This is a genomic window from Mesorhizobium sp. LSJC269B00 (assembly GCF_000502815.1).
In the GTDB taxonomy this organism is placed as follows: domain Bacteria; phylum Pseudomonadota; class Alphaproteobacteria; order Rhizobiales; family Rhizobiaceae; genus Mesorhizobium.
Genome location: NZ_AYVN01000005.1, coordinates 680145 through 735646, shown reverse-complemented (window position 1 = coordinate 735646; position 55502 = coordinate 680145). Strand labels below are relative to the sequence as shown.

Genomic DNA, 55502 nt, shown 5'->3' with positions numbered 1-55502 from the left:
TGCAGCATCGGCGCTTCGACTTCAAAGAAGGCGCTGTGACAGGAAAATACCGCTGGCACGTCGGGAAACCTGGCGAGCGCAGTCAGGCAGGGCGTCAGATGCTGGGCGTGAATGACATCGGGCCTTTCGACGATCTCGGCAATCCGATCGACGACATGATGCCCGCGCCGACGCATTCTATCGGCCATGTCGCCCAGAGTGGGAGCCAGCAGCATGGTCTGATGGCCGGCGCCGCGAAGCCCGTCGGCCAACAGTTCGACGACCGCTTCCGATCCGCTGTTTCGCGACAGGGAGAGATTGGTGATAAGAATTCGCAACGGGCGATTCCTTGCTTGCGCACTACATCTGATATGAGAGAGAAAGGCGCATGAGTTTCTGGCAGCGTCTTAAGTTGAAGCCGCTGACCAAACAAGCTTCGTCAGCATTGTCGCGGCCAAGGTTTGCGCCTGAATTTGTCCCCAGGCCATTCGGCTCGATCGGACCAGAAACTGGATTGGAGCCATTGTTGCCTGAAAAGTCAGGAGAAAAACTGGAAAACGTGCTGATCCTCGCTCACCCCGGGCACGAACTCAGGATCCACCATTGGCTCGAGATCGCCAAACCAAGGGTCTATCTTCTGACCGACGGATCAGGCGGCAAGGAAACATCGCGAACCCGCTATTCGCGCGATCTGGTCGAAGCTGCGGGCGCGACACGCGGCGCGGTGTTTGGGGAAATTCCGGATGGCGCCTGGTACGAAGCGCTGCTGGCCGGGAACCATGATTTCCTGATCGACGTGTTTTCGAGAGTGCGCGCCGATCTAACGACCGCAAAGAGTGTCCAGATCGTATCGGATGCGGTCGACGGCTATAATCCCATACATGATCTTGCCTTTGCGTTTGGCCAGGCCCTCTGCCGAGGACTGCGAAAGACGGCACAGGTCGGCAAACAGCTTTGTTCCGCTGCGGTTCCAAATGTGGCGGGACGTGTCGAATCGGCAATTCAGCTTTCCCCGGCCGCGCGGGCGCGGAAGATAGCGGCTGTTGAAAACTATAGTCCCCTCGCCGATGAAGCGCGTCGGATACTCGAGAGGGATCCGCAATGCTTCGACAGGGAAAATCTGATGTCCCAGGATTTTGACTGGAATTCCTCCTGGACACCGGAGTGGGAGCGCATTGGTAAACAGCGCGTTGCCGATGGCCGCTACCGCCAATGCATTACATACAGGGATAATGTCCAACCCGCCGCGCGGCGCCTCATGTCTGAAAGTGCTGCGGTATTTGCGGCCGCAAACTAAGTCTCAGGCTTTCACGAAACCAGTGAGACATTGCCGCCGGCATGGCGCTCGATGCGGCCGGCAAGGTCGAGTTCCAGCAGCACCATGGAGACTTGCGCGGCGTTGAGGCCGGTGTGGCGGATGATCTCGTCCACGCCCACCGGCGTTGGGCCCAGCGCCTCGAGCACGCCGCTGCGTTCGTCCTCACCGGGCGGGGGTGTTGCCGAAAAATCGGGTGCCTTTTCTGGCGGCGCAATGCTTCGCGTTCGCGTGCCCGCCAAGGGTGCGATCGCACCGGAAACGTCGGCCGCCTCGGTGACCAGGGTGGCGCCATCCTTGAGCAGCCCGTTGGAGCCGGCGCAGCGCGGATCGAGCGGCGAACCCGGTACGGCAAAGACCAGCCGGCCCATCTCGCCGGCCAGGCGCGCGCTGATCAGCGAGCCGGAGCGTTGCGCCGCTTCGATCACCACCAGTCCGAGGGCGGCGCCCGCGACAAGCCGGTTGCGGCGCGGAAAATCCTGCGCCCGCGGCTGCCAGCCGAACGGCATTTCCGAAATGACGGCGCCGCCACGCTCGGCAATGTCGTCGCACAAGCCGATATTTTCGGGCGGGTAGGGGACATCGAGCCCACCGGCCAGCACACCCACTGTACCAGTCGAGAGACTGCCCTGGTGTGCTGCCGTGTCGATGCCGCGCGCCAGGCCGGAAACGATGACGTAGCCGTCGCGGCCAAGATCCGCCGCCAGCATGCGCGCCATCTTGATGCCGGCGAGCGACGCGTTGCGGGCGCCGACGATGGCCACCGCCGGCAGGCGAAAGACGGCTGCCTCGCCCTTCACGGCAATCAGTGACGGCGGATTGTCCATGTTTTTCAGCATCGGCGGGTAGTCGGCCTCGCCGATGCCGACGAAGCGGGCGCCGTTTTCACTGGCTGCGTCGAGTTCCGCTTCGGCTTCCTCCACGGAAGGAATGCGCATGATCCTTTTGGCTCCGCCCGAAATCATCAGCTCGGGCAGCATCTCCAACGCCGCCTCCGCCGAACCAAAGCGGTTGATCAATTCGCGAAACGAGGCCGGGCCGACATTTTGTGTGCGGATCAGCCGCAGCCAGCTCAGCCGCTGCCGGTCGCTGAGGCGCGGCCCGGCGGCGGGCTTGCTCAACCCTTGGCTCCGATCTTGCCTTCGGTGCCGGCAAGAAGGCGCGAAATGTTGGCGCGATGTTTGAAGATGACGATCAGGCTCATCACCAGGAACAGCCCGGCGGTCTCAGGTGTGCTCCAGAAATAAAGCGCGATCGGCACGATGACCGCCGCCGTCAGCGCTGCCAGCGAGGAATAGCGAAACAGAAAAGCCATCGCCAGCCAGACGACGATAAAGATCAGCGCCACATGCCAGCCGAGCGCGATCAGCACGCCGAGATAGGTCGCCACGCCCTTGCCGCCCTTGAAACCGAGCCAGACCGGAAACAGATGGCCAAGGAAGGCGCCAAGGCCCGCCCAGAGTCCAAGGCCGGCCCACAGTCCGTAGTCGTGTCCAAAATGGCGCGCGATCATCACCGCCGCCGTACTCTTCAACGCGTCGAGCACCAGCGTCGCGGCGGCGAGGCCCTTGTTGCCGGTGCGCAGAACGTTGGTGGCGCCGATATTGCCGGAGCCGATTTTGCGCACATCGCCGAGGCCGGCCGCGCGGGTGATCAAGAGGCCGAAGGGAATCGAGCCGAGGAGATAGCCGAACAGCAATGCCAGGATAACGTTATAACTCATTGTTTCCCCCGCATTTCCCCAGCAGAATATCGGTCGGCGACGTAGCGCGATCGCTCTAGCTCGAAAACACTGTGCGGCCCGCCACCAGCGTTTGCAAGACCATGCCTTGCAGCCGCGCACCTTCGAAGCAGGTGTTTTTCGAGCGCGAGCGGATGCCGCTTTCACTCACGATCCAGGGTTCTTCAAGGTCGATCAGCGCAAGATCGGCCGGCGCTCCCGGCTTCAGCGTGCCGCCCGGCAGGCCGAACAGCCTTGCTGGTGCGGTGGACAGTGTTTCGACCAGCCGAAGTAGCGGCACGTCGCCATTGTGGTAGAGCCGAAGCGCTGCTCCAAGCAGCGTCTCCAACCCGATCGCGCCGGCAGCTGCATCGGCGAAGGGAAGGCGCTTGGTGTCGACATCCTGCGGGTCGTGCGAGGAGACGATGATGTCGATCGTGCCGTCCTTGACCGCCTCGATCATGGCCAGCCGGTCTTCCTCCGCGCGCAAAGGCGGCGTCAGCCGGAAGAAGGTGCGGTATTCCCCGACATCGTTCTCGTTCAGCGACAGATTGTGGATCGCCACGCCCGCCGTGACATTGGCCTTGTCGGCTTTCGCGCGTGTCATCGCTTGCGCTGCCATCGCCGTCGAGATCTTGGCCGCGTGGTAGGCGCCGCGCGTCAGCCGTGCCAGCGCCAGGTCGCGCTCCAGCGGGATGGACTCGGCCTCGCGCGGAATGCCGGCAAGGCCGAGCCAGCTGGCATACAGGCCTTCATTCATCACGCCTGCCGAAGCGAGGTCGCCATCCTGTGTCTCATGTGCGATGACGCCGCCGAAATCGCGGGCATAGGTCAGCGCCCGGCGCATCACCAGTGCGCTGGATATTGTGTGCCGCCCATCTGTGAAGGCGACCGCGCCGGCTTCGCGCAGCAGGCCGAACTCTGTCATCTCGCGGCCGGCCAGCCCCTTGGTGATCGCCGCCGCCGGAAAGATGTTGACGCTTGCCGTGTCCTTGGCGGTGCGCAGCACGAATTCGACCAGCGCGACATTGTCGATCACCGGGTCCGTGTCGGGCATCATAACGACGGAGGTGACGCCGCCGGCCGCCGCCGCAACGCTGGCCGAAGCGATGGTCTCGCGATGTTCGCCGCCCGGTTCCCCGATGAAGACACGCGCGTCGATCAGGCCGGGAATGATCGCCTTGCCGGCGCAGTCGACCACGGTGGCTCCCGCCGGCAGGCCCTGGTTCAGGGCAGCCTTGCCGGCGGCAACGATCTTTTTCCCGTCGACGATGACGGTGCCGATCTCGTCGATGCCGCGTGACGGGTCGACGATGCGGGCGCGCTCAAAGACCGTGGTGCTCATGCGCTCCGGCCCTCGTTGCGGCGCGGGTCGAGCAGCGCTTCCATCACCGCCATGCGCACGGCGACACCCATCTCGACCTGTTCCTGGATGACGCTTTGGGGACCGTCGGCGATTTCGGACGCAATCTCGACGCCGCGGTTCATCGGACCGGGATGCATCACCAGCGCGCCGTCCTTGGCGGCCTTCAGCTTTTCGGCATCGAGGCCGAAATAGCGAAAATATTCGCGCACCGAAGGCACGAAGGCGCCTTCCATCCGCTCACGCTGCAAGCGCAGCATCATCACCACGTCGGCGCCCTTGAGGCCCTCGGCCATCGAGCGCGAGACGATGACGCCCATTTTCTCGATGCCGGACGGCAGCAGGGTCGACGGCGCCACCACACGCACCTGCGCACCAAGCGCGTTCAACAGCATGATGTTGGAACGCGCCACGCGAGAATGCAGGATGTCGCCGCAGATCGCTACGATCAGTTTCGACAGCGGCCCCTTGGCGCGGCGGATAGTCAGCGCATCGAGCAGCGCCTGCGTCGGGTGCTCATGCGCGCCGTCGCCGGCATTGACCACCGAGCAGCCGACCTTCTGCGCCAAAAGGGCGGCGGCGCCCGCCGATTGGTGGCGGATGATCAGGATGTCGGGCCGCATGGCGTTCAGCGTCATCGCCGTGTCGATCAGCGTCTCGCCCTTCTTCACCGAAGAGCTCGCCACCGACATGTTCATGACGTCGGCGCCGAGCCGTTTCCCGGCCAGTTCGAACGACGACTGCGTGCGCGTCGAGGCTTCGTAGAAGAGGTTGATCTGGGTGCGGCCGCGCAGCGTCGAGGTCTTCTTTTCGGACTGCCGCGAAATGGCGACGGCGCGATCGGCCCGGTCGAGCAGGAGCTCGATATCACCGGGGGAAAGATCGCGGATGCCCAGAAGATGGCGGTGAGGATAAAGCGGCAGGGACGAAGCGTCGGTCATCTCAAGGCGCTGCTATAGGGGGGAGAATTCCTTGCCGCAAGCGCCAGCTTGGGATTGCGGCCTTTCTCCCCGGTATTTTCGTCGCGCGCGCCGCCTGGCTTGGGCTATATCTAGCCGATTGCTTCGGATTCGAAGCCTTGTGATGATAAGGCCTTTCTACCGTTAGAAGGCCCTTCTACTTTCAGAAGGATTGGGCGTGACCGACGACGTGACCAACCAGCCGCCGCCGCTGACGGGCGGCAACGCCTGGCGGGGCGATCCGTTGCTGATCCAGCTTGCCGAGCGTTTTTCCGATCCGGTGCGCAAGGACCTCGACGGGCTTGGACGGTTCGTCCTGACGCAGGAGGCGCAGGAGCTGGCGCGCCTCGCCAATGTCGAGACGCCGAAGCTCCGCACGCATGACCGTCAGGGCCGGCGCATCGACCTCGTCGAATTCCATCCGGCCTATCATGCGCTGATGCGCCGCTCGGTTGCCGGCGGCCTGCATTCCTCGATCTGGGAAAACGGCGATAGCGAGATCGGCCGTCGCCATCAGGTGCGCGCCGCGCGTTTCTACCTGACCGCCGAACTCGAGACCGGGCATCTCTGCCCCATCACCATGACCAGCGCTTCGCTGGCCGCCCTGATGGCCAGCCCAAAGCTGTTTCGCGAATGGGCGCCGCGCGTGACGACGCGCAAATACGACCAGAGTCAGAAGCCGCCGGTTGACAAGACCGGGCTGACGCTCGGCATGGGCATGACCGAAAAGCAGGGCGGCACCGACGTGCGCGCCAACACCACACGGGCCGAACGCGCCGGCAGCGGCTTTTATCGCCTCACCGGCCACAAATGGTTCATGTCGGCGCCGATGTCGGACGCTTTTCTCGTGCTTGGACAGGCGCCGGAAGGGCTTTCCTGTTTTCTCGTCCCGCGCATCCTCGGCGACGGTTCCGGCAACGGCTTCCGCTTCCAGCGGCTGAAGGACAAGCTCGGCAACCGCTCCAACGCCTCGTCGGAGGTAGAGTTCGTCAACGCCATCGGCGAGATGGTCGGCGAGCCCGGCGCCGGCATAAAGACGATCATGGACATGGTCACGCTGACCCGGCTCGACTGCGCCGTCGCCTCGTCGGCAATCATGCGAGCGGGGCTGGCTGAGGCCGTGCATCACGCCCGTCACCGCCAGGTGGCCGGCTCGACGTTGATCGAACAGCCGCTGATGCAACGCGTGCTGGCGGACATGGCGCTCGATGTCGCCGCCGCCACGGCACTCTCGTTCCGACTGGCGCGCTCCTTCGACGAGGCTGCCGGCGACCGCGGCGAGGCTGCTTTTGCCCGCGCCATGACCCCGGTGGTCAAATACTGGGTCTGCAAGATCGCGCCGCCACTGCTCTATGAGGCGATGGAGTGCCTCGGCGGCAATGGCTATGTCGAGGAAGCGCCGCTCGCCCGCTACTACCGCGAAGCCCCGGTCAATGCGATCTGGGAGGGCTCAGGCAATGTCATGGCGCTCGACGTGCTGCGCGTGCTCGGCCGCGCGCCCGGCCTGTTCGAGGAGGTGCTGGCCGGCATCGACCGCGATCTCGGCGCCGGCGGACGCGGAACCATTGGCGTGCTCAAGGCGGCCATGCAGGTCGCCGGCACCGATGAGGGGTCGGCCCGCCTGCTGACCGAACAGCTGGCGCTGTCGGCGGCAGCTGCGGAATTGCGCCGGCTGGGGGCAGGGCGGATTGCGGACGCCTTCGTCGAGACGCGGCTCGCCGGCCAGTGGCGCAACACCTATGGCATGCTCGATTCGCGCCACGATGCGCGCATGATCGTCGACACGCTCTATCCGCCGGTGAATTGAGGGCCTTCCGCCAGGCCTTGAACGAATTTGCCTGCCTGTGGAAAGCCGTTAACCTTAACGAATGGTTTCCGTTGCAGCCGCAGGCCGCAGACCCCACTGTCTTTGTCACCAAAGCAGGAATGCCATGCGGCACATTTTGACGTCCTTTCTGGCCTTGCACTGGGCGCTGGTTTTCGCCCTGCTGGCGTTCATCTGTGTCGATGGAAACCGCGGCGTTGCGGGCGCTCTGGGCGTGCTCGGCGTCGTCGTGGAAAACACTCGTCTGGCCGATCTCGACAATGCTGCCGTCGTGGCGCCGCTGGCCATCGCCTTGCTGGTCGTGGCGGTGCTGTTTTGCTGGGTCTTCGTCGAGAGTCTGGTTAACGCCGCAGCGAGCCCGGACGGAGCCGACAGTGTGGCGCGGACCGCCTTCATTTCGGCATCCGCGGTGTTGTCGCTGATCCTGATCGGCGGCGCAGCGCGAGGCATCAACGGCCTGTTTTTGGTTGTCGCCGTACAATTGGCGGCACTTCTGGCCTCCTATGTCGCCATGCTGGCCGAGCGGAGGTCGGTCTTCGCCGTCATGGTTTCGCGGGAGGCAGAGAGTCGCGCCACCGCCCATGCCATGGCCAAGGGTGCCGCGCACGGCTCCTTGCTGTCGCGCATTTCCGGCCGTCCGGACATTGGTCCCAGCGGTCCCAGAGGCGGCTCCAGCCGCAGGGACGGTCACTGATGCGCACGCTGTTCGCATTGTGGGCCGCGCCACTCGCTCTGTTCTGGGGCTGGTTCTTCCTGTCGCTCAACGACATCAATTTCGGCTACGTCATGCTCAGCCGGCAGCTGCATGATTTCGTGTTCCAGCTCTACGGGCAGATGCTGGGCATCGATCCGGCGATCATTCCGGGCATGGTGGCAAGGGCCTGCGTCTTTGACGGCTTCCTGCTGATGGCATTGTGGGCGTTTCGCCGCCGCCGCAACATCACGGCCTGGGTCAGGCGGCAGGCGGGGAATCCGGTTCCGTCCGATCGCGTGGGTCAAGCGACTGGAGCCGGTCCAGAACTCCCTGCAGAATAAAGGCCGCAGCCGCCGAATCGATCTTGCCGGCGCGCTTTCGGCGCGAGAAATCCATCTCGATCAGCGTCCGCTCCGCCGCCACCGTCGACAGCCGCTCGTCCCACAGCACGAAGGGCAGGTCGGTTATACCTGCCATGTTGCGCACGAAGGCGCGCGACTTCTGGGCGCGGGGACCTTCCGAACCGTCCATGTTGATGGGGAGACCGAGTACAAACGCGCCGACATTGTCCTTCTGCAGCTGGGCGAGCAGTGCTGCCGCATCCAGCGAAAATTTTTTGCGCAGGATGACCGCGCGCGGATGGGCGAAGGACAGGCCGCGGTCGGAAACGGCGACACCGATCGTCTTGTCGCCGAGGTCGAGCCCGGCCAGCGTCCTGCCGCCCTCCAGCCGTGCCGGCAGATCCTCGATTGCTATGATGCCCAACGGCTTTCCCCAACCAGTTTTACCGTGACCCAGTCTTAACCGTGACCCAGACTTACCGTGACCCAGACTTGCCGTAACAAAGACCGCGACACGTTCTTTTGAACCGCGAGCACACTATGTCACTTTAATTTTGCTGCCGGCGTTCTATCTTCCGGCGCAACCAAAATCGAGGAACACGATCGATGAAATTGACCTGGTACGGACATTCCGCCTTCCGCGTCGAGACATCAGGCGCGAACATCCTGATCGACCCCTATCTCGTCGGCAATCCGTCATGGACGAGCGGCTGGGAGGGGCCGGCGGAAGGCGTCACCCATGTGCTTCTGACCCACGGCCACAGTGATCATGTCAGCGGCGCGGTGGAGGTGCTGAAGAAGAGCGGCGCCCAGCTGGTCGCCAATTACGAGATCTGCATGTACCTGGTCGGCAAGGGCGTCGACGGCAAGAAGATCAATCCCGGCAATCATGGCGGCACCGTCGATTGCGGTGCCTTCACCACCACATTCGTGCAGGCACTGCATTCCTCGTCGTTTGGGCTCGATGGCGGCCAGAACGTCTACCTCGGCAATCCCAACGGGCTGGTCCTGCATTTCCCGGAGGACAAGACGCTCTACCATATGGGCGACACCGACATCTTCTCCGATATGGCGCTGATCGAGGAATTGCATGAGCCGAAGATCGGCCTCGTGCCGGTCGGCGACCGCTTCACCATGGGCGGCGCGGTGGCGGCCCTGGCCTGCCGGCGCTTCTTCCACTTCGACACGGTCGTTCCCTGCCATTTCGGCACCTTCCCGATCATCGACGCGACGGCGGAGAAGTTCGTGGCCGGCCTCGAAGGGTCAGGTGTCGACGTAGCCTTGCCAGCGATCGGCCAAACGATCACACTATAAAGCGATCGTTTGAACGATCCCTTGTCGCAAAGGGGAATCAAACCATGGGCTTGAGAGTGACTCTTTGCGTGTCGATGCTGGTTGCGGCGTCGCCCGCATCCGCCGCCGAGGACTTCATCAAGGGCGTTTACCTCCAGACCCAGGAGCTTTGCGCGCAAGCCAAAAAGGACACGCTGCAGACGCTGATCGACACCGGCAATGTCATCTTGTCGGCGGACGGCCTGCAAAGCGTCGAGTATAATTGCGAGTTCGTCCAGGTCACCAAGGCGACGCGCTCGCCGAGCTGGGCGGTCACTGCCATCTGCCAGGAGCCGGGCTTTCTCTTTCCCGATATACTGTCGATCACGCAGATGAACGACCCAAATCGACATCGTCTCGGTGCGCCCGACCGCCGACGAAGGCGAGCAGGCCGGCAATGGCGGCAGCTATTATCTGTGCGAGGGTGTATCGCTGCCCTAGGCTGAAATGCCGCCCTGGCATGAACGGGCTCTATCCCCAAGCACGATCGATGTTGCGCGGCACGCGCCACGCCGCTATAGCGCCATCTGGTTTTCCCAAAGGCTAAAGACATGTCCGTTGATCTGCAAACTGTGAAGCGCGTCGCGCGTCTCGCCCGCATTGCGGTGAGCGAGGAGGATGCCGAGCGCATGACCGGCGAGCTGAACGCCATTCTGGGCTTTGTCGAGCAGCTGAACGAGGTCGATGTCTCCGGCGTCGAACCGATGACATCGGTGACGCCGATGGAGATGAAGAAGCGCCAAGACATCGTCACGGACGGCAACAAGGCCGCCGATATCGTCGCCAATGCGCCGGCCACTGACGAGAATTTCTTCCTCGTGCCGAAGGTCGTGGAGTAGGCGGCCGATGGCAATCGAGATCGCGATCGAAACGCCGCTGCAGGACGATGTCCGCGCTTTGGTAGAGGAGCTCAACGCGGCTCTGCTCGAACTGACGCCGCCGGAGCATTGCTACCATCTGACGGTCGAGCAGATGGCTGGCGACGACACCACCGTCTTTATCGCCCGCGACGACGGGCAAGCCATCGGCTGCGGCGCGCTGAAGCGCCATGATGCCCGCGTCGGTGAGGTCAAGCGTATGTACACGCGGCCTTCGCATCGGGGCAGGAAGATCGGCGCCAAGATCGTCGAACATGTCGAAACGCTGGCGCGCAGCGAAGGGCTGAAGCGCCTGGTGCTTGAAACCGGCGACCGCCATCCCGCCGCCTGGACCGTCTACGAACGCGCCGGCTTCTCGCGCTGCGGGCCGGTGCTGGATTATCCCGATTCCGAGTGGTCGGTGTTTTACGAAAAGAGCCTTTGATGAGCGAACTGACCCATCTGACAATTTCGCAGGCGCGCGCCAAGCTGCGCGCCAAGGAGATTTCGGCCGTCGAAATCACCGAGGCCTATCTCGGTGCCATCGAGCGCGCCAATCCGGTGCTCAATGCCTACATCGTCGTCACCGGCGACAAGGCGCGCGATATGGCCAAAGCTTCCGACGCCAGGCTCGCCAAGGGCCAGGGCGGTGCGCTGGAAGGCATCCCGCTCGGCATCAAGGACCTGTTCGGCACCGAAGGTATCCACACCCAGGCCTGCAGCCATGTGCTGGACGGCTTCAAGCCGCGCTACGAATCGACCGTCACCGCCAATCTGTGGGCAGACGGCGCCGTCATGCTGGGCAAGCTTAACATGGACGAGTTCGCCATGGGCTCGTCCAACGAGACCTCCTATTACGGCCCTGTCGTCAATCCGTGGCGGCGTTCGCGCCTCGACACGGTGGTGATGCCGACCACGCATCAGGGCGATGGCGGTTTCGTTTCGGCCGGCGGCACCAAGACCGCGCGCACGCTGGACAATGCCCAACTGGTGCCGGGGGGCTCGTCGGGGGGCTCGGCTTCCGCCGTCTCGGCTTTCCTGTGCGCCGGCGCCACCGCCACCGACACCGGCGGCTCGATCCGCCAGCCAGCCGCCTTCACCGGCACCGTCGGCATCAAGCCGACCTATGGCCGCTGCTCGCGCTGGGGCATCGTCGCCTTCGCTTCGTCGCTCGATCAGGCCGGCCCGATCGCCCGGGACGTGCGCGATGCCGCGATCATGCTGAAGTCCATGGCCTCGGTCGACGCCAAGGACACCACTTCCGTCGACCGGCCGGTGCCGGATTACGAGGCGGCGATCGGCAAACCGATCAGGGGCATGAAGGTCGGCATTCCCCGGGAATACCGCGTCGACGGCATGCCGGAAGAGATCGAGGCGCTGTGGCAGAAGGGCATTGCCTGGCTCAGGGATGCCGGCGCCGAGATCGTCGACATCTCGCTGCCGCACACCAAATACGCTTTGCCGGCTTATTATATCGTTGCGCCCGCCGAAGCGTCATCCAATCTGGCGCGCTATGACGGCGTCCGCTACGGCCTGCGCGTGCCGGGCCAGGACATTGTCGACATGTACGAAAAGACCCGAGCCGCCGGGTTCGGTCGGGAGGTCAAGCGTCGCATCATGATCGGCACCTATGTGCTGTCGGCAGGCTATTACGATGCCTACTATCTGCAGGCGCAGAAGGTGCGCAATTTGATCAAGCGCGACTTCGAGACGGTTTTTGCCGACGGCGTCGACGTCATCCTGACGCCGGCGACGCCGTCGGCCGCCTTCGGCATCGCTGACGAGGACATGGCCGCCGATCCGGTCAAAATGTACCTCAACGACATTTTCACGGTGACCGTGAACATGGCCGGACTGCCGGGCATTGCCGTGCCTGCCGGCCTCGATGCCAAGGGCCTGCCGCTCGGCCTGCAGCTGATTGGCCGTCCCTTCGACGAGGAAACCCTGTTCCAGACAGCCGCCGTCATCGAGCAGGCGGCGGGAACCTTCCAGCCGGAGAAGTGGTGGTAGCATGCCGCCTCCGTCTCGCATTTCCATCGTCGAGACGGGAAACGAACTGCTGATCACGAACCCGCCACGCACCTCGGATTTCAGGACAGTCTTTGTCCTGATCGGGGCCGCGATCGTCGCCTACACCGGCTACATGGGATTGACAGATATGTCGTCCGCAACGCTCACCAGCGGCACGCTCGGCCTGCTGTCCTTCGTGGCGGTCATTGCCCTCTTCACCTATTTCCTGGGCAAGGATTTCATCTGGCGGGTGTTCGGCAGGGAAACCCTGCGGCTGACCGACACCGCAGCCGTGCGCTCGGTGAGGGGTTCTTTGCGAAATCGGTGGTCACTGCCTTTGAAAGGGCATCTTAGGGTCGAAATCCTCGACCATACCTATCCCACGGACGAAGTGGGACTGTCGGAAGTCATCAGCTTAACCAACGCGAACGGCGTCCTTGTTTTCGGCAGGGAGTTAAGCCGCCTCGAAGCGGAAGCGGTAGCGAGTGCGGTCGAGCACTTCACCGGCCGTCACAATTTGAGCTGGAGATAGGCAGGCAATGTTCTTCTATCTCTCCAAGGTATTCTGGTTCTTCGTCCAACCACTCAACCTGGCGATCTTCCTGCTGCTTGCCGGCTTGCTCGCGGCGCTGATCGGCCGCCGGCGATTGGCGGCGACGGGCAGTGTGTTCGCCTTCCTGATTCTGGCGCTGTCGGCCTGGACGTCGCTTGGCGCCATGATGCTCAATCCGCTCGAAGAGCGCTTCCCAAAGCCGCCGCTGCCGCGGAAGGTCGACGGCATTGTCGTGCTCGGCGGCGGCTTCGAGGGCGCCATCAACTTGGCGCGCGGCGGCTATGAGCTGAATTCCGGCGGCGACCGCATGGTGGAGGCGGCGATCCTTGCCCGGCGCTTTCCCGAGGCGAAAGTGGTTATCTCGGGCGGCACCGGTGAACTGTTCATCGATGGCGAGGGGGATGCGGCCACCGCGCCGCGGCTGCTCGGTGCGCTTGGCGTCGACGCCGATCGCCTGATGCTCGAGAGCAAATCCCGCAACACCTATGAGAATGCGGTCTTCACCAAGGAACTGGTAACACCGAAACCGGGCGAGACCTGGCTGCTTGTCACCTCCGCCTTCCACATGCCGCGCGCCAAGGCGCTGTTCGACAAGGCCGGCTTTCAGACGGTCCCGTGGCCGGTCGACTATCGCACCTCGGGCAAGGAAGGCTTTGGCCTGTTTCGCGACAACGCACCCGATTCGCTGCAGACCACCACCATTGCGATCCGCGAATGGATCGGCCTCGCCGCCTATTGGCTATCGGGCCGGATCGACCAGCTTTTCCCCGGCCCGGGCGGCTGACCGATCACCGCTTGTCGCGCCGCTGAAAAGAACTGGCGCCGCACCAGCACCGCCAGAAGCAGCAGCGTCGACAGCACGAACACGATCGGGTCGACGAACCAGCCGAGATAGCCGATCGAGAAGAACACCGCGCGCAGGCCTGAATTGAAATGCTTGCCGGCCAGCATGTTCATGCGCGCCGCGCGCCACACCGCCGTTTCGCTGACCGGGTTGCGTGACGCCTCGCCATAGGGGATCGGCACCGCGCCGATCAGGATCGTGCAGTAGTTGAAGAGACGGTAGGCCCAGCCGAACTTGAAGAAGGCGAAGGCCAGGATCAGCACCAGGCCAAAGACCTTGATCTGGAAGGCGGAGCGCGATGAGGTCGCGTTCAACGGCAGGTCGTTCAGCACGGCAAGGACCTGATCCGAGGCGCCAAGCAGCGCGAAACAGCCACCGAGCGCAATCAGCGAACTGGAGGCGAAAAAGGCGGTGCCTTGCTGCAGGCCGCTCATGATGGCGGTGTCGACGATGCGGATTTCGCGCTCGGCCATGGTGCGCATCCAGGCCTCGCGCTGCACGTTCATGGCCATCGTCAACGACACCCGGCTGACCAGTCTGCCGTCGGACGCCAGTGTATGCAGCAACCATGCGAGCAGGAAGAAAGCCAGCGCCGCCAGATCAGCCGTCGACAGATGGAAGGAATCGCCCATGCCCCCTTTTACCACAGGCAAAGCGGTCAGTTCGATGCTCCAATGCATGCCGCCCAGAGGTGAGCTGCGGTTCTGGGACAACGACATGCATTGAAACAAGAACTTAAAGCGCGTCGCATGAATCCGTTTCAGCGCGACGCGCTTTCAGCCGGTGATGTCGCTGCCGGAGCAAACAAGGTCGGCAGGTGCAGCGCCGCAATCCGCAAAACAGCACAAACATCATGGAAAGTCCTATATGTAGGTCTTGATCCCATTCCCGGAGACGGCGCAGCGTGTTTCTTTCGGTTTTCGACCTGTTCAAGATCGGCATCGGACCGTCGAGTTCGCACACGATGGGACCGATGACAGCGGCGCGGCGGTTTCTCGACGAGATCGCCGGAGACGACTGGCCGCGCCCGGCCGGCGCGAAAGTTGATCGTCTCGGCGCCAGCCTGCACGGTTCGCTCGCCTATACCGGTATCGGCCATGGCTCGGATCGCGCCGTTGTCCTCGGCCTTGCTGGCCTGACACCGCAGACGGTCGATCCCGATCAGGCCGAAGGCATCGCCACGCGCATCGCCGCCGAGAAGCGGATATCGCCACACGGCCATCCCTCCTATCGCTTCGACCCGGCGACGGATCTGGTGCTCGACCGCAAGACGCCGCTCACCGGCCACGCCAACGGCATGGCCTTCTACGCTTACGATGCCGGCGACCGGCTGCTGCTCAAGCGCATCTATTATTCCATCGGCGGCGGCTTCGTGGTGTCCGAGGAAGAGCTGCAGCGGATGAAGGTCAAGGGCTCGGTGACCACAGAAGGCAAGAAGGTGCCCTATCCCTTCAAGAACGCCGTCGAGATGCTGAAGATGGCAGGCAAAAGCGGCCTGTCTATCGCCGACATGAAGCGCGTCAATGAAGAGACGCATATGTCGCGCGAGGAGCTCGACAGCGGCCTTGATGCGATCTGGGGCGCCATGAAGGGCTGCATCGACCGCGGCCTGTCGCAGGACGGCATCATGCCGGGCGGGCTGAAAGTGCGCCGTCGTGCCCGCATGCTGCACGACAAGCTGCAGGAGCAATGGCAGCAGAACAAGCCCAACCCTTTGCTGGCCAATGACTGGCTGTCGATCTACGCCATGGCGGTGAACGAAGAGAACGCCGCCGGTGGACGCGTCGTCACCGCGCCGACCAATGGCGCGGCCGGCACATTGCCGGCGGTGCTGCGTTACTGGCTGCATTTCCACCCCGAGGCTGACCAGCCGAGCATCCGCGACTTCCTGCTCACGGCGGCCGCCGTCGGCGGCATCATCAAGACCAATGCCTCGATCTCCGGCGCCGAGGTCGGCTGCCAGGGCGAGGTCGGCTCGGCCTCGGCGATGGCTGCCGCGGGTCTCTGCGCCGTCATGGGCGGCACGCCCGAGCAGGTCGAGAACGCCGCCGAAATCGCGCTCGAACATCATCTCGGCATGACTTGCGATCCGGTCGGCGGTCTGGTCCAGGTGCCTTGCATCGAGCGCAATGCGCTCGGCGCCGTCAAGGCGGTCACCGCCGCCTCTCTGGCGATCAAAGGCGACGGCGTCCATTTCGTGCCGCTCGACGCCGCGATCGAAACAATGCGCCAGACGGGCCTCGACATGAACGAGAAGTACAAGGAAACCAGCCTTGGTGGGCTCGCCGTCAATGTCGTGGAATGCTGACCGCGCAACGCCACTGGCACTGTGGAGAAGTCGGGCAGGGCCGTTGACGCAATCGCGCGCCGGACTAAACCTTAAGCGATGGCACTCAATCTCCTAAAACTGTGCGTCGGTTGCGACAGCGTCGAGGACCTCGAAGAATGGATCGCCTTTCGCGTCGATGAGCGCCGCCGCGCCGGCGAACCCGCCGAGCACTGGCACACCACCCGCATGGTGCCGGCGCGCGGCGCCGAGGTCACCGATGGCGGTTCGCTTTATTGGGTGATCAAGGGCAGCGTGCAATGCCGCCAGCTGATCACTGATATCAGGCCCTTCACCGACGACGAAGGCATCGGCCGTTGCCGCCTGATGCTCGACCTCGACGTCGTGCGCACCGACTGGCAGCCGCGCCGCGCCTTCCAGGGCTGGCGTTATCTCAAACCGTCGGATGCGCCCGCAGATTTCGGCAAGGGCAAGGCCGGAATGGTCGAGATGCCGCCGAAACTGAAGCGCGAGCTCGCCGATCTGGGCTTGCTGTAGAGCCAAGGGCGCGGCCGCTTCTCCCAGAGCGTCGAGCGCTGGCCCTTCATCTTGTCCAAGGCTGGACTTGCAAGGGGCTCGACAACGCCACATCTTGCTTCTTATGAGCGACAAGAAGCAGCGCGTGCCCGCAAGGGCCAGTCCTGCGCCGGTCAAGCCTCAATCCAATGCCGGCGAGATCGACGCCTTCATCCGTCAGGCCCGGACGCTTGCCGCGTCCGCGACCGGCTCCGGGCGGCTGATCCTTGCGCTCGACGCCACGATGAGCCGCCAGCCGACCTGGGATCTCGCCACCAAGCTGCAGGGCGAAATGTTCGACGCCGTCGGCAAGGCCGGAACTCTCAGCGTCCAACTGGCCTATTTTCGCGGGTTGGGCGAGTGCCGCTCGTCGGCTTTTGTCGCCGACACCAATGCCCTGAAGCAGCTGATGACGCGGATCGACTGCCGTGCCGGCCACACCCAGATCGGCAAGGTGCTGGCGCATGCGCTGAAGGAAACGGCGGCGGCCAAGGTCAACGCTCTGGTCTATATCGGCGACGCCATGGAAGAGGATATCGACGAGCTGGCGCAGAAGGCCGGCAGCCTCGGTCTGCACGGCGTTCCCGTCTTCGTCTTCCAGGAAGGCCATGATCCCGGCGCAGAAAAGGCGTTCAAGGAGATTGCGCGGCTGTCCAAAGGGGCTTGGTTCCGATTTGATCGGCGGGCTGCCGCGACCTTGGCCGGGCTGCTTTCGGCGGTTGCCGTCTATGCGACCGGCGGATTGAAGGCGCTCGAGGCAAGGGACAGGCCGGGAGACCGGCTGCTGATCGAGCATCTCAGGGGCGGCGGGAATTGATGGGCGCTATCATTGCACTTGTTGCACTGTTTCTGGTGCTGCTCGGCGCGGCGACGATCTTTGTCCGCGCCGATGCGCAAAAACTGGCAAGCGGCATGCGCACGCTCGGGCCGGTGCTTCTGGCGCTGGTCGGGCTCGCCGTGCTGGTGGTCGGGCGCGAAGGCATTGCCGGCCTCATCCTGGCCGCGGCTCTTGCCGGGTACGGTTCGATGCGAATGAAGCGGCCGTCGGTCGGGCCGGCGCCCGGCAAGCGCTCGACGGTGCGGACCGCCGCACTGGAAATGGAGCTTGATCACGATACGGGCGGGCTTGAAGGCCTGGTTCTGGCCGGCCGCCATGAAGGCAAGATGCTGGGCGCGATGGGCCTGGCCGAGCTGCAGCAGCTTTACCGCGAACTCCCCGGCGACCCGGAGAGCCGCCAGCTCCTAGAGACGTATCTTGACGGCCGTTTTCCCGTCTGGCGCAAAGACGCTGAGGCGAACGGTGGCGAAGGGCTGGGTGTTGCGCCAGGTGCGGGCGCCATGACTAAGGAGGAGGCCTACAAGATCCTTGGTCTTGAAGCGGGGGCCGCCGCGGCGGATGTCCGCAAGGCGCACCGCCGCCTGATGCAGCGCCTGCACCCCGACATCGGCGGCACGTCTTTCCTGGCGGCGCGGATCAACGAAGCCAAGGACGTCTTGCTCTCCAATCACAACTAGTCTCCTTCGACGCAGTAAATTTCCGGGAGATGGTTCCGACGCCGCCCTACTGTTGGACGGCGTAGCAGGCGATTTTCTTTTTCTTCAGGGCATTGCAGGCATTCCAGGCCGCGTCCTTCGAGCGGAAGCCGCCGAACCGGGCGCGGTAATAGGTCTCGCCGTCCTTTTCGAAGGCGACGGTGAAACCGGAAGCAGCCCCAAGAACTTTGGGCGCCAGCTTGGCGGTCTTGTCGATGAAAGCCTGGGCTTCGGACTGCTTGGGCGACGACGCCACCTGCACCGCCCAACCAGCCGGCACCGAGGCCGTGTTGACCGGGTCGACCGCCTGTGGGGATACAGGCGTGGGTTCGGCATAGGCAGCCACAATCTGCGCAGTTTCGACCTTCGGCGCCGTCACGATGACGGTCTTGACCTTCCTGGTCTTGACGACGGGGGCGGCCTCTTCGACCGCGGCCACCGTCTGTTCGTCGGCAGACTGGCCTTCAGCAGACTGCTCGTCAGCGGATGTCGGATCGTCATTGGACGCTACGGCATCGTCTTCAACGATCGGCTTGCCATCCGGCGTCGGCGCGTCATGCTTGGGCAGGAAGACCTTGGCCAGCGCCTTGACCGGATTGTCGCCGCCGGCCTTGGCGACCAGGGCGCCGCCGCCGCGGGTCGATGCGCGCGGCATGTAGGCGTTGATCAGGCCGGCCATCTGGTTGTCGCGGCTGCGCCCCGAAGTGCCGCCCATGACGACGGCGACGAGGCGGCGGTTGCCATCCGAAACCGACGAGACGAGATTGAAGCCGGAGGCGCGGGTATAGCCGGTCTTGATGCCGTCGACGCCCTTGATCCGGCCGAGCAGACGGTTGTGGCCATTGATGCGCTGGCGGCCGTAAAGGAAGGAGCGCTGCGAGAAATAGCCGTAATACTGCGGATAATGTTCCCGGAGCGCTATGCCAAGCATCGCCATGTCGTGGGCGGTTGTGAACTGGCCGGGATCGGGCAGGCCGTTGGCATTGCGAAACACGGTGCCGTCCATGCCGAGCGCGCGCGCCTTAGCGGTCATCATGCGGGCGAAATTGCTTTCGCTGCCGCCGAGCAGTTCGCCGAGCGCGGTCGCCGAATCATTGGCCGACTTGGTCACCATCGACAGGATGGCGGTCTCGACCGAAACCGCTCCGCCCGCCTTGACGCCGAGCTTGGTCGGCGGTTCGGCCGCCGCTTTGGCCGAGAACGGCACGGGCGTGTTCCTGCTGATCCGGCCCTTCGCCATGGCCTCGAAGGTCAGATAGAGCGTCATCATCTTGGTCAACGACGCCGGGTAGCGCCGGCCGTTGGCGTCGGAGGAATAAAGTACCTTGCCGGTCTTGGCGTCGACGACGATCGCCGAAGACCTGGCGGCCATCGAGGACGCGGCATCCGCAACGACAAATGACATCGCCAAAGCGAGGATCATGATCGTTTTGAGGGAAGATGCGGATTTTGAACCGAAGACCGACAACGCCTGACGCACTGATAGTTCCTTTGAAACTCATTGCCATGGAGGCGGCAAAGGGATCCGACCTCACTTGTCGTCAAACTATCGCGGCCAGCGTTACCAATCCGTTTATGGTAACCGGCGCGTTCACCATTTTCCTCGGGCTTGAGCCTTTCTTTGTTCGAATTTTAGCTGTTGCCGGCGCAGCGCGGCCTGATGCCGCTGAAATCTTGACTTTTGTGCAGCGCACAATATATTCTCGTGCATTGCACAACCGCGCTCAGGCAAGGGCGCTTCAAAACGCCAAGGGAAACGTCAAATGACCCAGACCTACGAGGACTTCTCGAAATACGGCAAGGAGTTTGCCGATACCGGATTGAAGAGCTTCACCTCGCTCTCCAAGGGCGCGCAGGCGATCGCCACGGAAGCTGGCGAATACACCAAGAAGAGCTTCGAAGCCGGCAGCGCCGCGGTCGAAAAGCTGTTCTCCGCCAAGTCGCTGGAAAAGGCGGTCGAGATCCAGTCCGACTTCGCCAAGCAGAGCTATGAGAGCTTCGTTGCCGAGGCGACCAAGTTCGGCGATCTCTATGCCGATCTCGCCAAGGAGGCTTACAAGCCCTTCGAATCGATTGTCGCCAAGGCGAAGTAATTTCGCTCGAGAATACCAGGCACGGCCTTTCGGGCTTGCAGAACAGACCCGGTCGCGGATGCGCGGCCGGGTTTTTTCATGCCGGATTCAATTCCGGGGCTTTGGCGGTTCACGATTTTGAAAATCGCCTCGGTTTGCCCACCTAGCCATATTGTCAGCTAACAAGAAGGGCTTAAAATCGTCCATCGAACACCTACATATCGAACTCGCCATGGGGATTCGAAAGAGGCAGGATTACGTGACTTCAGGTTTGACTGCCACGACAAGCGTGGTGCGGATGCAAAGTGACGGCGACGGCAATGAGGCCGGTCGCGGCACAGCCGTCATTACGCGCACCAAGACCAAGACCAAGAAGCCCAGCCTTTACAGGGTCCTCATCCTCAACGACGACTATACGCCCATGGAGTTCGTGGTTCACGTCCTGGAGCGTTTTTTTCAAAAGGACCGCGAAGCCGCCACACGCATCATGCTTCATGTTCACAATCATGGGGTGGGCGAGTGCGGGGTCTATACATTCGAGGTGGCCGAGACCAAAGTGTCTCAGGTCATGGATTTCGCCCGACAGAATCAGCATCCGCTGCAATGCGTGATGGAGAAGAAGTGAGGTAACATGCCGGCTTTCTCCCAAGGCCTGGAAAAGGCGCTTCACCAGGCGCTGACGCTCGCCAATGAGCGGCACCATGAATATGCAACCCTAGAACATCTGCTGCTCGCCCTCATCGACGACACCGAGGCGGCCGCCGTTATGCGCGCCTGCAACGTCGATCTCGACGAGCTGAAGCACACCGTTCTGACCTATATCGACACCGAACTCGACAATCTGGTCACCGGTTACGATGAGGATTCCAAGCCGACCGCCGGCTTCCAGCGCGTCATCCAGCGCGCCGTGATCCATGTGCAGTCATCCGGCCGCGAGGAAGTGTCCGGCGCCAACGTGCTCGTCGCCATCTTTGCCGAGCGCGAGAGCCATGCCGCTTATTTCCTGCAGGAACAGCAGATGACCCGCTACGACGCGGTCAACTACATCTCGCACGGCATCGCCAAGCGCCCCGGCGCATCGGAGACGCGCTCGCCGCGCGGCGCCGATGACGAGCAGGGCGGCCAGAACGGCGCCGAGCCGCAGGAGGAAGGCGGCAAGAAGAAGCAGCAGCAGGATGCGCTGACGGCTTATTGCGTCAACCTCAACAACAAGGCCAAGGCCGGCAAGATCGATCCGCTGATCGGCCGCGAGAGCGAAATCAACCGCACCATCCAGGTGCTGTGCCGCCGCTCCAAGAACAACCCGCTCTATGTCGGCGATCCCGGCGTCGGCAAGACGGCGATTGCCGAAGGCCTGGCCAAGCGCATCGTCGAGGGCGATGTGCCCGAAGTGCTGCAGGACGCCACCATCTTCGCGCTCGACATGGGCACGCTGTTGGCCGGCACGCGCTATCGCGGCGATTTTGAAGAGCGGCTGAAGCAGGTCGTCAAGGAGCTCGAGGATTATCCGGGCGCCGTGCTGTTCATCGACGAGATCCACACGGTGATCGGGGCCGGCGCCACCTCAGGCGGCGCGATGGATGCGTCGAACCTGTTGAAGCCGGCGCTGTCTTCGGGTGCCATCCGCTGCATCGGCTCGACCACTTACAAGGAGTTCCGCCAGTTCTTCGAGAAGGACCGCGCTCTGGTGCGGCGCTTCCAGAAGATCGACGTCAACGAGCCGACCATCGAGGACGCCATCGAGATCATGAAGGGCCTCAAGCCCTATTATGAGGAATTCCACAAGGTGAAGTTCACCAACGAGGCGATCAAGGCTTCGGTGGAACTGTCGGCCCGCTACATCAACGACCGCAAGCTGCCGGACAAGGCGATCGATGTGATCGACGAGACCGGCGCCTCGCAGATGCTGGTGCCGGAAGCCAAGCGCAAGAAGACGATCGGCATCAAGGAGATCGAAGCCACGATCGCCACGATGGCCCGCATCCCGCCGAAGACGGTTTCGGCCGACGACGAGAAGGTGCTGCAAGGCCTCGACATCGAGCTGAAGCGCGTCGTCTATGGCCAGGACACCGCCATCACCGCGCTGACCTCGGCGATCAAGCTGGCGCGTGCCGGCCTGCGCGAACCGGAAAAGCCGATCGGCTCTTACCTGTTCTCAGGCCCGACCGGCGTCGGCAAGACCGAAGTCGCCAAGCAGTTGGCTGCCTCGCTCGGCGTCGAGCTGATCCGCTTCGACATGTCGGAATATATGGAACGCCACACCGTTTCGCGGCTGATCGGCGCGCCTCCCGGCTATGTCGGCTTCGACCAGGGCGGCTTGTTGACCGACGGCGTCGACCAGCATCCGCACTGCGTGCTCTTGCTGGATGAAGTCGAGAAGGCGCATCCGGACCTGTTCAACATCCTGTTGCAGGTCATGGACCACGGCAAGCTGACCGACCACAACGGCAAGCAGATCGACTTCCGCAACGTCATCCTGATCATGACCACCAATGCGGGCGCATCGGATGCGCAGCGCGCGGCGATCGGTTTCGGATCGACCAAGCGCGAAGGCGACGATGTCGAGGCCATCAACCGGTTGTTCACGCCGGAGTTCCGCAACCGTCTCGATGCGATCATCCCGTTCGGCTCGCTGCCGGTGCCGGTCATCCATCAGGTGGTGCAGAAGTTCGTCATGCAGCTCGAGGCCCAGCTCTCCGAGCGGGGCGTCACCTTCGACCTGTCGTCCGACGCGATCGCCTGGCTGGCCGACAAGGGCTATGATGAGCGCATGGGTGCGCGGCCGCTCGGCCGGGTCATCCAGGAGCACATCAAGAAGCCGTTGGCCGACGAGGTGCTGTTCGGCAAGCTCAAGAAGGGCGGCACGGTGCGCGTCACAGTCGAGAAGAAGGAAACCGGCGAAACCGGCCTTAAGCTCGAATCACTGGCCGACGAAGCCCCGGTGCAGCCGAAGCAGGAGCCGGAAGAGGCGCCGAAAGCCCGCAAGGCGGTGGCCAAGAAGCCCGTCGCCAAGAAGGCGGTGGCGCAGAAGCCTCAGCCCAAGGGCAAGGACGAGCCTGAGCCCAAGGGCAAGGATGGCGGCAAGCGCAGCCTGGTGCCGCAACTGCCGCGCAAGAGCTAAAAAGTTCGCCTATGAAAAAAGGGCCCGGTGACGGGCCCTTTTTTCATTGGCTGGCCGGTTTGCCGACACAGCGCCCCTGCTTTTCAGGTCAGATGTTGTTAGGTCAGGCGGCGACGCCCTCGGGTGCAAACTTGCCCAGGAAGTACCCGCACGCCTTCCAGATGGCGATCGAAATCAGATCGCTCGCATAGTCATCCACGGCCCGGCAGCTGCTTTTACCAACGGCTCTGATGTCGCAACCGAATGTTCCACGGTTTTTAAAACCCAAACGCATCCCGGTACGGCACTTTATCACGGGGTGGTTTGATATTTTCCTAACCGACGTGGTGGATTGTGGCTGAGCGCATCGCCCTGAGGCGCGCGCCACCTCAACCGTTCAGCGCTGCTCGGATCCTGGCCGCGTTCTCAGTCAGCACTTCGGGCTTCTCCATCTGCCCCGTATGCGGCTTGAGCGCGATGCCTTCGAACCGCGGGATGACATGGACATGCAGGTGGTAGACGGTCTGGCCGGAGGCCGGTTCGTTGAACTGCAGGATCGTGACCCCGTCAGCGCCGAAAGCCTTTTTGACCGCCAGCGACACCTTTTGGACCGTGGTGAACAGCCGGCCGAGCGTCGCCGGATCTGCATCGAGCAGATTGCGCGACGGTGCTTTGGGCACCACCAGCGTGTGACCGGGGCCTTGCGGCATCACATCCATGAAGGCGACCACGGCATCATCCTCGTAGACGCGGTGCGACGGGATTTCGCCGCGCAGGATCTTCGCGAAGATATTGCTGGGATCGTAGGCCTCGGTCATGGCGGCGCTCCGGGAGTATGCTCCCGGTGTAGCGAAGCTGTCCCGGACCGGCAAGATGGTCCGGCGATATCGACAGGCGAGGGCAGGGGCGGATCGCTATTCCTCAAGATCCTTGCGGAACGGCGTATGCTCTTCCAGGATTTCGCCCATCCGCTCGACCTCGCGGCGTTCCCGCCGGAGATAGTCGGCCACAGCATTGCGCAGGCCGGGATGTGCGATGTAGTGCGCCGAATGCATGGTCACGGGACGATAGCCGCGCGCCAGCTTGTGCTCACCCTGCGCGCCGGCCTCGACCACCTTCAGCTTACGCTCGATGGCGAAGTCGATGGCCTGATGGTAGCAAACTTCGAAATGCAGGAACGGGTGGTCCTCGATGCAGCCCCAATTGCGGCCGTAGAGCGCATCGGAGCCGATGAAGTTGATGGCGCCGGCGACATAGCGGCCATTGCGCTTGGCCATGATCAACAGGATGTCCTGGGACATGCGCTCGCCGATCAGCGAGAAGAACTTGCGGTTGAGATAGGGCCGGCCCCATTTGCGGCTGCCGGTATCCATATAGAAGGCGAAGAAATCGTCCCACGCCTTTTCGGTCAGGTCCTTGCCGGTCAGCCGGTCGATCGAGATACCGTTGGCGAGCGCCTCGCGGCGCTCCTTCTTCATCGCCTTGCGCTTGCGCGATGCCAGCGTGGCGAGAAAGTCGTCATAGGTCGAAAAGCCTTCGTTGAAGAAATGGAACTGCTGGTCGGTGCGGTGCAGGAAGCCGGCTGCTTCCAGCGTTGCAACGTCGCTTTCACTGGCGAAGGTGACATGCGCGGACGACACGCCGAGCTTTTCCGTCACCGCCTTCAGGCCCGCTGCGAGACCGGCCTTCACAATGGCGCTGTCCTCGCCTTTGCTGACCAGCAGGCGAGGGCCGGTGACCGGAGAGAACGGCACGGCGCATTGCAGTTTCGGATAGTAGTTGCCGCCGGCGCGTTCGAACGCATCGGACCAGCCGTGGTCGAAGACATATTCGCCCTGGCTGTGCGATTTGAGATAGCAGGGCACGGCGCCCAGCAATCTGCCTTGGGCATTTTCCAGTCTGAGATGATGACCTTGCCAGCCGGTACGCCGCACAGCGCAGCCGGAATCTTCAAGCGCGCTCAGAAAAGCATATGAAACGAGAGGGTTATAGCCATTTTCTGTGTCGCTGCGGGTTGTGCCGGTAAAGCCGTTCCACTCGTCGCAGGTGAAGGCATTGATGCCGGCGGCAACGCGGATGGAAAACTCCGCATTCGCCGTTTGCCCGTCACCTTCATCACCCTGATCCATGGGGCTTATTTAAGCTCTGTCGGGGCCGCTACAAGTCACGTTTCAGGCACTTCCATCAGGCGACATTGACCAGATCGGGTTCGAACCCTTCGAACGTCATCTGGTCGGCGTATTTGAAGGTGAGATCCACCGCCGGCTGGTCATGCACCGTCCAGGTGATGACAGGCATTTTAAGCCTTTCGCGCACGAAGCTGACGAACGGGTTCGGCAGATCGCCCGCGGCATAGGAGGTGAAGGCGAGGCCATGCGCCAGCATGGCGAAATGCGCCTCGATCAACTGGTTGTCCTGGCCATAGGCCGTGAGCCCGCCCGGAATTCCTGGCGCATCCCTGGGGAAATCGCGGACCAGCCAGTGGTCGAACGACATGATCGCCGCCTTGCCCTTATAGCGCTCCAGCATCTTGCCGACGCTCGCCACCAGGCCCTCGTCGTAGCCGGGCACACCCTTCAATTCGACCACCAAAGGCACGCGGCCGTCGACCAGGTCGAGCACCTCCTGAAGTGTCGGCACATGGTCCTTGGTGCCGCCGATCCTGAGCGCCGCCAGTTCCGCTGCCGTGCGCTGCCAGACGAAGCCGTCCTGGCCGGTCAACCGACTGAGATCGCCGTCATGAATGATGACGGGGACGCGGTCGGACGACAAATGCACGTCGCATTCGATCGCATAGCCGCGCTCGGCGGCAGCAGCGAAGGCCGACAGCGTGTTTTCCCAGCGCGTCTTGTTCATGTCGTGAAAGCCGCGATGCGCCACCGGGCGGGCGGTCAGCCAGGAAAGGTCGGTCATTGTCTTGGTCCTGCTCATGCGACCTCGAAGACGGCTTCGATTTCCACTGCGGCATTAAGCGGCAGACAGGCGGTGCCGACGGCGGAGCGGGCATGCTTGCCGCGCTCGCCAAGGGCGGCGACCAGGAAATCGGAGGCGCCATTGGCGACCAGATGCTGCTCGACGAAATCCGGCACTGATGCAACAAAGACGGTGATCTTGACCAAACGCTGGATTTTTTCGAGATCGCCAAGTGCTGCTTTTGCCTGGGCCAAGACATTGATTGCGCAGTACTTTGCGCCTTCCTTGCCGGTTGCGGTATCGACGTCGCGGCCGAGCAGGCCGCTTGCCTGCAGCTTGCCGTCCTTGAGCGGCAACTGCCCGGCGGTGAACAAAAGATTGCCGGACCTGCAATAGGGCACATAGTTCGCGGCGGGCGCTGCGGCGGCAGGTATTGTCACGCCGAGATCGCTTAGCCGCTTTTCGATTGTTTCACTCATGGTATTTCCCTATTGCTTGGAGACGCCGCGCTGGCCGGGCCGAAATTGCTATTTTTGCCTCGCTTCCGCCACGACTTTTTTTAAGCTGGACCATCTTTACCTGCGGCCTGCCATCAGCTGCGACGATCGGAGCCCCTTATGCGCGCAACGCGCCTTGCCTTCCACGCCGTTCTCTTTCCGGTGCTGTTCTCGATGGCTCCAGCCTTTGCCGTGCCGGCGCTGCAGGCGCATCGCGCCGTCTACGATCTTACCCTCGACAAGGCGTCGGACCGCTCGGGCATCACCGGGATTTCCGGCCGCATGGTCTATGAGTTCAACGGCTCGCCCTGCGAGGGCTATACGGTAAAATTCCGTTTCGTCACCCAGATCGCCACCGGCGACAACACCAGGCTGACCGACCAGCAGACGACCACGTTCGAGGACGCCGAAGGCAAGACCTTCTCGTTCGTGACCAAATCCTTCGTCGACCAGAACCTAGACAAGGAGGTCAAAGGCACCGCCACAAAAGAGACCAAGGGTCTCAAGGTCGATATCGACAAGCCCGAGAAGAACAGCCTCGAACTCGCCGCCACCCAGTTCCCGACCCAGCATCTGGTCGAACTGATCGGCAAGGCCGAGAAGGGCGAGAATTTCTACGAAACCAGCCTGTTCGACGGTTCGGAGGATGCCAACAAGGTGATGACCACCACCGTCATCGTCGGCAAGAAGGCCGAGGGCGACAAGGCCGACCCCGAAGCGCCGGCGCTGGCCAAGCTTGCCGGCGACAAATACTGGCCGGTCGACATCGCCTATTTCGACGAGACCGACAAATCGGGCGAAGAGGTGCCGGAATACCGCATCAGCTTCAAGCTGCACGAGAACGGCATCACCCGCGACCTCACAATGGACTATGGCGAGTTCTCGATGACCGGAAAGCTGGTCAACCTGTCGCTGTTCGATCAGACCAAGCCTTGTCCGGTCTCGAAATAGCAACAATGCGGCGCTGGCCACGGCAGGCTTGATGGCAGTTCCCGATGGCGGTCTATGTCGATGCGGCGATCTGGAAATGGGCCGGCCATCGCTGGTGCCACCTGATGGCCGACGATACGGACGAACTGCATCGTTTCGCCGCCGAGCTTGGTGTCAAGCGTTCGTCCTACCAGGGGCCGCCCAGGACATCGGCGCCGCACTATGACATAACCGGCTTCGAGCGCGACCGGGCGGTGCGGCTCGGCGCCATCGAATGCAGCCGCGAGGAGATCGTTGCGATCTTCAGGCGCGTACGGGTACCCAACGGAAAGGGCCGATCGTGACGCTAACGGCATTCCTGGCTTATTGCCTTGCCATCACACTTGCCGCCGCCACGCCGGGTCCGGCGATGTTCACGGTGATCACCAACGGCGTGGCACGCGGCTTCCTGCGTGCGTTCGTCGCCGGAATGGGCATTGCCGCCGGTGATGCCGTGCTGGTCACCTTGGCACTGCTCGGGCTGGTGGCGCTGGCCCAGACCTTCGAATGGGTGTTTCTCCTGTTGAAATACGCCGGTGCGGCCTACCTGATTTTCCTCGGCATCAAGATGTGGCGGGCCGCGGCCGCGCAATCGGCCGCGCAAGGAATCCCCCAAACCGGATTGTCGCGTTCGTTCCTGCTTGGCGCCTCCGTGGCGCTCGGCAACCCGAAGGCGATCCTGTTCCACGCCTCGATCATGCCGCTGATCCTCAACCTCGACACCATGACGTTTGCCGACGGCCTGCTGGTGGTGGCAGTCGTCGTCGGCGCCAATATTCTCACCATGGGCATCTACGCCGCGCTGGCGGGCAGGGCATCCGGCTGGTTCAGGACGCCCGAACGCATGCGGCTGATTAACCGGTTCGCCGGCAGCGCCATGATCGGCACCGGAGCGCTGATTGCCGCACGCTGAGCGATGAAGCACCTCACCGCTTGCGTTTGCAGCACTTCCCCTCTATATGCGCGCTCATTCCACACACGGACTTTGGTGTCTGCCCGGGAGAAATCCGGCTGAAACCTCCGGTGGCGTTCGAGGACAAAGTCCAAAAATGCCTGTGTCCGTGGAGGCTAACCGGAAAAGGAACTAAGAATGGCACTGCCTGATTTCAGCATGCGCCAGCTTTTGGAAGCTGGCATTCACTTCGGCCACCAGACCCACCGCTGGAACCCGAAGATGGCGCCTTACATCTACGGCGCCCGCAACAACATCCACATCATCGACCTGTCGCAGACGGTGCCTTTGCTGCACCAGGCTCTGAAGCAGGTTTCCGACACCGTTGCCAAGGGCGGCCGCGTGCTGTTCGTCGGCACCAAGCGCCAGGCGTCCGACATCGTCGCCGACGCCGCACAGCGTTCGGCCCAATACTATGTCAACTCGCGTTGGCTCGGCGGCATGCTGACCAACTGGAAGACGATCTCGAATTCGATCCAGCGCCTGCGCAAACTCGACGAGATGCTGGCCGGTGAGGCCCAGGGCCTGACCAAGAAGGAACGCCTGAACCTCGACCGCGAGCGCGAGAAGCTCGACAAGGCGCTCGGCGGCATCAAGGACATGGGTTCGACGCCGGACCTGATGTTCGTCATCGACACCAACAAGGAAGCGATCGCCATCCTCGAGGCCAAGCGCCTCGGCATCCCGGTCGTCGCCATCATCGATTCGAACTGCGATCCGGACAAGATCGATTTCCCGATCCCCGGTAATGACGACGCGGCGCGCGCCATCCAGCTCTATTGCGACCTGATCGCCAAGGCTGCCATCGACGGCATCGCCCGCCAGCAGGGCGCGCTCGGCGTCGACATCGGCGCCTCGGTCGAAGCTCCGGTCGAACCGGCGCTTGATCCGGCTCCGGCCCCGGCTGCTGACGCTCCGGAAGCTTGACAATCGAAGGCCGGTTGCGGCCTTCATCATTCTCATATTTGGCACGCTAGACGGACGCATCACCGAGTACCGGTGGTGCGTCGGTGCATTTAAAACAAAGAGGCGACAATGAGCATTTCGGCTGCACAGGTCAAAGAACTCCGCGACTTGACCGGCGCGGGCATGATGGACTGCAAGGCGGCGTTGACCGAGACCAACGGCAACATCGAAGAGGCCGTCGACTGGCTGCGCAAGAAGGGCATTTCCAAGGCCGACAAGAAGGCTGGCCGTACTGCCGCCGAAGGCCTGATCGGCGTCGACTCCGGCGTCCGCGAGGCCGCCATCATCGAGGTTAACTCCGAGACCGATTTCGTGGCCCGCAACGAGCAGTTCCAGGAGATCGTTCGCAATGTCGCCAAGGTCGCGCTTGCTTATGGCACGACGGAGGCTGTCTCTGCCGCAAAGTATCCGGGTTCGGACAAGTCGGTCACTGACACCATCAAGGACGCCGTTGGCACCATTGGCGAGAACATGAGCTTCCGCCGTTCGGCCAAGCTCACCGTCCCGCACGGTGCTGTCGCAACCTACGTCCACAATGCGGTTGCCGATGGTCTTGGCAAGCTCGGCGTTCTGGTCGCGATCGAGACGACGGGCAATGAGCATGCCGCCAACGCCTTTGGCCGCCAGGTCGCCATGCATGTCGCCGCCACCAACCCGCTGGCGTTGACCGCCGAGCAGATCGATCCGGCAGCGGTCGAGCGCGAGAAGGCGATCTTCGCCGACCAGGCGCGCCAGTCCGGCAAGCCGGAAGCGATCATCGAAAAGATGGTCGAAGGCCGCCTGCGCAAGTTCTACGAGGAAGTCGTGCTCCTCAAGCAGGCCTTCGTGCTCAATCCCGACATCACTGTCGAGCAGGCGCTGAAGGATGCCGAGAAGGACATCGGCGCTCCGGCCAAGATCTCCGCCTATCTGCGCTTTGCGCTGGGCGAAGGCATCGAAAAGGAAGAGACCGATTTCGCGGCGGAAGTCGCGGCGGCGGTGAAGAAGTAGTTTTAAAAATAGCCCCGAAAAGGGCTTCTCAGCTCAGGCAACTCGGCCGGGTGTCCGCAAGGATGCTCGGCCGATTTCTTGTGCGGTGTCGATGAAGGCCCTGAGCTTTGGCGCCATCGACGCCCTGCGCGGGAAGTAGAGGAAGAGGCCGGGCTCCTCGATCGCCGTTTGCGGCAGGATCTGAACGAGGCGGCCGGCGGCCAATTCCGCGCGCACCAGCGGCTCGAACACATAGATCAGCCCGACGCCGGCAAGCGCAAGGTCGATCGCGGCCAGCGAATCGGTAACGATGACCGTACCCTTCGTCTCGGCCACGACATCCTTGCCGTCCTCGGTCAGGTCCCAGCGATAGAGTGCGCCGGAGCGCACAAGCCGGTAGCCGACGCAATTGTGGTCCGAAAGATCCGTCACACCGCGCGGACGGCCATGCCGGCCGACATAGGCGGGGGAGGCGACGATCACGGCGTTGAATGGCGGCGTCAGCCGGACCGTGACCATGTCCTGTGCGATCATCTCGCCCAGCCGGATGCCGGCATCAAAACCCTCGCCGACAATGTCCACCAGCCCCTGGTCGGTGAGCAATTCGATGGTCACATCAGGATAGCGTTCAGCCATCGCGGCGACCACGGGAGTGACGGCAAGTGGAACGGCGATGTTGGGAACGTTCAACCTGAGCAAGCCGGAGGGCCGGCCCTTGATGGCTCGGATGCGGTCCATCCGGTCGGCGATATCCTGGAGAGCAGGGGCTGCCGTCTCCACCAGCGCCTTGCCGGCTTCCGTCAGCGAGACGCTGCGCGTGGTGCGCGCAAACAGCGGCTGGCCGATCCGCTCCTCCACGAGGCGCACCGCATGGCTGACGGCGGATGGGGACATGCCCAGTTCGGCCGCGGCAACCGCAAAGCCGCCGCGTCGGGCAACGGCGACGATGACAGGCAAATGACTGAGCAGATCCCGGTCCATTCATGCATGATATCGCATAGTCCTTGCAAACACTTCAATCTTCTCGATGCCGACAGGCTGACCCATATTGCCATCACCGATGCACAAAGGAGAAGAGAGATGGATGCCTTGAAACACGCTACCTTCGCCGCAGGCCTTGCCCTAGCGCCGGTCGATGCCGGCGGCGCCGAGCCGTCCGGTTGGCGCGCGCTCGCCGACGAACGCGCCGTCATCCGCATCGCCGATGCCATCGACCGTGCCGTCGATGCGCAGGACTGGAAGCTTGCCCGCTCCTATTTCGCCGACCGTGTCACCGTCGACTTCAGCAGCCTGTCAGGACAGCCTGCCGCCACCATCCCCTCCGACAATCTGATCGGTACCTGGGCCGGCAACCTCAGGGGCAGCAAGACCAGCCTGCATCTGCGCACCAATCACCAGGTGATCTTTGAGGCGGACGCGGCGACCGTCTCTTCGAACGGCTATGCCTGGAACCGGATGGAAGGCAATGGCGACCCGCTGTGGGAAGTCTGGGGCACCTACGAGCACCATCTGGTTCGCTCCGGGACCGGCTGGAAAGTCGACGGCTTCGTTTTCCGCGCCACGCATGAGCGCGGCAATCCCTGGGTCAAGATGACGCCTGGCCAGTGAGCCGGCGTCAAGAAATCAGGATAGGAAAAACACCATGACCATGAGCTATTACACACTGGGCAACAGCGGCCTGCGCGTCAGCCGGCTGGCACTGGGCACCATGACCTTTGGCACCGAATGGGGCTGGGGCGCGGACAGGGAAACCGCGCGCGCCATGGCCGACGCCTATGTCGAGGCCGGCGGCAATTTCTTCGACACCGCCGACCTCTACACCGGCGGCACAGCCGAAACCTGGCTCGGCGAATTCATCGCCGAGCGAGGCTTGCGCGACAGAGCGGTGATCGCCACGAAATTCACCTTCAACGCGGAGCCCGGCAATCCGAACGCCGGTGGCAATGGCCGCAAGAACATCTTGCGCGCCGTGGACGCCTCGCTGAAGCGGTTGGGCACTGACTATATCGACCTCTACCTCCTCCATGTCTGGGACGGGCTGACGCCGGCCGAGGAGGTCATGCGCACGATGGATGATCTCGTGCGTGCGGGCAAAATTCGCCATGTCGGCCTGTCCGATGTGCCGGCCTGGTATGCTGCCCGCGCGCAGACGATCGCCGAGTGGCGCGGCTACGAGCCGGTGTCGGCCCTGCAGCTTGAATATTCGCTGGCGGAACGTTCGATCGAAAATGAGTTCGTGCCCTTCGGCACCCGCCATGGCGCAGGAATCATGGTGTGGAGCCCGCTGGCCAGCGGGCTGCTCAGCGGCAAGTACCGGCCGACGCAGGAAGACCATGCCGGCCGGCTCGACGGCTTTCGCAACACCACTCATCCGGGGTTCCAGAAGTTCACCGAGCGCAACTGGGCGATCGTGGCGGAGCTCGAAAAAGTTGCCGCCGAACTCGGACGCAGCATGGCGCAGGTCGCGCTCAACTGGGTGGCAACGCAACCGGGCATCGCCACCGTGATTCTTGGCGCCACCAAGCTGGCGCAGTTGCAGGACAATCTGGCGGCGTTGGATTTCACTTTACCCGCCGAGCTTCGCGCGCGGCTGGATACGGTCAGCAAGACACCGCCGCCATTCCCGTACGCCTATTTCGGTTCCGACATACAAGCCCGGGTTACCGGCGGCGCCGTGACCGGCGACAAGCCGTTGGGTTATGCGCCGCCGCTGCTGGTCGAGGGCGACGCCGTCAGCATCACCAGCAACTGACGGGCCGCGACGGGAAGGCGGAATTGGGCGAGGGGCGCCGCGTGACATCGCGGCGCCCTTCGTGTATCGGAACTCGGCATCGCGCCAGCGGCGGCGCCCGCGCGAGGGCGGCCTGCCCAGGCTGCCACACGCAACAATGACGAGGTCCAGATGACGGCAAAGCCCCTCTATCGACGTGTCCTGCTGAAAGCGTCGGGCGAAGCTTTGATGGGCGAGCAGCATTTCGGCATCGACGTCTCGGTGGTCGACCGCATCGCCGCCGACATCGCCGAAGCCCGCGCACTTGGCATCGAGGTCGGCGTCGTCATTGGCGGCGGCAATATCTTTCGCGGCGTGGCGGTAGCATCCAAGGGCGGCGACCGCGTCACCGGCGACCACATGGGCATGCTGGCCACCGTCATCAACTCGCTGGCGCTGCGCACCTCGCTGAACAAGATCGGCGTCGATGCCGTCGTGCTGTCGGCCATCGCCATGCCGGAACTGTGCGAGAGTTTTTCCCAGCGCCAGGCCACCGCCTATATGAACCAGGGCAAGGTCGTCATTTTCGCCGGCGGCACCGGCAATCCGTTCTTCACCACCGATTCGGCCGCGGCCTTGCGCGCCGCCGAGATCGGCGCCGACGCGCTGTTCAAGGGCACCCAGGTTGACGGGGTCTATTCGGCCGATCCCAAGAAGGATCCGAATGCGACCCGCTTCGAGCGCATCAGCCATGCCGAAGTCATCAACAAGGGCCTCTCGATCATGGATACCGCCGCAATTGCACTTGCGCGCGAAAACAACATCCCGATAATCGTCTATTCGATCCACGAAAAAGGTGGTTTCGGCGATATTCTGCGGGGCGGCGGCCGTTGCACGATCGTCGCCGACGAATAATCCGGAGTATACTCTCCTAAAAGGGACCAGTTTTCGAAAGCGGGTCCGAATATGGGCCCTAAGCAGTGAGCCCGGATCAAACGGGTCGAGGAGACTAAGATGAGTGGTGAGTTCGACGACCTCAAGCGGCGCATGGATGGCGCGATCGCCGCTTTCAAGCACGATCTGGCTTCGCTGCGCACCGGCCGTGCCTCCAGCAATCTGCTCGACGCCATCCAGGTCCAGGCCTACGGCACTACCATGCCCATCAACCAGGTGGCGAACGTGTCGGTGCCGGAGCCGCGCATGATTTCGGTTTCGGTCTGGGACAAGTCGATGGTCGGCGCGGTCGATCGTGCCATCAGAGAATCCAATCTGGGCTTCAATCCGATCGTCGACGGCACCAACCTCAGGATTCCGCTGCCCGAGCTCAACGAGCAGCGCCGCAAGGAACTGGTCAAGATCTCGCATGGCTACGCCGAGAACGCCCGCGTTGCGGTGCGCCATGTCCGTCGCGACGGCATGGACTTCTTGAAGAAGGCGGAAAAGGACGGCGACATCAGCGAGGACGATCAGCGCAAGCGCTCCGACCAGGTCCAGAAGCTGACCGACGAAACGATCAGCACCATCGATCACCTGCTTTCCGATAAGGAAGCTGAAATCATGCAGGTCTAGGGTCGGCCCACACCGGCCCGAAAGCGAGACAATGGCAACGCCCGCGCATGTCGCGATCATCATGGATGGAAACGGACGCTGGGCCAAGGCGCGCGGCATGCCGCGGCTTGCCGGCCATCGCGCCGGCGTCGAAGCGCTGCGCAAGACGGTGCGCGCCGCGCCCGGTCTCGGCATTTCCTTCCTGACCGTCTACGCCTTTTCGTCGGAAAACTGGTCGCGGCCCAAGGCCGAAGTGAGCGACCTGATGGGGCTTTTGAAGCTGTTCATCCGCCGCGATCTGGCCGAACTGCACCAGAACGGCGTGCGCGTCAGGATCATCGGTGACAGGGCGGGGCTGCAGCCGGACATCAGGGGCCTGCTCGAAGAGGCCGAATCGCTGACTGCGCGCAATGAATCGCTGACCTTGGTCATCGCCTTCAACTATGGCGGGCGCGACGAGATCGTGCGCACGGCACGCAAGCTCGCAGCCGCAGTGGCGCGCGGCGAGATCGACGCAGAGGCGATCACGGCAGACACTTTTGCCGGCGCCCTCGACACCGCAGGCATTCCCGATCCGGAGCTGGTCATCCGCACCAGTGGCGAGCTTCGGCTGTCGAACTTCCTTCTGTGGCAGGCAGCCTACAGCGAACTGGTTTTTCTGCCTTGCTACTGGCCTGACTTCAGCCGCGAACACCTGGCCGACGCATTGCGCGATTTTGCTGGCCGCGAGCGCCGTTTTGGCGGGCTTGCCGCTCAAGATGTCGCTGCCTCGTGATCGGCGGCGGGATGAACAATCTTCAGCTTCGCATCGTCTCGGCGCTGGTGCTGGCCGCAATAGCGCTTGGCCTGACCTGGTTGGGAGGGCTGTGGTTCCGCCTGCTTTGCGCCGGGATATCGGCGGTCATCTTCTATGAATGGGCGCGCATGTCGCGCCCCTTGGCCGGTGCGGCCCTCGGCTTCATTCCGGAAGCGCTGCTTCTGGTTTTCGTCGCCGCCCTGGTTGCAGGCGTGCCGGCATCGTGGCTTCTGTCTCTTGTCCTGGCCATGGTTGTGGTCGCGGCGGTCGGCGCCCGCATCCGCGGAGCCACGCAATGGGATGCCGCCGGGCTTGCCTACGCGGCTTTGTCCGGCTTATCGCTGGCGCTGCTGCGCGGCGGCGACCATCCCGGCCTGGTCGCAATCCTGTTTCTGTTCGCCGTGGTCTGGGCGACCGACATCTTTGCCTATTTCGTCGGCCGTGCTGTCGGCGGGCCCAAGCTCGCCCCATCGATATCCCCCGGCAAGACGCAGAGCGGCGCGCTTGGCGGCGCTGTCGGCGGCGTGGCCGCCGGCGTGCTTCTGGCTGCCGCCGCCGGGGCCGGCAATCTTGGCGTCCTCGCCTTGGTTGCGCTGGTGCTGTCGATTGTTGCCCAGGCTGGCGATCTCTTCGAATCCTGGGTCAAGCGCCGCCACGGCCGCAAGGATTCAAGCGCGTTGATACCCGGGCATGGCGGTGTCATGGACAGGGTGGACGGGCTTGTCGCGGCGGCTTTTGCCCTATACGTGATCGGCTGGATTTCGGCGGGCGCCGATCATCCGGCGCAGGGGCTGTTTCCGGCTTGAGTGATATTTCACGGCGAAGAAATGGCGCACGCCACGGATTCGCCTGGATTGATGTCACAGTCGCGGCGACACCTTTCGCCGCGGGTGAATTTGAGGGCATGACTTGAACGAAATTCTTCACGCGTTTTTCAGCACGGAAGGCTTTGTCCTCGGCACGCTGGTGCCGTTTCTGTTCGTGCTGACCGTGGTCGTCTTCATTCACGAAATGGGCCATTACCTGGTCGGCCGCTGGTGCGGCATTGGCGTGAAGGCCTTTTCGATCGGCTTCGGCCCCGAACTTCTCGGCTTCAACGACAGCCACGGCACGCGCTGGAAGCTCTGCGCCATACCGCTCGGCGGTTATGTCAAATTCGTCGGCGACATGAGCGCCACGTCGAGCCAGCCGAGTTCGGAAGATCTGGAAACGCTGACTGACGCTGAACGCAAGGTCGCCTTCCACACGCAACCCATCTGGAAACGCGCCGCCACGGTGGTGGCCGGACCGCTGTTCAACTTCCTTTTGACCATTGCCGTCTTTGCCGTGCTGTTTTCCCTCTACGGCCGCCCTGTGTTTGAGCCGATGGTGGCGGCAGTCACTGCCGGCAGTCCAGCCGAAAGGGCCGGCATTTTGCCAGGCGACCGATTCGTCGCCGTCGACGGCAGCAAGGTTGAGACCTTCGCCGACGTCCAACGCCTAGTCTCAGGCCGCGGCGGCGACGCCATCACCTTCACCATGTTGCGCGACGGCAAGGAGGTCACCGTCGTCGCGACGCCGGAGCCGATGGAGCAGCTGGACGCGCTGGGCAACAAGGTCAAGGTGGCCGTCATCGGCGTCGTCAACAACAAGGATGTCGGCCAGCCCAGGCTGATCACCTACAGCCCTGTCGGAGCTGTCGGCGCCGCGGTCGAGGAGACGGGGCACGTCATTCAGCGCACCGGCCAGTTCCTGCAGCGATTCGTTGTCGGCCGCGAAGACAAATGCCAGCTGGGCGGCCCCATCAAGATCGCCAAGATGTCGGGGCAGGCGGCAAAGCTGGGCTTCCTATGGCTGGTGCAACTCGTCGCCGGGCTGTCCGTCGGGATCGGAATTCTGAACCTTTTGCCGATTCCCCCCCTCGACGGCGGCCACCTCCTGTTCTACGCACTCGAAGCCGTTTTCCGGCGTCCGGTATCGGAGCGGATGATGGAAATGGGATACCGGGCCGGCCTCTTTCTGGTGCTGGGATTTATGGGCTTCGTCTTCTGGAACGATCTGTTTGGGTGCTGAAATCATGAAGAAATTTGGCTTCAGCACCGGCAATGTTGAGACGCCGTTTACCATGCACGGGGGTATGCGTGACGCGAAAGCCACGCATCAGGGTTAAGTAATTACAAATTAACCAGAAGCCTTGCGTGTAGGGAAAATCCGGTTAATACGGTAGGAGAAATTACCGCACGTCCGGTTTTCTCGCCGTGGGGACTTCGAGAAAAGGTACAAAAGCCCGATGAAGGCAGCATCCAAATTTTTGAGCGCCGCGTCCGCGGTGGCTATGTCCGCCGCTCTGGTTGTACCAGGTGCGCTCGCCGTGCAGTTCGTTGCCACATCTGCGGCGCAGGCAGCCGTTGTCTCGAGAGTCGAGGTCAGCGGCAACCAGCGTGTCGACGCCGACACCATCCGCAACTACATCACGATCAAGCCGGGCAAGGCGTTTTCCAGCGCCGATATCGACGATGCGGTCAAGGCGCTGTTCGGCACCGGGCTGTTCTCGGACGTGCAGATCAATCAGGTCGGTTCGACGCTGGTGGTCAAGGTTGCCGAATATCAGGTCGTCAACCAGGTCCTGTTCCAGGGCAACAAGAAGCTCAAGGACAATGCGCTGGCAGTCGCCGTGCAGTTGAAGCCGCGCGGGACGTTCTCGCAGGCAACGCTCGACTCCGATGTCGAGGCGGTGAAGGCTGCCTACAGGCGAATTGGCCGCGATGACGCCACTGTCACGACGCAGATCATGGATCTCGGCGACAACCGGGTGAACGTGGTCTTCAACATCAACGAAGGCGGCCGCACCAAGATCGCCGCAGTCAATTTCGTCGGCAACAGCGCCTATTCGAGCCGTCGCCTGTCCGACGTCATCGCCACCAAGCGCTCGAGCTTCCTGTCCTTCGTGCTGCGTGACGACGTCTATGACGAGGACAAGCTCCGCGCCGACCAGGAATCGCTCCGCCGCTTCTATTACAATCACGGCTATGCCGACTTCCAGGTGGTCTCAGCTGTCGGCGAGCTCGACGACACGACCAACCAGTACACCGTTACCATCACCGTCCAGGAAGGCGACCGCTATACGTTCGGCGACGTCAGCGTCGAGAGCACCATTCCCGAAGTCGACTCGAAGGCGCTGGAATCGGTGGTTCAGACCCACAAGGGCGACGTCTACAACGCCAAGGATGTCGAGGACACCATCATCGCGCTGACCGAAAAGGTCGCGGGTTCGGGCTATGCCTTCGCCCAGGTGACGCCGCGCGGCGATCGCAACTTCGAGAACCACACCATTTCGGTCGTCTATACGATCGACCAGGGCACCAAGGCCTATATCGAGCGCATCGAAATCCGCGGCAACGACCGCACACGCGACTATGTCATTCGTCGTGAATTCGATGTTAGCGAAGGCGACGCCTTCAACCAGGTCTTGATCCAGCGCGCGAAGAAGCGGCTGGAACGGCTGGATTATTTTGAGAAAGTCGACGTTTCCACCGTGCCGGGCTCGGAACCTGATCAGGTCGTGCTCGTGGTTGACGTGGTTGAGAAATCGACCGGCGAGTTCTCTGTCGGCGCAGGTTATTCGACCGGTGGCGACACTGCCGGTCCGTCCGTCGAAGGTTCGGTCGCGGAGCGCAACTTCCTCGGTCGTGGCCAGTACATCAAGGTTTCGGCGGGTGGCGGCAAGAATTCGCGCGACTACAGCCTGTCCTTCACCGAACCCTATTTCCTCGGGCGCCGTATCGCTGCCGGCTTCGACATCTTCCAGCAGACCCGGAATTACAGCAAATACGACAGCGAGACCCTGGGCGCGACAGTTCGGTTCGGTCTGCCGATCACCGACAACATCTCGACCCAGCTGGCGTACAATATCGCCCAGGAGAAATACAAGCTCGACGACGGTTGCGATGACACGCCTCACGATGGGATTCCTGACGCCGACTGCAAGATATCTCCGGCGATCGTCCAGGGAATTGACGAAAGCCCGTGGATCAAGTCGTCGGTCAGCCTTGGGCTGGTCTACAACACCATCGACGACATGAAGAGCCCGCATGAAGGCATCTACGCCACCACCACCGTGGAAGTGGCCGGCCTTGGTGGTGATGCCAAATTCGTCAAGGTTACCGGTCGTGGCACCGTCTACCAGACGCTGTCCGAACAGCTGGATCTGGTCGGCCTGATCTCGGGCGGTGCTGGCCATATTGCGGGCTATGGCGATAACGGCTTGCGTATCTTCGATCAGTTCCAGAGCAGCGACCGCATGATCCGCGGCTTCGAGTATGGTGGCATCGGTCCTGCGGATATTGCAACGGGTGACCACCTTGGCGGCACCACCTATTTCAATGCGTCGGCGGAAGCTCAGTTCCCGATACCGGTCATTCCGGAAAGCTTTGGTGTGCGCGGCGCCGTGTTTGCTGATGCCGCCACACTGTATGGCAGCAAGATTAACGTCGCCGGGGTTACTCAAGCTTCAACTGATCTAGAGTTGCGCGCTTCGGTTGGTGTCGGCTTGTTGTGGTCATCGCCTTTCGGCCCGATCCGCATTGACTACGCGATGCCCGTCAAGAAGGAAAAGACCGACGACGTGCAGGAATTCAACTTCGGCATGTCGAGCCGCTTCTGATCTTGCGGTAACGATGCTTCCGGGCCGTTGGGGTCCGGAAGAGAATTGATCCGACCTAGCTGGATATTGCTTCTGGAATGACCGATCCGGTGTTCTTCGCGCCATCACGCCGGTATACGGCCGGCGAAGTCGCGAATCTGACCGGCGCATCGCTCGTCGATTCCGATCTTGCCCACATATCGATCGATGCGTTGGCGCCAGCCAATGAAGGCGGCGAGGGTGCGCTCGTCTTCGTCGACGGCAAGCGCAATTTCGCGCTGATGCAGTCGCTGAAGGCGGCGGCCGTGTTTTGTCCCGCCGAGTTCGCGGGCAAGGCGCCGGCCGGCATCGCGGTTCTGGTTCATCCGCGCCCGCAGCAGGCCTTCGCCATGATCGGCCGGCTGCTGTTCCCGACGGCGGCTACGCCGGGACCGATGACCAGCGAAACCGGGGTCTCGCCGCAAGCTCATGTCGATGCCTCGGCGCATATCGAGGCCGGGGCGATCATCGAGGCCGGAGCGGTCATCGGCCCCCGCGCTTCCATCGGCAGCGGAACGGTCATTGCCCCCCACGCCGTTATCGGCCCCTCCTGCCAGATCGGCCGTGACGGCTACATTGGGCCGGGTGTCAGTGTTCAGTATGCGCTGATCGGCAACCGCGTCATCATTCATGGCGGCGCCAGGATAGGCCAGGACGGCTTCGGCTTTGTCGGCGGCGCCAAAGGCCCTGAGCGTGTGCCGCAGGTCGGCCGCGTCATCATCCAGGACGATGTCGAAATCGGCTCGAACACGACCGTCGATCGCGGCGCCATGTCGGATACGGTCATCGGTCAGGGCACCAAGATCGACAATCTGGTGCAGATCGCCCATAACGTTCGCATCGGCCGCAATTGCATTATTGCCGGGCTCTCTGGTATTTCCGGCTCCGTCACCGTCGGTGATGGTGTCACCATGGGCGGCGGCGTTGGCCTTGCCGATCATTTGACCATCGGATCAGGGGCCAAGCTTGCTGCAAGAAGCGGGTTCATGAGCAACGTGCCGGCGGGCGAGATCTGGGGAGGCTATCCGGCGCAGCCGATGGCGGAAGCCATGCGCGAGATCGCCATGCTGAGGAAGCTCGCCAGGACGCGCAAGCAGGGCGAAGGGGGAAGTAGCTGAGATGGTGCCGGCGACGCTCGAAGCGGTCGATATATTGGGGTTGATGAAGCTTTTGCCGCATCGCTATCCCTTCCTGATGATCGATCGCATCATCGAAATCGACGGCAATGATTCTGCCATCGGCATCAAGAACGTGACCATCAATGAGCCGCATTTCCAGGGCCATTTCCCGGATCAGCCGGTGATGCCGGGCGTGCTCATCGTCGAGGCCATGGCGCAGACCGCCGGCGCGATCTGCATCCGTAACCTCAACACGGAAAAGCCGTCGCTGGTCTATTTCCTGACCATCGATAATGCGAAATTCCGCAAACCGGTCGTGCCGGGCGACCAGTTGAAAATCCACGTCAAGAAAATCAAGATGCGCGGCAACCTGCTCAAATTCGCCTGCGAGGCCATGGTGGAGGGCACAAAGGCCGCCGAAGCCGAGATCTCGGCAATGATGGTTACCGGCTGACGGTTCGAAATGCTCATGAAAATACAGACTTCAATCCACCACTCGGCCGTCATCGAGGCCGGCGCGCAGATCGGCGAAGGCGCCGCAATAGGACCTTTCTGCTATGTCGGCGCTGACGCCGTGATCGGTGACCGCGTCGAACTGGTCAGCCATGTCTCGGTGCTGGGCGCGACAACCATTGGCGCCGCGACCAAGGTCTATCCAATGGCGACACTGGGCGGACCGCCGCAGAACACCAAGCACAAGGGCGGCCGCACCACTTTGGTCATCGGCCAGAACTGCACGATCCGCGAAGGCGTGACCATGCATCTCGGCACCGATTCCAGCCGCGGCGAGACGACCGTCGGCGACAACGGCAATTTCCTTGCCTATGCCCACATTGCCCATGATTGCGTCGTCGGTAAAAACGCCACCTTCGCCAATGGCGCGACCCTGGGCGGCCATTGCGAGGTTGGTGACAGCGTTTATATTGGCGGCCTCAGCGCCGTTCATCAGTTCGTGCGTGTTGGTGACAACGCCTTTCTCGGCGGCTGCTCGGCTTTTGTCGGCGATGTCATTCCCTACGCCATTGCGGTGGGCAATCGCGCGAGCCTGCGTGGACTCAACATCATCGGCCTGAAGCGCGCCGGGTTGCCGCGCGCCGAAATCTACCTGCTGCGCAAGGCTTACAAGACCATCTTCGACCGCTCCCGCACTGTCGGCGAGAACATCGAATTCGCCAAGGCCGAGTTTGCGTCGTCGCCGACGGCCATGAAAATCATCGATTTCATCACCAGTCGCGGCAAGCGGCATTTTGCCGTCCCGTCGCTTAAGGGTGGCGACGGCGACGATGCCGATGACGAAGGCTGAGGCCACTTCAACGGGCCTCGATCTTGCGCCGGACGCAAGGGTCGGCATCATTGCCGGCGGCGGTAGCTTGCCGGTCGAAGTTGCCGCCGGCCTGGCGGAGGCCGGACATCCGCCCGTCATCATCCTGGTCGAAGGTCAGGCCGACCGTCAGTCCGACCTCACAATCTATGAGCATGAAAGCCTTGCGCTGGAAGACATCGGCTCGCTGGTTGCGTTGCTGAGGCGCCGGCGGATCACCCATCTTGTGCTTGCCGGCGAGATCAGGCGCAGGCCGCGGTTGGTCGACATGCGTCCGAACCTTGGCCTACTGGCACTTATACCCTCGCTCGCCATGGCGCTTGCCCGCGGCGATGACGGGCTGTTGAAGATATTGACCCGCGGCCTGGAGGCACGGGGCGTCAAGGTTGTCGGTGCGCATGAAGTCGTGCCCCGGCTCGTCGCGGCCGAAGGGCCGCTGACCAAAGCAGTGCCGCGAAAGTCCGACTGGCGCGATATCGAGGCGGCACACGCGGCGGCAAAGGCCATCGGCGCGCTCGACATTGGTCAGGCGGCAATTGCCATCGGTGGCCGCACTGTTGCCCTGGAAGGCGTCGAGGGCACCCACGGACTGCTCGAGCGGACGCAGCAGTTGCGCGGCCATGGCAGGCTGGCCGGCAAGACGCGCGGTGTCCTGGTCAAATGCGCCAAGCCTGGCCAGGAATTGCGTGCCGATCTGCCATCTATCGGCCACCGGACCGTCGAGGCGGCGCATGCCGCGGGGCTCGCCGGCATTGCCGTCGAAGCCGGCCGTTCGCTCATCCTCGAAGGCCCCGCCGTTGTCGCGCGCGCCAATGCGCTCGGCATGTTCGTGTTCGGCCTGCCGGCTGCGGAGTCTGTCCATGGCAGCTGAGAAGCCGCTGAAGATTGCCATCGTCGCCGGCGAAGAATCCGGCGACCTGCTGGGCGCCGACATCGTGCAAGCGCTGAAGCGCATGACCGGGCGCGAGGTGCAACTCGTCGGCACTGGCGGGCGGCATCTGCAGGCGCTCGGACTGGCGCCGCTGTTCGACGGCGCCGAGATCGCGCTGATGGGGCTCAGCGCCATCCTGCGTGACTTGCCGCGCCTGATGCGGCGGATCAGCCAGACGGCAAGTGCTGTTGCCGCCGAAAAACCCGACTGTCTGATCACCATCGACAGCCCCGATTTCTCGCTGCGCGTCGCCAAAAAGATCCGCGCCGCCGATCCGTCGATCCCGATCGTCCATTATGTCTGCCCGAGCGTCTGGGCGTGGCGGCCGGGTAGGGCGGCCGCGATGAAGCCGTATGTCGACCACATACTGTGCATCCTGCCTTTCGAGGTAAAGGAGCTCAGCCGTCTCGGCGGCCCGCCCGGCACTTACGTCGGACATCGCCTCACGCATGATCCAGGCGTGCTGGGCGCGGCCAGGGCGCAAGCCCAGCCACGCGATCTCTCGGCCGATCACGTCAAGACGCTGCTCGTCCTGCCAGGGTCGCGGCGCGGCGAGGTGAGCCGGCTTATCGGTCCGTTCGGCGAGACGGTGTCGGCGCTGCGCGCGCGTGGCCACCGGCTGCGGCTGTTGCTGCCGACGGTGCCGCATGTCGCCGAACTGGTCAAAACATCGGTGGCGCGCTGGGATCAGGAGCCGGAAGTCATCCTCGATCCCGAGCGCAAGTGGCAGGCCTTCGGCAAGGCCGATGCGGCGCTGATCGCGTCAGGAACGGTGTCGCTGGAACTGGCGTTGTCGGGTGTACCGATGATCTCTTGCTACAAGTTCGATCCGATCATGCTGATGGCGCAGAGCCTGATCACGGTGTGGAGCGCTGCTTTGCCCAACCTTATCGCCGACCGGCCGGTCGTGCCGGAAAGCTACAACCAGTATGTGCGGCCGCACTATCTGGCGCGGCAGCTCGAGGCACTGTTTTCAGACACCGCCTACCGCGCCTGGCAAAAGGACGGCTTTGCCGAAGTTGCCAGGCGCATGGCAACCGACAAGCCGTCCGGCGATATCGCCGCGGATGTCGTTCTTCGCCACATCGGGAGAGCGAATAGGGCTTAGTGAATAGTGAATAGTGAATAGGATTAACGCGCTCTCACCTATAATCGAGCTGCTACTTACTACCTGCTATTCACTACTTACCATTCACCATTCACTCTCTTTCACCTTTTCGCAATCGGCACGTAGTCGCGTTCCGGCGCGCCGGTGTAGAGCTGGCGCGGACGGCCGATCTTCTGGTGGGGATCCTCGATCATTTCCTTCCACTGCGCGATCCAGCCGACGGTGCGCGCGACCGCGAACAGCACGGTGAACATGGTGGTGGGGAAGCCCAGCGCCTTCAGCGTGATGCCGGAATAGAAATCGACGTTCGGATAGAGCTTCTTCTCGATGAAGTAGGAATCCGTCAGCGCGATCTTTTCCAGCTCCATGGCGATGTCGAGCAGCGGATCGTCCTTGATGCCGAGTTCGCCCAGCACCTCATGCGCCGTCTTCTGCATGATCTTCGCGCGAGGATCGTAGTTCTTGTATACGCGGTGGCCGAAGCCCATCAGCCGGAACGGATCGTTCTTGTCCTTGGCGCGGGCGATGAATTCCGGGATGTGGTCGACATGGCCGATCTCGCCCAGCATGTTGAGCGCGGCCTCGTTGGCGCCGCCATGCGCCGGGCCCCACAGGCAGGCGATGCCGGCGGCGATGCAGGCGAACGGATTGGCGCCCGACGAGCCTGCAAGCCGCACGGTCGAGGTCGAGGCGTTCTGTTCGTGGTCGGCATGCAGAATGAAGATGCGCTCCATGGCGCGCGCCAGCACCGGATTGATCTTGTATTCCTCGCACGGCACCGCAAAGCACATATGCAGGAAGTTGGCGGCGAAGTTCAGCTCGTTCTTCGGGTAAATGAAGGGCTGGCCGATATGGTATTTGTAGGCCATGGCCGCAATCGTCGGCATCTTGGCGATCAGGCGCATAGAGGCGACCATGCGCTGATACGGATCCGAAATATCGGTGGAGTCGTGATAGAAGGCCGACAGCGCGCCGACCACGCCGCACATCACAGCCATCGGATGCGCGTCGCGGCGAAAGCCGGTGAAGAAGCGCGACATCTGCTCGTGCACCATGGTGTGGCGCGTTACCCGGTAGTCGAAATCGTCCTTCTGCGCCTTGGTCGGCAGTTCGCCGTAGAGCAGGAGGTAGCAGACTTCGAGGAAGTCGCCATGCTCGGCCAGCTGGTCGATGGGGTAGCCGCGGTGAAGCAGGATGCCGGCATCGCCGTCGATGAAGGTTATCGCCGACTCGCAGCTCGCCGTCGAGGTGAAGCCGGGATCGTAGGTGAAGGCGCCGGTGGTGTTGTAGAGCGCACCGATGTCGATGACGTCGGGCCCGACCGAGCCGCTTCGCACCTTGAATTCATGCGTCTTGCCGGCCAGTTCGAGCGTGGCAGTCGACGGGTGCGTCGTCTTGCTGCCGGTTTCCAGTCTTGTCGCAGCTTCGCTCATTCTCAAACTCCTTCATGTTCCTCATGCCGGCAAGGCAATTCCGGCAAACGACACGTCGAAATCACCGGAATGCGCGAACTCGCCACCGCATTTTAGGAGGTGCGTGCCAGATTGGGCCAAGGCCTAATGTTGCACTGCGAAACCCGCCTTTCAATGCCAATCTTTTTGGGCCAGCTCGCTCCTAATCGATTTGATCCGCAATCCGCGCCAGGCTTTCCTCGCGGCCAAGCACGGCAAGCACGTCGAACACGCCGGGCGAGGTGCTACGGCCGGTAAGGGCCGCCCGGAGCGGTTGGGCCACGGCGCCGAGCTTGTGGCCGCCGGCCGCTGCGAACTCGCGCACCGCGGCTTCAGCCGCGGCAGCCGACCAATCGCCCGAAACAGTCTGCAAAGCGGCATGTGCGCCGCGCAGGATCGCGCGCGCGTCGGCACTGAGCAGTGCTGCCGCCTTCTCGTCGATCGGCAGCGGCCGCTCGACGAACAGGAAGGCCGCGCCATCGGCCAGTTCCACCAGCGTCTTGGCGCGCTCTTTCAGGCCCGGCAAGGCGGCCAGCAGCTGCGCCTTCCTGGCGTCGTCGAGACGGGCGGCGATAGCAGATCCGCTTTCCAGGTATGGCAGAGTGGCGACGAAAATGTCGAACAGCTCGGTATCGGCCATCTTGCGCATATGCGCGCCGTTGATTGACTCGAGCTTGGCGAAGTCGAAGCGCGCCGCACCCTTGTTGACATCGCCGATGTCGAACCACGAAATCATGTCCTTGATCGACATGATCTCGTCGTCGCCATGGCTCCAGCCGAGCCGCGCCAGATAGTTGAGCAGTGCCTCGGGCAGATAGCCCATGGCGCGATAAGCCTCGACACCGAGTGCGCCGTGCCGCTTCGACAGCTTGGCGCCGTCGGCGCCGTGGATCAGCGGGATATGCGACATCGACGGGACGTCCCAGCCCATGGCGTTGTAGATCACCGTCTGGCGCGCGGCGTTGGTCAGATGGTCGTCGCCACGGATGATGTGGGTGACGCCCATGTCATGGTCGTCGACGACGACGGCATGCATGTAGGTCGGATTGCCGTCCGAGCGCAGGATGATGAAATCGTCGAGGTCCTTGTTGGGGAAGCGCACCTCGCCCTGCACACGGTCGTGCACCACGGTTTCGCCCTCGGTCGGCGCCTTGATGCGGATGGCGCCCTTGACGCCGGGAGGCGCCTCCGAGGGGGCACGATCGCGCCACTGGCCGTTGTAGCGCGGCGGCAAGCCCTTGGCGCGTGCGGCCTCGCGCATCGCTTCGAGCTCGGCAGGCGTCTCGTAGCTGTAATAGGCCTTGCCCAGGCGCACCAGCTCCTCGGCCACCTCACGGTGGCGCGGCGCGCGCTCGAACTGCGATATGGCCTCACCGTCCCAGGAAAGGCCGAGCCAGGTCAGCCCATCCAGAATGGCCTGTGTCGCCGCCTCGTTGAAGCGTTCGCGGTCGGTGTCCTCGATGCGCAGCACCATCGTGCCGCCGGTGTGCCTGGCGTACAGCCAGTTGAACAGCGCCGTGCGCGCGCCGCCGATATGCAGATAGCCGGTGGGCGAGGGGGCAAAACGGGTGACGACCGTGTCGGACATGGAATTCTCGGGAACCTTGGAAAGCGGGGCGTGATCGCGCGGACTTTCGCGCTTTGCGCGTTCATGTAGCATAGGGGGTCTGGGGCGCAAGGGGCAGACCCGATGGCTGGATGAGGCCGGGGGCACGTCGGCAATTATCGGTTGCGTCAACTGGCGGTGGAGCCTTGTAGCACAAAATCTGTTCGCACCTCCGCGCAACCTCGTTTGGCAGCAGCGTCAATGTCTGGGTTTCATTCGGCTGCAGCGCCCGTCACAGTGCCTGGAACATCGCTGCGACGGTGGTAGCCCCCTCTGACGAGCGGACATTTCTTCACGGATGCGGCACTGCCCGACACAACGCCGCCGTGACAGCGTTGGCTTGGTCACGCATATTGACCTTTCTGCAATCATTATCGTGAACACCGCAACTGTGTGCAGTCCGGTCCGCCACGAAGGAGGCAGATTGAAAGAAGGGCTACCGATGACCGAAAACGCCGACCATACGGAGGGTGATCCGTTCTACCATGGTACCCGGGCGGATTTGAAACCCGGGGATCTGCTGAGCGTCGGCCACCCTTCCAATTTCAGAGGTAAACCACTGTCATGGATCTATTTCACCCAGACACTGGAAGCCGCCATCTGGGGAGCAGAGCTTGCAACGGGTGACGGTCGTCAAAGGATTTACATCGTAAAGCCGACGGGGTTTTTTATGGATGACCCTAACCTGACCGACAAAAAATTTCCCGGTAATCCGACGAAATCCTACCGCTCCCGTGATCCGTTGCTCATCCTGGGTGAACTCGGTGAATGGCAGGGTCATACACCGGAACAATTGAAGGCAATGCACGATGGGCTTGCTCGCCTGAGGGCGGAGGGCCAGGATATGATTGAGGATTGAGCGTCCTTGCCAGGTGATGGTCGATTCCGGCGCGGTGGACGTGATCACGCAGACTTTCGCGCTTTGCGCGTTCATGTAGCATAGGGGGTCTGGGGCGCAAGGGGCAGACCCGATGGCTGGACGTGGCCGGGGCACGAAGGAAGGCGAAGGCGCCGAGGCAAGCGTCAGCGAACGCTCGCTGTTTGCCGATAGTCCCTATGCCGAGCCGCTGCCCCTCGCGCTGCCTGAGCCGCATCCCGGCGTCGCGCCTGCGCTGCCCGGTCACGCGTTGCCGACGCAAGTCACAGCGCCCGGATCTATCGCCCGTCTGCGCAGACGGCTTCGCCGTCCGTCATGGCCCGCGCTCCGCCGCAGCCTTGCCGTGGCCGCCAACACGGAGCTCGACCGGGGCGTCGCCTTCCTGCTGGTGCCGGTTTTCCTGGCGGCCGGCGTCATCATTTATTTCTCGCTGGCCGGCGAGCCCGGCTTTGCGCAGCCAATCGCCATTGTGGTGCTGGCGACATGTTGCGCTGTCGCCACGCGATCGCAGCCGAGGACGCATCTGTTCTGCATGGCCGCGATGCTGTGCGCGCTCGGCGTCGTCGCCGCCAAGGTCGAGACCTGGCGCGCCGGAACGCAGATGCTCGGCTCCGAGATCCAGACACGGCTGACCGGCCGCGTCGTCAGTCTCGAACAGATGGAGAGCGGGCGCATCAGGCTGACGCTCGACGTGGTTTCGACCGCTTACCCCAAGCTGCGCTACGCCCCGGAGCGGGTCAGGCTCTCGGCGCGGACCGTTCCCGCCGATATGACCGCCGGCTCCCTGATCACCGGCTATGCCAGGCTGTTGCCGCCGACCGGTCCGGTGCGGCCAGAGAGCTCCGATTTCTCCTTCGACAGCTATTTCACCGGTATCGGCGGCAGCGGCTTCTTTCTCGGCAATCCGAAAACCATTGCTACGCAGGGACCGCCGCCGCTGACCGCGCGGCTCTCCTCGGCAATCGAGAACGCGCGCGAAAACATTGCCGACCATATCAGGGGCAAGATCGGCGGCGCCGAAGGCGAGATTGCCGCGGCGTTGATTGTCGGGGTGCGCGCTGGCATCCCGGACGAGGTCAACGAAGCGATGCGGCGCACCGGCATCTACCACATCATCTCCATCTCCGGCCTGCACATGGCGCTGGTTGCCGGCACCATCATGGCGTTGCTGCGTGGCGCCTTTGCGCTGTTTCCCGATTTCTCTTCGCGCCGGCCGGTGAAGAAATATGCGGCCGCGGCAGCGCTTGTCTCGATCGCCGCCTATCTCGTTATTTCAGGCGTCGTGGTTGCCGCCGAGCGCAGCTTCATCATGCTGGCGGTCATGCTTGTCGCCGTGCTGTTTGATCGCGCCGCACTCACCATGCGCAATCTGGCGATCTCCGCCATTGCCGTCATCCTGGTGTCGCCGCACGAGGTGGTCGGTCCCAGCTTCCAGATGTCGTTTGCCGCCACCGCCGCCCTTGTCGGCGCCTATGCCGGCTGGGCCGATTACCGCGCCGACAAGGTGAGAACGCCGTCGGCAAAGCGCTCCTTCGTCGGCTTCCTGTCGCGAAAATTCGCGCTGGCCATGGGCGGCCTCGCCATGACCTCGATCATCGCCGGCAGTGCAACCTTGCTGTTCGCCATTTGGCATTTTCAGCGTGTGTCGCCGCTCAGCCTGATCGCCAATCTGGCCGTGATGCCGATTGTTTCGTTGATCGTCATGCCCTTTGCCGTGCTCAGCGCACTGGCGATGCCGTTCGGCGCCGACGGGCCGTTCCTCTATGTGATGGGCAAGGGTCTGATGGCGATGATCGCTATATCGGCCTGGATTTCCGAGCGCTCGCCGGTCGACGCCGTCGGGCTGATCTCCATCCGCTCGGTGCTGTTGGTGGCGGTCGCCCTCGTCATCGCCACCATGGCCACCACCTGGCTCAGGCTGGCGGCCGTGCCTTTCGCGCTGGCCGGCCTGTTGACGGTGCCGCAGGTGCTTACGCCCGACGTGCTCATATCCGAGGACGCACATCTGGTGGCCATGCCGATCGGTGGCGGCGAACTCGCCCTCAACCGCGAACGCTCCAACGAATTCACCACGGACAATTGGAAACGGGCGCTGCGGGCCGAAACCATTATCCCGCCCGAGATTTTCGAGGCAACAGATACGCGGTTCGATCTCGATCCGCTCGATCTGCCGCCCGGGTCGCCCTTCTATTGCATGGGCGATCTCTGTATCGCCCGACACCCTTCCGGAGCCATTGTAGCCCTTGCCAAAGACCGCAAGACGGCGCGGCCGGCCTGTGCCTTCGCGAGCCTGATCGTCATCGATGACGCCACGGCCTACAATCCGTGCCGCGACCCGCTTGTGCTGGTCGTGACGAAGAAACAGCTGGCCCGCGACGGCAGCGCCGCCGTCTTCTTCGATCCGCAATCGGCAGCTGCAGCGCCAACCATCCGCTTCGCCGTCGACAAGCCGTATCGCCCCTGGCACGAGCAACGCCGCTTCTCCCGCGAAGCGCGCGGCCTGCCGCCTTACAACCAGCGTGAAAAGTACAAACCCAAGCCGGCTCAGTAGCGCCGGATCAATCCGACAAGCTTGCCCTGCACCTTCACCCTGTCCGGTCCAAAAATGCGGGTCTCGTAGGCCGGGTTGGCGGCTTCCAGGGCGATCGAGGCGCCCTTGCGGCGGAAGCGTTTCAGGGTCGCTTCCTCATCGTCGACCAACGCCACCACGATCTCGCCGGGGCTGGCTGTGTCGGCATTGCGGATGATGACCGTGTCGCCATCGAAAATGCCGGCCTCGATCATCGAATCGCCCTTGACCTCGAGCGCGTAGTGTTCGCCGCCCATGATCATGTCGGGCGGCACCGAGATCGAATGGGTCTGATGCTGGATGGCGTCGATCGGCACGCCGGCGGCGATGCGTCCCATAACCGGGATTGAAATCGCGGAAACGGCATCGTCATTGCCGGCAGACATCGAACGCGACGGCGAGCCCGGCTTGATCTGGCGGCCGAGACCGCCTTGGCCCATCCCGCCTTGTCCCTGGCCGCCTTGCCCTTGGCCGGCTTGACCAAGACTGCCCTGAATGACGCTCGGCGAAAACTTCCTCGCCGCGTTGAGGCCTGGTGCGATCGAGTCGGGTAGCCGCAGCACTTCCAGCGCGCGCGCCCGGTTCGGCAGCCGGCGAATGAAACCGCGCTCCTCAAGCGCCGTGATCAGGCGGTGGATGCCGGACTTGGAGGCGAGGTCGAGCGCTTCCTTCATCTCGTCGAAGGACGGCGGGATTCCGCTCTCCTTCAGGCGTTCATGGATGAACATCAGAAGCTCATGTTGTTTGCGCGTCAGCATCGCGGCCCCCAAGGGTTCTGAAACCAGAATCAGAAAAAACAAACCCAGAACAAACACTATCTGTTCCAGTTGTGTTCCGCAACCTTTTAAAGTTTAATGAATGTGTTGACGTTTTGTTCAGCGTAACGTTCGGCGCTGCGAGCGCCGCTCGTAGTCGTTGGCCGGCAACGGGGTGAAACGAAGACAAAGTGCCCTGCGTCGTCGGCTACGATCGCCGCTTCCTTTTCGGACGGGGCTGCGCAGCATCCGCGCCGGGTTCACTCTGGGCATAGACCTGCAGCGTGTAGCCGATGTGAGCGGTCATCAGAGTTTTCGCACGTTCGACGTCGCGATCGAGGGCCGCTTCCATCAGGGCGGTATGGTGTTCGATCGCCACGGCGTCGCGCAGGGCCGCCACGGCCTTCCGGTGGCCATCCGTGCGGCCGGCGGCGGCGCGCAGCGTCGGGGCCAGACCCAGAAAGCGGTGATGGCGATGCAATTGGTCGGAAATCGTCGCATTGAAGCGCAGCAGCCAGCTGGATGTCGCGGCACTGAGCAGCGCCGCATGGAAGGCATCGTGTTTTTCGTACCACGCGTCGACCGCATCATCCGATGGATCGTCGAGAACAGACCCGCACCGTGAGAGACGATAGTGGGCGGCAACGACCGCGTCTTCCCACTCACGGTCGCCCTCCTCGATCGATTCCACCAGCAGGGGCAGTTCGACCACCAGCCGCGCACGCGCCAAATCCTCGAGCTCCGCCCGAGAGACGGGAGCGACCGCAAACCCGCGGTTGCTGATGGCGGTCACAAGCCGTTCCGCCTCCAGCCGCGACAGCGCCTCGCGCAACGGCGTCCAGCCGATGCCGTAGGTGTTGCGCAGCGTGCTCAGCTTCAACGGCGCGGCAGGCGCCAGCCGGGTCGCAAGAATATCGCGCCTGAGCAGGCGATAGGCCGCTTCCGTCTTCGAGGTCTGCTCGTCATCCAGCATCGTGATCCATCAGACATAAACGCTCGGCGGATCATTATATATCAAAGCCTTTCAATGGGTGAATTATATATAATATTTGACAGTTCAAGGGCGACCACTCAAGATCGCCGGCATGTTTGGGCGGCAGGCTCCGCCGCGCGCGTTTGTCCATGGAAGGGCGCCGGATCATGAGCACGACACCCGATCTCGCTACAATCGATGCAATGGATGCCGCCGATCCGCTGCGCTCCATGCGTGAACGCTTTGTCTTGCCGCAAGGCGTGATTTATCTCGACGGCAATTCGCTGGGTGCCGCGTCACCAGCCGTCTTCAGCGAATTGCAACAGGCCGCCACGCAGGAATGGGCGCAGGACCTCATTCGCGCCTGGAACACGGCTGGCTGGTTCAACATGCCGGTGGAACTGGGAGATCAGCTCGGACGACTGATCGGCGCGGCTGACGGGCAGACGGTGGTCTGCGACACAACCTCGATCAACATCTACAAGCTGCTGCACGCAGCGCTCGGCATGCGGCCGGATCGGTCGGTCATCGTTGCCGAGGGCGACAGTTTCCCGACCGACCTCTACATCGCCGAAGGCGTCGCCTCGACCCGGCCGGGAACGCGGCTGCGGCTGGAGGGCGTCGACGCGGCCGCAATCGAGGAGCTGATCGACGACAGCGTTGCCGTCATCCTGGTCAACCACGTAAACTACAAATCCGGCCAGTTGCGCGACATGGCGGCGCTGACGCGCAAGGCACATGACGCCGGCGCGCTGATCATCTGGGACCTCTGCCACACCGCCGGCGCCTTGCCGGTCGAACTCGACCGTGCCAATGCCGATTTCGCTGTCGGCTGCACCTACAAATACCTCAATGGCGGCCCGGGCTCGCCGGCCTTCATCTACGCGGCCGAGCGCCACCATGGTGATATCAGGCAGCCGCTCAGCGGCTGGTGGGGCCATGCGCGGCCCTTTGCCTTCGAGCAGGGCTTTGCCGTCGGCAGCGGGATCCGCCGCTTCCTGTGCGGAACGCAGCCGGTGCTGTCGATGCGGGCGCTCAAGGGCGCGCTCGATATCTGGAACGACGTCGATATGGCAGCGGTGCGCAGAAAAAGCATCGCGCTGACCGACCTGTTTATCCAGCTCGTCGAAGCCAGATGCGGCGCCTACGGGCTTGAACTGGAAAGTCCTCGCGACGGCAGCCAGCGCGGCAGCCAGGTGTCGTTCCTCCATCCGCATGGCTATCAGGTGATGCGCGCGCTGATCGAGCGCGGCGTGATCGGCGATTTCCGGGCGCCGTCGACCATCCGTTTCGGCTTCACGCCGCTCTATGTCGGATATGGCGATGTCTGGCAGGCGGTCGAAGTCCTGGAGGATATTCTGCGCACCGGCGCCTGGCAGGACGCCCGCTTCGCGGTGAAGACCGCGGTTACGTGAGAAACTAGAGCAATTTCAGGAAAAGTGTGAAGCGGTTTTCCGTCCGAAATTGCGTCAATCAAAGAGCTAGAGCATTTCGCCGTTTCCGTTAAACGGTGAAATGCTCTAGAGCCGGGTGCGGACCGTCCAGAGCTCCGGAAACAGCACGACCTCCAGCATCTTCTTCAGATAGGAGGCGCCTGAGGTGCCGCCCGTGCCGCGCTTCAAGCCGATGATGCGCTCGACCGTGGTGACGTGGTTGAAGCGCCAGCGGCGGAAATAATCCTCGAAGTCGACCAGCTTCTCGGCCAGTTCGTAGAGCATCCAGTAGCGCTGCGGGTCGCGGTAGACGGTTTGCCAGGCAGCCAGCACGTCTTCGTTCTCGACGCGCGTCTCGCGCCAGTCCGTGCGACTGGCGTCGGCGCCGATGTCGAAGCCATTGCGCGCCAAAAGCAGAAGCGCCTCGTCATAGAGCGACGGCGTGGCCAGGATGGCTTCCAGCCTGTCCGTAAGGTCGGGCCGGTGCTTGTGCGGCCCGAGCATGGCAAGGTTGCGGTTGCCGGCCATGAACTCGATAGCGCGGTACTGCCACGACTGGAAGCCCGAGGATTGGCCGAGCGCGTCGCGAAACTCGGTGTATTCGCTTGGCGTCATCGTGCGCAGCACGTCCCAGGCATTGTTGAGCTGCTCGAAGATGCGCGCGACACGCGACAGCATCTTGAAGCTCGGTTCGAGGCGGTCGGCGCGGATCGAGCGGATCGCGGCGCCGATCTCGTGGAGGGCCAGTTTCATCCACAATTCGGATGTCTGATGCTGGATGATGAACAGCATCTCGTCATGGGCAGAAGACAGCGGCGCCTGCGCATCGAGCACCTTGTCCAGCTGCAGATAGTCGCTGTAGGACATCCGCTCCTTGAACGACATCTGCGCGCCATCGGACGCCGGATCGTGCGGCTTAATCAATTGATCTTCTCCGCGCGCAACCGGAAGCGCTGGATCTTGCCGGTCTGGGTTTTGGGCAAGGCGTCGATGAACTTCACGGAACGCGGATATTTGTAGGGCGCGATCGTTGCCTTGACG

Annotated in this window: 58 protein-coding genes and 1 pseudogene (2 of these 59 cut by a window edge); 40 read left to right on the top strand and 19 right to left on the bottom strand. The window is 62.9% G+C overall.

Annotated elements, in window-relative coordinates; all coding sequences use genetic code 11:
• Positions 1 to 317, bottom strand: partial view of a glycosyltransferase gene (locus tag X771_RS148310; RefSeq protein WP_023688603.1) — the 5' portion only. It extends 997 nt beyond the left edge of the window; only the first 317 of its 1314 coding nucleotides appear in the window; its start codon is at positions 315 to 317; its stop codon lies beyond the left edge, outside the window.
• A 50-nt stretch (positions 318 to 367) separates the two neighbouring features.
• Between X771_RS148310 and X771_RS0134275 the strand changes: the two genes are divergently transcribed.
• Positions 368 to 1276, top strand: a complete 909-nt coding sequence (locus tag X771_RS0134275; RefSeq protein WP_245262643.1) for a hypothetical protein — start codon at positions 368 to 370, stop codon at positions 1274 to 1276.
• Between the two features lie 11 nt (positions 1277 to 1287).
• Here the strand turns inward: X771_RS0134275 and dprA are convergent, their stop codons facing one another.
• Genes dprA through X771_RS148325 form a run of 4 tightly spaced genes read right to left on the bottom strand, consistent with a single transcriptional unit; the run spans position 1288 to position 5318 of the window.
• Complete coding sequence (gene dprA, locus X771_RS0134270) at positions 1288 to 2415, bottom strand: DNA-processing protein DprA (RefSeq protein ID WP_031202755.1); 1128 nt, start codon at positions 2413 to 2415, stop codon at positions 1288 to 1290.
• The gene (gene plsY, locus X771_RS148315; protein WP_023688601.1) at positions 2412 to 3017 is read right to left on the bottom strand and encodes a glycerol-3-phosphate 1-O-acyltransferase PlsY; all 606 of its coding nucleotides are present in this window, start codon (positions 3015 to 3017) and stop codon (positions 2412 to 2414) included. Before plsY ends, dprA begins: the two co-directional genes overlap by 4 nt.
• A gap of 55 nt (positions 3018 to 3072) precedes the next feature.
• Positions 3073 to 4359 (bottom strand): dihydroorotase, encoded by a 1287-nt coding sequence (locus tag X771_RS148320; RefSeq protein ID WP_023688600.1) that lies wholly within the window; start codon positions 4357 to 4359, stop codon positions 3073 to 3075.
• On the bottom strand, positions 4356 to 5318 hold the full coding sequence (locus X771_RS148325) for an aspartate carbamoyltransferase catalytic subunit (RefSeq protein WP_023688599.1): 963 nt from the start codon (positions 5316 to 5318) through the stop codon (positions 4356 to 4358). The genes X771_RS148320 and X771_RS148325 overlap by 4 nt, the downstream gene beginning before the upstream one ends.
• Before the next feature lie 196 nt (positions 5319 to 5514).
• Between X771_RS148325 and X771_RS148330 the strand changes: the two genes are divergently transcribed.
• The 3 genes from X771_RS148330 to X771_RS1000000166865 all read left to right on the top strand — a co-directional run bounded on the left by X771_RS148330 (position 5515) and on the right by X771_RS1000000166865 (position 8196).
• Entirely contained in the window at positions 5515 to 7143 is a 1629-nt protein-coding gene (locus X771_RS148330; protein WP_023688598.1) for a DNA alkylation response protein, read from the top strand.
• Positions 7144 to 7267: 124 nt separating this feature from the next.
• Entirely contained in the window at positions 7268 to 7855 is a 588-nt protein-coding gene (locus X771_RS148335) for a hypothetical protein (protein WP_023688597.1), read from the top strand.
• Positions 7855 to 8196: a DUF6105 family protein gene (locus X771_RS1000000166865; RefSeq protein ID WP_023693426.1), complete on the top strand. Its 342-nt coding sequence runs from the start codon at positions 7855 to 7857 to the stop codon at positions 8194 to 8196. Before X771_RS148335 ends, X771_RS1000000166865 begins: the two co-directional genes overlap by 1 nt.
• On the opposite strand, the gene ruvX is transcribed toward X771_RS1000000166865, so the two are convergent.
• On the bottom strand, positions 8114 to 8620 hold the full coding sequence (gene ruvX / locus X771_RS148340; protein ID WP_023688595.1) for a Holliday junction resolvase RuvX: 507 nt from the start codon (positions 8618 to 8620) through the stop codon (positions 8114 to 8116). The two genes, X771_RS1000000166865 and ruvX, sit on opposite strands and share 83 nt — an antisense overlap.
• Before the next feature lie 182 nt (positions 8621 to 8802).
• Here ruvX and X771_RS0134265 point away from each other — a divergent pair, with 182 nt between their 5' ends.
• The 7 genes and pseudogenes from X771_RS0134265 (at position 8803) to X771_RS148365 (ending at position 13732) form a co-directional block, all read left to right on the top strand.
• Positions 8803 to 9510 carry a metal-dependent hydrolase gene (locus X771_RS0134265; protein ID WP_023670997.1) on the top strand — a complete coding sequence of 236 codons (708 nt, stop codon included), beginning with the start codon at positions 8803 to 8805 and terminating at the stop codon, positions 9508 to 9510.
• Positions 9511 to 9554: 44 nt separating this feature from the next.
• A pseudogene (locus tag X771_RS01000000165100) lies at positions 9555 to 9969 on the top strand (hypothetical protein).
• A gap of 110 nt (positions 9970 to 10079) precedes the next feature.
• Positions 10080 to 10367: an Asp-tRNA(Asn)/Glu-tRNA(Gln) amidotransferase subunit GatC gene (gene gatC, locus X771_RS148345; RefSeq protein ID WP_023670999.1), complete on the top strand. Its 288-nt coding sequence runs from the start codon at positions 10080 to 10082 to the stop codon at positions 10365 to 10367.
• A 7-nt stretch (positions 10368 to 10374) separates the two neighbouring features.
• Positions 10375 to 10830, top strand: coding sequence for a GNAT family N-acetyltransferase (locus X771_RS148350; RefSeq protein WP_023671000.1), 456 nt, complete (start codon positions 10375 to 10377; stop codon positions 10828 to 10830).
• Complete coding sequence (locus X771_RS148355; protein ID WP_023688592.1) at positions 10830 to 12395, top strand: amidase family protein; 1566 nt, start codon at positions 10830 to 10832, stop codon at positions 12393 to 12395. The genes X771_RS148350 and X771_RS148355 overlap by 1 nt, the downstream gene beginning before the upstream one ends.
• Before the next feature lies 1 nt (position 12396).
• Positions 12397 to 12927 carry a hypothetical protein gene (locus X771_RS148360; RefSeq protein WP_023671002.1) on the top strand — a complete coding sequence of 177 codons (531 nt, stop codon included), beginning with the start codon at positions 12397 to 12399 and terminating at the stop codon, positions 12925 to 12927.
• Positions 12928 to 12934: 7 nt separating this feature from the next.
• Complete coding sequence (locus X771_RS148365) at positions 12935 to 13732, top strand: YdcF family protein (protein WP_023688591.1); 798 nt, start codon at positions 12935 to 12937, stop codon at positions 13730 to 13732.
• Here the strand turns inward: X771_RS148365 and X771_RS148370 are convergent.
• Positions 13681 to 14424, bottom strand: coding sequence for a DUF599 domain-containing protein (locus tag X771_RS148370; protein WP_023671004.1), 744 nt, complete (start codon positions 14422 to 14424; stop codon positions 13681 to 13683). The two genes, X771_RS148365 and X771_RS148370, sit on opposite strands and share 52 nt — an antisense overlap.
• Before the next feature lie 272 nt (positions 14425 to 14696).
• On the opposite strand from X771_RS148370, the gene X771_RS148375 reads away from it, so the two are divergent.
• From X771_RS148375 to X771_RS148390, 4 genes are all read left to right on the top strand, one after another.
• Positions 14697 to 16100, top strand: coding sequence for an L-serine ammonia-lyase (locus X771_RS148375; protein WP_023688590.1), 1404 nt, complete (start codon positions 14697 to 14699; stop codon positions 16098 to 16100).
• Positions 16101 to 16178: 78 nt separating this feature from the next.
• Positions 16179 to 16616, top strand: coding sequence for a DUF1489 family protein (locus tag X771_RS148380; RefSeq protein ID WP_023688589.1), 438 nt, complete (start codon positions 16179 to 16181; stop codon positions 16614 to 16616).
• A 103-nt stretch (positions 16617 to 16719) separates the two neighbouring features.
• On the top strand, positions 16720 to 17451 hold the full coding sequence (locus X771_RS148385) for a hypothetical protein (RefSeq protein WP_023688588.1): 732 nt from the start codon (positions 16720 to 16722) through the stop codon (positions 17449 to 17451).
• Positions 17451 to 18149 carry a DnaJ domain-containing protein gene (locus X771_RS148390; protein WP_023688587.1) on the top strand — a complete coding sequence of 233 codons (699 nt, stop codon included), beginning with the start codon at positions 17451 to 17453 and terminating at the stop codon, positions 18147 to 18149. Before X771_RS148385 ends, X771_RS148390 begins: the two co-directional genes overlap by 1 nt.
• Positions 18150 to 18195: 46 nt before the next feature.
• On the opposite strand, the gene X771_RS148395 is transcribed toward X771_RS148390, so the two are convergent.
• On the bottom strand, positions 18196 to 19647 hold the full coding sequence (locus X771_RS148395) for a D-alanyl-D-alanine carboxypeptidase (RefSeq protein ID WP_023688586.1): 1452 nt from the start codon (positions 19645 to 19647) through the stop codon (positions 18196 to 18198).
• A gap of 11 nt (positions 19648 to 19658) precedes the next feature.
• On the opposite strand from X771_RS148395, the gene X771_RS0134255 reads away from it, so the two are divergent.
• The 4 genes from X771_RS0134255 (at position 19659) to clpA (ending at position 23360) form a co-directional block, all read left to right on the top strand.
• Complete coding sequence (locus tag X771_RS0134255; protein ID WP_156936000.1) at positions 19659 to 19934, top strand: hypothetical protein; 276 nt, start codon at positions 19659 to 19661, stop codon at positions 19932 to 19934.
• A complete protein-coding gene (locus X771_RS148400) occupies positions 19931 to 20260 on the top strand; it encodes a phasin family protein (protein ID WP_023671011.1) in 330 nt (109 codons plus the stop codon). The genes X771_RS0134255 and X771_RS148400 overlap by 4 nt, the downstream gene beginning before the upstream one ends.
• A gap of 277 nt (positions 20261 to 20537) precedes the next feature.
• Positions 20538 to 20864, top strand: a complete 327-nt coding sequence (clpS, locus tag X771_RS148405) for an ATP-dependent Clp protease adapter ClpS (protein ID WP_023671012.1) — start codon at positions 20538 to 20540, stop codon at positions 20862 to 20864.
• Between the two features lie 6 nt (positions 20865 to 20870).
• A complete protein-coding gene (clpA, locus tag X771_RS148410) occupies positions 20871 to 23360 on the top strand; it encodes an ATP-dependent Clp protease ATP-binding subunit ClpA (protein WP_023671013.1) in 2490 nt (829 codons plus the stop codon).
• 368 nt (positions 23361 to 23728) lie between these two features.
• Here the strand turns inward: clpA and X771_RS148415 are convergent, their stop codons facing one another.
• From X771_RS148415 to X771_RS148430, 4 genes are all read right to left on the bottom strand, one after another.
• Positions 23729 to 24157, bottom strand: a complete 429-nt coding sequence (locus X771_RS148415) for an HIT family protein (RefSeq protein WP_023671015.1) — start codon at positions 24155 to 24157, stop codon at positions 23729 to 23731.
• 96 nt (positions 24158 to 24253) lie between these two features.
• On the bottom strand, positions 24254 to 25468 hold the full coding sequence (locus X771_RS148420; RefSeq protein ID WP_023688585.1) for a GNAT family N-acetyltransferase: 1215 nt from the start codon (positions 25466 to 25468) through the stop codon (positions 24254 to 24256).
• Between the two features lie 55 nt (positions 25469 to 25523).
• Positions 25524 to 26252: a glycerophosphodiester phosphodiesterase gene (locus X771_RS148425; protein WP_023688584.1), complete on the bottom strand. Its 729-nt coding sequence runs from the start codon at positions 26250 to 26252 to the stop codon at positions 25524 to 25526.
• A gap of 14 nt (positions 26253 to 26266) precedes the next feature.
• Entirely contained in the window at positions 26267 to 26731 is a 465-nt protein-coding gene (locus X771_RS148430) for a RidA family protein (protein WP_023684686.1), read from the bottom strand.
• 138 nt (positions 26732 to 26869) lie between these two features.
• Here X771_RS148430 and X771_RS148435 point away from each other — a divergent pair, with 138 nt between their 5' ends.
• The 5 genes from X771_RS148435 to tsf all read left to right on the top strand — a co-directional run bounded on the left by X771_RS148435 (position 26870) and on the right by tsf (position 30626).
• Positions 26870 to 27700, top strand: a complete 831-nt coding sequence (locus X771_RS148435) for a cell envelope integrity EipB family protein (protein ID WP_023688583.1) — start codon at positions 26870 to 26872, stop codon at positions 27698 to 27700.
• Between the two features lie 44 nt (positions 27701 to 27744).
• Complete coding sequence (locus X771_RS148440) at positions 27745 to 28023, top strand: DUF4031 domain-containing protein (protein WP_023671020.1); 279 nt, start codon at positions 27745 to 27747, stop codon at positions 28021 to 28023.
• Entirely contained in the window at positions 28020 to 28631 is a 612-nt protein-coding gene (locus X771_RS148445; RefSeq protein WP_023688582.1) for a LysE family translocator, read from the top strand. Before X771_RS148440 ends, X771_RS148445 begins: the two co-directional genes overlap by 4 nt.
• A gap of 177 nt (positions 28632 to 28808) precedes the next feature.
• Positions 28809 to 29597 carry a 30S ribosomal protein S2 gene (gene rpsB, locus X771_RS148450; RefSeq protein ID WP_023671022.1) on the top strand — a complete coding sequence of 263 codons (789 nt, stop codon included), beginning with the start codon at positions 28809 to 28811 and terminating at the stop codon, positions 29595 to 29597.
• Between the two features lie 108 nt (positions 29598 to 29705).
• Complete coding sequence (gene tsf, locus X771_RS148455) at positions 29706 to 30626, top strand: translation elongation factor Ts (protein ID WP_023671023.1); 921 nt, start codon at positions 29706 to 29708, stop codon at positions 30624 to 30626.
• A gap of 33 nt (positions 30627 to 30659) precedes the next feature.
• Here the strand turns inward: tsf and X771_RS148460 are convergent, their stop codons facing one another.
• A complete protein-coding gene (locus X771_RS148460) occupies positions 30660 to 31586 on the bottom strand; it encodes a LysR family transcriptional regulator (protein WP_023688581.1) in 927 nt (308 codons plus the stop codon).
• Positions 31587 to 31685: 99 nt separating this feature from the next.
• Here X771_RS148460 and X771_RS148465 point away from each other — a divergent pair, with 99 nt between their 5' ends.
• The 13 genes from X771_RS148465 (at position 31686) to lpxB (ending at position 44797) form a co-directional block, all read left to right on the top strand.
• Positions 31686 to 32213 (top strand): nuclear transport factor 2 family protein, encoded by a 528-nt coding sequence (locus X771_RS148465; RefSeq protein WP_023671025.1) that lies wholly within the window; start codon positions 31686 to 31688, stop codon positions 32211 to 32213.
• A gap of 34 nt (positions 32214 to 32247) precedes the next feature.
• Positions 32248 to 33357, top strand: a complete 1110-nt coding sequence (locus X771_RS148470; RefSeq protein WP_023688580.1) for an aldo/keto reductase — start codon at positions 32248 to 32250, stop codon at positions 33355 to 33357.
• Positions 33358 to 33507: 150 nt separating this feature from the next.
• Positions 33508 to 34230, top strand: coding sequence for a UMP kinase (pyrH, locus tag X771_RS148475; protein ID WP_023671026.1), 723 nt, complete (start codon positions 33508 to 33510; stop codon positions 34228 to 34230).
• Positions 34231 to 34329: 99 nt separating this feature from the next.
• Positions 34330 to 34884 carry a ribosome recycling factor gene (frr, locus tag X771_RS148480; protein WP_023671027.1) on the top strand — a complete coding sequence of 185 codons (555 nt, stop codon included), beginning with the start codon at positions 34330 to 34332 and terminating at the stop codon, positions 34882 to 34884.
• Positions 34865 to 35638, top strand: a complete 774-nt coding sequence (locus X771_RS0134245) for an isoprenyl transferase (protein WP_280790565.1) — start codon at positions 34865 to 34867, stop codon at positions 35636 to 35638. Before frr ends, X771_RS0134245 begins: the two co-directional genes overlap by 20 nt.
• 11 nt (positions 35639 to 35649) lie before the next feature.
• Complete coding sequence (locus tag X771_RS148485) at positions 35650 to 36465, top strand: phosphatidate cytidylyltransferase (protein ID WP_023688579.1); 816 nt, start codon at positions 35650 to 35652, stop codon at positions 36463 to 36465.
• Positions 36466 to 36568: 103 nt separating this feature from the next.
• Complete coding sequence (rseP, locus tag X771_RS148490) at positions 36569 to 37711, top strand: RIP metalloprotease RseP (RefSeq protein WP_023688578.1); 1143 nt, start codon at positions 36569 to 36571, stop codon at positions 37709 to 37711.
• Positions 37712 to 37928: 217 nt separating this feature from the next.
• Positions 37929 to 40301 (top strand): outer membrane protein assembly factor BamA, encoded by a 2373-nt coding sequence (bamA, locus tag X771_RS148495; RefSeq protein ID WP_023688577.1) that lies wholly within the window; start codon positions 37929 to 37931, stop codon positions 40299 to 40301.
• Positions 40302 to 40378: 77 nt separating this feature from the next.
• Positions 40379 to 41437: a UDP-3-O-(3-hydroxymyristoyl)glucosamine N-acyltransferase gene (gene lpxD, locus X771_RS148500; protein ID WP_023688576.1), complete on the top strand. Its 1059-nt coding sequence runs from the start codon at positions 40379 to 40381 to the stop codon at positions 41435 to 41437.
• A gap of 1 nt (position 41438) precedes the next feature.
• Positions 41439 to 41891, top strand: a complete 453-nt coding sequence (fabZ, locus tag X771_RS148505) for a 3-hydroxyacyl-ACP dehydratase FabZ (RefSeq protein WP_023684696.1) — start codon at positions 41439 to 41441, stop codon at positions 41889 to 41891.
• 15 nt (positions 41892 to 41906) lie between these two features.
• The gene (lpxA, locus tag X771_RS148510) at positions 41907 to 42740 is read left to right on the top strand and encodes an acyl-ACP--UDP-N-acetylglucosamine O-acyltransferase (RefSeq protein ID WP_023688575.1); all 834 of its coding nucleotides are present in this window, start codon (positions 41907 to 41909) and stop codon (positions 42738 to 42740) included.
• Positions 42727 to 43629: a UDP-2,3-diacylglucosamine diphosphatase LpxI gene (gene lpxI / locus X771_RS148515; protein WP_023688574.1), complete on the top strand. Its 903-nt coding sequence runs from the start codon at positions 42727 to 42729 to the stop codon at positions 43627 to 43629. Before lpxA ends, lpxI begins: the two co-directional genes overlap by 14 nt.
• Positions 43619 to 44797, top strand: a complete 1179-nt coding sequence (gene lpxB / locus X771_RS148520; RefSeq protein ID WP_023688573.1) for a lipid-A-disaccharide synthase — start codon at positions 43619 to 43621, stop codon at positions 44795 to 44797. The genes lpxI and lpxB overlap by 11 nt, the downstream gene beginning before the upstream one ends.
• A gap of 101 nt (positions 44798 to 44898) precedes the next feature.
• Here the strand turns inward: lpxB and gltA are convergent, their stop codons facing one another.
• Both gltA and gltX read right to left on the bottom strand, forming a co-directional pair.
• A complete protein-coding gene (gene gltA, locus X771_RS148525; RefSeq protein ID WP_023671037.1) occupies positions 44899 to 46230 on the bottom strand; it encodes a citrate synthase in 1332 nt (443 codons plus the stop codon).
• A 181-nt stretch (positions 46231 to 46411) separates the two neighbouring features.
• On the bottom strand, positions 46412 to 47836 hold the full coding sequence (gene gltX / locus X771_RS148530; protein ID WP_023688572.1) for a glutamate--tRNA ligase: 1425 nt from the start codon (positions 47834 to 47836) through the stop codon (positions 46412 to 46414).
• A 460-nt stretch (positions 47837 to 48296) separates the two neighbouring features.
• On the opposite strand from gltX, the gene arr reads away from it, so the two are divergent.
• Together arr and X771_RS148540 are read left to right on the top strand one after the other, a co-directional pair.
• Positions 48297 to 48713 carry an NAD(+)--rifampin ADP-ribosyltransferase gene (arr, locus tag X771_RS148535; RefSeq protein WP_023688571.1) on the top strand — a complete coding sequence of 139 codons (417 nt, stop codon included), beginning with the start codon at positions 48297 to 48299 and terminating at the stop codon, positions 48711 to 48713.
• A 112-nt stretch (positions 48714 to 48825) separates the two neighbouring features.
• Complete coding sequence (locus tag X771_RS148540; RefSeq protein ID WP_023688570.1) at positions 48826 to 51282, top strand: ComEC/Rec2 family competence protein; 2457 nt, start codon at positions 48826 to 48828, stop codon at positions 51280 to 51282.
• Here the strand turns inward: X771_RS148540 and lexA are convergent.
• Positions 51276 to 52058: a transcriptional repressor LexA gene (lexA, locus tag X771_RS148545; RefSeq protein ID WP_023688569.1), complete on the bottom strand. Its 783-nt coding sequence runs from the start codon at positions 52056 to 52058 to the stop codon at positions 51276 to 51278. The genes X771_RS148540 and lexA overlap by 7 nt on opposite strands.
• Positions 52059 to 52263: 205 nt before the next feature.
• Positions 52264 to 53028, bottom strand: a complete 765-nt coding sequence (locus X771_RS148550) for a GntR family transcriptional regulator (protein WP_023688568.1) — start codon at positions 53026 to 53028, stop codon at positions 52264 to 52266.
• A gap of 167 nt (positions 53029 to 53195) precedes the next feature.
• On the opposite strand from X771_RS148550, the gene kynU reads away from it, so the two are divergent.
• Positions 53196 to 54443, top strand: a complete 1248-nt coding sequence (kynU, locus tag X771_RS148555; protein WP_023688567.1) for a kynureninase — start codon at positions 53196 to 53198, stop codon at positions 54441 to 54443.
• A 105-nt stretch (positions 54444 to 54548) separates the two neighbouring features.
• Here kynU and kynA read toward each other — a convergent pair whose 3' ends face one another.
• Together kynA and X771_RS148565 are read right to left on the bottom strand one after the other, a co-directional pair.
• A complete protein-coding gene (gene kynA, locus X771_RS148560) occupies positions 54549 to 55385 on the bottom strand; it encodes a tryptophan 2,3-dioxygenase (protein ID WP_031202749.1) in 837 nt (278 codons plus the stop codon).
• Positions 55382 to 55502, bottom strand: the end of a protein-coding gene (locus X771_RS148565; protein WP_023684707.1) for an AMP-binding protein. The gene runs 1505 nt beyond the window's last position; the window shows 121 of its 1626 coding nt (coding positions 1506-1626); the start codon falls outside the window, past its right edge — the gene reads right to left on this strand; the stop codon is at positions 55382 to 55384. The genes kynA and X771_RS148565 overlap by 4 nt, the downstream gene beginning before the upstream one ends.

What these genes read in the sequence shown, in the direction of transcription:
- X771_RS148360 (WP_023671002.1), top strand. Translation starts at nt 12,397, where the DNA reads ATGCCGCCTCCGTCTCGCATTTCCATCGTCGAGACGGGAAACGAACTG.
- X771_RS148335 (WP_023688597.1), top strand. Translation starts at nt 7,268, where the DNA reads ATGCGGCACATTTTGACGTCCTTTCTGGCCTTGCACTGGGCGCTGGTT.
- X771_RS148370 (WP_023671004.1), bottom strand. Translation starts at nt 14,424, where the DNA reads ATGGGCGATTCCTTCCATCTGTCGACGGCTGATCTGGCGGCGCTGGCT.
- lpxA (WP_023688575.1), top strand. Translation starts at nt 41,907, where the DNA reads ATGAAAATACAGACTTCAATCCACCACTCGGCCGTCATCGAGGCCGGC.
- gltA (WP_023671037.1), bottom strand. Translation starts at nt 46,230, where the DNA reads ATGAGCGAAGCTGCGACAAGACTGGAAACCGGCAGCAAGACGACGCAC.
- X771_RS148440 (WP_023671020.1), top strand. Translation starts at nt 27,745, where the DNA reads ATGGCGGTCTATGTCGATGCGGCGATCTGGAAATGGGCCGGCCATCGC.
- plsY (WP_023688601.1), bottom strand. Translation starts at nt 3,017, where the DNA reads ATGAGTTATAACGTTATCCTGGCATTGCTGTTCGGCTATCTCCTCGGC.
- X771_RS148420 (WP_023688585.1), bottom strand. Translation starts at nt 25,468, where the DNA reads ATGGATCAGGGTGATGAAGGTGACGGGCAAACGGCGAATGCGGAGTTT.
- X771_RS148425 (WP_023688584.1), bottom strand. Translation starts at nt 26,252, where the DNA reads ATGACCGACCTTTCCTGGCTGACCGCCCGCCCGGTGGCGCATCGCGGC.
- X771_RS0134275 (WP_245262643.1), top strand. Translation starts at nt 368, where the DNA reads ATGAGTTTCTGGCAGCGTCTTAAGTTGAAGCCGCTGACCAAACAAGCT.
- gatC (WP_023670999.1), top strand. Translation starts at nt 10,080, where the DNA reads ATGTCCGTTGATCTGCAAACTGTGAAGCGCGTCGCGCGTCTCGCCCGC.
- fabZ (WP_023684696.1), top strand. Translation starts at nt 41,439, where the DNA reads ATGGTGCCGGCGACGCTCGAAGCGGTCGATATATTGGGGTTGATGAAG.
- clpA (WP_023671013.1), top strand. Translation starts at nt 20,871, where the DNA reads ATGCCGGCTTTCTCCCAAGGCCTGGAAAAGGCGCTTCACCAGGCGCTG.
- X771_RS148540 (WP_023688570.1), top strand. Translation starts at nt 48,826, where the DNA reads ATGGCTGGACGTGGCCGGGGCACGAAGGAAGGCGAAGGCGCCGAGGCA.
- lpxI (WP_023688574.1), top strand. Translation starts at nt 42,727, where the DNA reads ATGACGAAGGCTGAGGCCACTTCAACGGGCCTCGATCTTGCGCCGGAC.
- X771_RS148415 (WP_023671015.1), bottom strand. Translation starts at nt 24,157, where the DNA reads ATGACCGAGGCCTACGATCCCAGCAATATCTTCGCGAAGATCCTGCGC.
- kynU (WP_023688567.1), top strand. Translation starts at nt 53,196, where the DNA reads ATGAGCACGACACCCGATCTCGCTACAATCGATGCAATGGATGCCGCC.
- X771_RS148460 (WP_023688581.1), bottom strand. Translation starts at nt 31,586, where the DNA reads ATGGACCGGGATCTGCTCAGTCATTTGCCTGTCATCGTCGCCGTTGCC.
- lpxB (WP_023688573.1), top strand. Translation starts at nt 43,619, where the DNA reads ATGGCAGCTGAGAAGCCGCTGAAGATTGCCATCGTCGCCGGCGAAGAA.
- X771_RS148350 (WP_023671000.1), top strand. Translation starts at nt 10,375, where the DNA reads ATGGCAATCGAGATCGCGATCGAAACGCCGCTGCAGGACGATGTCCGC.
- X771_RS148470 (WP_023688580.1), top strand. Translation starts at nt 32,248, where the DNA reads ATGACCATGAGCTATTACACACTGGGCAACAGCGGCCTGCGCGTCAGC.
- X771_RS1000000166865 (WP_023693426.1), top strand. Translation starts at nt 7,855, where the DNA reads ATGCGCACGCTGTTCGCATTGTGGGCCGCGCCACTCGCTCTGTTCTGG.
- X771_RS148465 (WP_023671025.1), top strand. Translation starts at nt 31,686, where the DNA reads ATGGATGCCTTGAAACACGCTACCTTCGCCGCAGGCCTTGCCCTAGCG.
- X771_RS148385 (WP_023688588.1), top strand. Translation starts at nt 16,720, where the DNA reads ATGAGCGACAAGAAGCAGCGCGTGCCCGCAAGGGCCAGTCCTGCGCCG.
- X771_RS148485 (WP_023688579.1), top strand. Translation starts at nt 35,650, where the DNA reads ATGAACAATCTTCAGCTTCGCATCGTCTCGGCGCTGGTGCTGGCCGCA.
- X771_RS148430 (WP_023684686.1), bottom strand. Translation starts at nt 26,731, where the DNA reads ATGAGTGAAACAATCGAAAAGCGGCTAAGCGATCTCGGCGTGACAATA.
- X771_RS148355 (WP_023688592.1), top strand. Translation starts at nt 10,830, where the DNA reads ATGAGCGAACTGACCCATCTGACAATTTCGCAGGCGCGCGCCAAGCTG.
- X771_RS0134265 (WP_023670997.1), top strand. Translation starts at nt 8,803, where the DNA reads ATGAAATTGACCTGGTACGGACATTCCGCCTTCCGCGTCGAGACATCA.
- X771_RS148365 (WP_023688591.1), top strand. Translation starts at nt 12,935, where the DNA reads ATGTTCTTCTATCTCTCCAAGGTATTCTGGTTCTTCGTCCAACCACTC.
- X771_RS148325 (WP_023688599.1), bottom strand. Translation starts at nt 5,318, where the DNA reads ATGACCGACGCTTCGTCCCTGCCGCTTTATCCTCACCGCCATCTTCTG.
- X771_RS148320 (WP_023688600.1), bottom strand. Translation starts at nt 4,359, where the DNA reads ATGAGCACCACGGTCTTTGAGCGCGCCCGCATCGTCGACCCGTCACGC.
- rpsB (WP_023671022.1), top strand. Translation starts at nt 28,809, where the DNA reads ATGGCACTGCCTGATTTCAGCATGCGCCAGCTTTTGGAAGCTGGCATT.
- arr (WP_023688571.1), top strand. Translation starts at nt 48,297, where the DNA reads ATGACCGAAAACGCCGACCATACGGAGGGTGATCCGTTCTACCATGGT.
- lpxD (WP_023688576.1), top strand. Translation starts at nt 40,379, where the DNA reads ATGACCGATCCGGTGTTCTTCGCGCCATCACGCCGGTATACGGCCGGC.
- bamA (WP_023688577.1), top strand. Translation starts at nt 37,929, where the DNA reads ATGAAGGCAGCATCCAAATTTTTGAGCGCCGCGTCCGCGGTGGCTATG.
- X771_RS148380 (WP_023688589.1), top strand. Translation starts at nt 16,179, where the DNA reads ATGGCACTCAATCTCCTAAAACTGTGCGTCGGTTGCGACAGCGTCGAG.
- clpS (WP_023671012.1), top strand. Translation starts at nt 20,538, where the DNA reads ATGCAAAGTGACGGCGACGGCAATGAGGCCGGTCGCGGCACAGCCGTC.
- X771_RS148550 (WP_023688568.1), bottom strand. Translation starts at nt 53,028, where the DNA reads ATGCTGGATGACGAGCAGACCTCGAAGACGGAAGCGGCCTATCGCCTG.
- frr (WP_023671027.1), top strand. Translation starts at nt 34,330, where the DNA reads ATGAGTGGTGAGTTCGACGACCTCAAGCGGCGCATGGATGGCGCGATC.
- lexA (WP_023688569.1), bottom strand. Translation starts at nt 52,058, where the DNA reads ATGCTGACGCGCAAACAACATGAGCTTCTGATGTTCATCCATGAACGC.
- gltX (WP_023688572.1), bottom strand. Translation starts at nt 47,836, where the DNA reads ATGTCCGACACGGTCGTCACCCGTTTTGCCCCCTCGCCCACCGGCTAT.
- pyrH (WP_023671026.1), top strand. Translation starts at nt 33,508, where the DNA reads ATGACGGCAAAGCCCCTCTATCGACGTGTCCTGCTGAAAGCGTCGGGC.
- X771_RS148390 (WP_023688587.1), top strand. Translation starts at nt 17,451, where the DNA reads ATGGGCGCTATCATTGCACTTGTTGCACTGTTTCTGGTGCTGCTCGGC.
- tsf (WP_023671023.1), top strand. Translation starts at nt 29,706, where the DNA reads ATGAGCATTTCGGCTGCACAGGTCAAAGAACTCCGCGACTTGACCGGC.
- X771_RS148400 (WP_023671011.1), top strand. Translation starts at nt 19,931, where the DNA reads ATGACCCAGACCTACGAGGACTTCTCGAAATACGGCAAGGAGTTTGCC.
- X771_RS148435 (WP_023688583.1), top strand. Translation starts at nt 26,870, where the DNA reads ATGCGCGCAACGCGCCTTGCCTTCCACGCCGTTCTCTTTCCGGTGCTG.